Source organism: Melioribacter sp. (genome assembly GCF_049325435.1).
Taxonomy (GTDB): Bacteria; Bacteroidota; Ignavibacteria; order Ignavibacteriales; family Melioribacteraceae; genus Melioribacter; species Melioribacter roseus.
The window spans coordinates 173,015-230,685 of record NZ_JBMOLD010000013.1; the positions used below are offsets into that span (position 1 = coordinate 173,015).

At 41.2% G+C, this 57,671-nt stretch carries 44 protein-coding genes and 1 riboswitch (2 of these 45 running past the window's edge); of the genes, 6 read left to right on the plus strand and 38 right to left on the minus strand.

The features are described 5' to 3' along the window. Nucleotides 1-2,721, plus strand: partial view of a DNA polymerase I gene (gene polA / locus ACOYVE_RS09770; RefSeq protein WP_422881716.1) — the 3' portion only. It extends 63 nt beyond the left edge of the window; only the last 2,721 of its 2,784 coding nucleotides appear in the window; its start codon lies off the left edge, out of view; it ends in the stop codon at nt 2,719-2,721. Here polA and ACOYVE_RS09775 read toward each other — a convergent pair. From ACOYVE_RS09775 to ACOYVE_RS09835, 13 genes are all read right to left on the minus strand, one after another. Then, complete coding sequence (locus ACOYVE_RS09775) at nt 2,718-3,425, minus strand: hypothetical protein (RefSeq protein WP_014857235.1); 708 nt, start codon at nt 3,423-3,425, stop codon at nt 2,718-2,720. The genes polA and ACOYVE_RS09775 overlap by 4 nt on opposite strands. Before the next feature lies 1 nt (nt 3,426). Next, the gene (locus ACOYVE_RS09780; protein ID WP_422881718.1) at nt 3,427-4,569 is read right to left on the minus strand and encodes a PQQ-binding-like beta-propeller repeat protein; all 1,143 of its coding nucleotides are present in this window, start codon (nt 4,567-4,569) and stop codon (nt 3,427-3,429) included. After that, nucleotides 4,566-7,337: a hypothetical protein gene (locus ACOYVE_RS09785; RefSeq protein WP_422881720.1), complete on the minus strand. Its 2,772-nt coding sequence runs from the start codon at nt 7,335-7,337 to the stop codon at nt 4,566-4,568. Before ACOYVE_RS09785 ends, ACOYVE_RS09780 begins: the two co-directional genes overlap by 4 nt. 23 nt (nt 7,338-7,360) lie before the next feature. Next, the gene (locus tag ACOYVE_RS09790) at nt 7,361-8,398 is read right to left on the minus strand and encodes a bifunctional phosphoglucose/phosphomannose isomerase (protein WP_422881722.1); all 1,038 of its coding nucleotides are present in this window, start codon (nt 8,396-8,398) and stop codon (nt 7,361-7,363) included. Between the two features lie 6 nt (nt 8,399-8,404). Next, nucleotides 8,405-10,150 carry a phosphoenolpyruvate--protein phosphotransferase gene (gene ptsP, locus ACOYVE_RS09795; protein WP_014857239.1) on the minus strand — a complete coding sequence of 582 codons (1,746 nt, stop codon included), beginning with the start codon at nt 10,148-10,150 and terminating at the stop codon, nt 8,405-8,407. Nucleotide 10,151: 1 nt separating this feature from the next. Further along, the gene (locus ACOYVE_RS09800; protein WP_014857240.1) at nt 10,152-10,418 is read right to left on the minus strand and encodes an HPr family phosphocarrier protein; all 267 of its coding nucleotides are present in this window, start codon (nt 10,416-10,418) and stop codon (nt 10,152-10,154) included. Nucleotides 10,419-10,421: 3 nt separating this feature from the next. Further along, nucleotides 10,422-11,408 (minus strand): polyprenyl synthetase family protein, encoded by a 987-nt coding sequence (locus tag ACOYVE_RS09805; RefSeq protein WP_014857241.1) that lies wholly within the window; start codon nt 11,406-11,408, stop codon nt 10,422-10,424. Then, complete coding sequence (gene fni / locus ACOYVE_RS09810) at nt 11,405-12,448, minus strand: type 2 isopentenyl-diphosphate Delta-isomerase (RefSeq protein WP_014857242.1); 1,044 nt, start codon at nt 12,446-12,448, stop codon at nt 11,405-11,407. The genes ACOYVE_RS09805 and fni overlap by 4 nt, the downstream gene beginning before the upstream one ends. A gap of 1 nt (nt 12,449) precedes the next feature. Continuing rightward, complete coding sequence (locus tag ACOYVE_RS09815; RefSeq protein ID WP_014857243.1) at nt 12,450-13,274, minus strand: hypothetical protein; 825 nt, start codon at nt 13,272-13,274, stop codon at nt 12,450-12,452. Beyond that, nucleotides 13,271-14,023, minus strand: a complete 753-nt coding sequence (locus tag ACOYVE_RS09820; RefSeq protein WP_014857244.1) for a class I SAM-dependent methyltransferase — start codon at nt 14,021-14,023, stop codon at nt 13,271-13,273. Before ACOYVE_RS09820 ends, ACOYVE_RS09815 begins: the two co-directional genes overlap by 4 nt. Before the next feature lie 146 nt (nt 14,024-14,169). Next, nucleotides 14,170-15,021, minus strand: a complete 852-nt coding sequence (locus tag ACOYVE_RS09825; RefSeq protein WP_014857245.1) for a hypothetical protein — start codon at nt 15,019-15,021, stop codon at nt 14,170-14,172. Between the two features lie 124 nt (nt 15,022-15,145). Then, on the minus strand, nt 15,146-16,027 hold the full coding sequence (locus ACOYVE_RS09830; RefSeq protein ID WP_014857246.1) for a hypothetical protein: 882 nt from the start codon (nt 16,025-16,027) through the stop codon (nt 15,146-15,148). 96 nt (nt 16,028-16,123) lie between these two features. Further along, on the minus strand, nt 16,124-16,516 hold the full coding sequence (locus ACOYVE_RS09835; RefSeq protein ID WP_422881726.1) for a hypothetical protein: 393 nt from the start codon (nt 16,514-16,516) through the stop codon (nt 16,124-16,126). 265 nt (nt 16,517-16,781) lie between these two features. On the opposite strand from ACOYVE_RS09835, the gene smpB reads away from it, so the two are divergent. From smpB to ACOYVE_RS09855, 4 genes are read left to right on the plus strand one after another with little or no spacing between them, the layout of a single operon-like run. Beyond that, nucleotides 16,782-17,240, plus strand: coding sequence for an SsrA-binding protein SmpB (smpB, locus tag ACOYVE_RS09840; RefSeq protein ID WP_014857247.1), 459 nt, complete (start codon nt 16,782-16,784; stop codon nt 17,238-17,240). Nucleotides 17,241-17,256: 16 nt separating this feature from the next. Then, entirely contained in the window at nt 17,257-18,492 is a 1,236-nt protein-coding gene (gene tyrS / locus ACOYVE_RS09845; RefSeq protein WP_014857248.1) for a tyrosine--tRNA ligase, read from the plus strand. 19 nt (nt 18,493-18,511) lie between these two features. Beyond that, nucleotides 18,512-19,057 carry a pyruvoyl-dependent arginine decarboxylase gene (locus tag ACOYVE_RS09850; protein ID WP_014857249.1) on the plus strand — a complete coding sequence of 182 codons (546 nt, stop codon included), beginning with the start codon at nt 18,512-18,514 and terminating at the stop codon, nt 19,055-19,057. Between the two features lie 3 nt (nt 19,058-19,060). Beyond that, nucleotides 19,061-20,008: a TerC family protein gene (locus tag ACOYVE_RS09855; RefSeq protein ID WP_014857250.1), complete on the plus strand. Its 948-nt coding sequence runs from the start codon at nt 19,061-19,063 to the stop codon at nt 20,006-20,008. Here the strand turns inward: ACOYVE_RS09855 and ACOYVE_RS09860 are convergent. The 25 genes from ACOYVE_RS09860 to ACOYVE_RS09980 all read right to left on the minus strand — a co-directional run bounded on the left by ACOYVE_RS09860 (nt 19,953) and on the right by ACOYVE_RS09980 (nt 56,549). Continuing rightward, a complete protein-coding gene (locus tag ACOYVE_RS09860; protein WP_041356097.1) occupies nt 19,953-21,350 on the minus strand; it encodes a sodium:solute symporter family protein in 1,398 nt (465 codons plus the stop codon). The two genes, ACOYVE_RS09855 and ACOYVE_RS09860, sit on opposite strands and share 56 nt — an antisense overlap. Continuing rightward, entirely contained in the window at nt 21,337-21,990 is a 654-nt protein-coding gene (locus tag ACOYVE_RS09865) for a thiamine diphosphokinase (RefSeq protein WP_014857251.1), read from the minus strand. Before ACOYVE_RS09865 ends, ACOYVE_RS09860 begins: the two co-directional genes overlap by 14 nt. After that, nucleotides 21,987-24,470 carry a TonB-dependent receptor gene (locus tag ACOYVE_RS09870; protein ID WP_014857252.1) on the minus strand — a complete coding sequence of 828 codons (2,484 nt, stop codon included), beginning with the start codon at nt 24,468-24,470 and terminating at the stop codon, nt 21,987-21,989. The genes ACOYVE_RS09865 and ACOYVE_RS09870 overlap by 4 nt, the downstream gene beginning before the upstream one ends. A 60-nt stretch (nt 24,471-24,530) precedes the next feature. Then, a riboswitch (TPP riboswitch) is annotated at nt 24,531-24,627 on the minus strand. 15 nt (nt 24,628-24,642) lie between these two features. Beyond that, nucleotides 24,643-27,387 carry a LysM peptidoglycan-binding domain-containing protein gene (locus tag ACOYVE_RS09875; protein ID WP_041356099.1) on the minus strand — a complete coding sequence of 915 codons (2,745 nt, stop codon included), beginning with the start codon at nt 27,385-27,387 and terminating at the stop codon, nt 24,643-24,645. Between the two features lie 109 nt (nt 27,388-27,496). Next, nucleotides 27,497-29,032, minus strand: coding sequence for an acyl-CoA carboxylase subunit beta (locus ACOYVE_RS09880; RefSeq protein ID WP_014857254.1), 1,536 nt, complete (start codon nt 29,030-29,032; stop codon nt 27,497-27,499). A 1-nt stretch (nt 29,033) separates the two neighbouring features. Beyond that, nucleotides 29,034-29,783 (minus strand): ABC transporter ATP-binding protein, encoded by a 750-nt coding sequence (locus tag ACOYVE_RS09885; protein ID WP_014857255.1) that lies wholly within the window; start codon nt 29,781-29,783, stop codon nt 29,034-29,036. Nucleotide 29,784: 1 nt separating this feature from the next. After that, on the minus strand, nt 29,785-30,522 hold the full coding sequence (locus ACOYVE_RS09890) for a hypothetical protein (RefSeq protein ID WP_014857256.1): 738 nt from the start codon (nt 30,520-30,522) through the stop codon (nt 29,785-29,787). Between the two features lie 63 nt (nt 30,523-30,585). After that, nucleotides 30,586-31,227, minus strand: coding sequence for an MBL fold metallo-hydrolase (locus tag ACOYVE_RS09895; RefSeq protein ID WP_014857257.1), 642 nt, complete (start codon nt 31,225-31,227; stop codon nt 30,586-30,588). Further along, a complete protein-coding gene (gene aroC, locus ACOYVE_RS09900) occupies nt 31,224-32,435 on the minus strand; it encodes a chorismate synthase (RefSeq protein ID WP_014857258.1) in 1,212 nt (403 codons plus the stop codon). The genes ACOYVE_RS09895 and aroC overlap by 4 nt, the downstream gene beginning before the upstream one ends. Nucleotides 32,436-32,519: 84 nt before the next feature. After that, nucleotides 32,520-34,019 carry a Do family serine endopeptidase gene (locus tag ACOYVE_RS09905; RefSeq protein ID WP_014857259.1) on the minus strand — a complete coding sequence of 500 codons (1,500 nt, stop codon included), beginning with the start codon at nt 34,017-34,019 and terminating at the stop codon, nt 32,520-32,522. 14 nt (nt 34,020-34,033) lie between these two features. Beyond that, on the minus strand, nt 34,034-34,771 hold the full coding sequence (recO, locus tag ACOYVE_RS09910) for a DNA repair protein RecO (protein WP_014857260.1): 738 nt from the start codon (nt 34,769-34,771) through the stop codon (nt 34,034-34,036). Continuing rightward, a complete protein-coding gene (gene mtnA, locus ACOYVE_RS09915; protein ID WP_014857261.1) occupies nt 34,764-35,774 on the minus strand; it encodes an S-methyl-5-thioribose-1-phosphate isomerase in 1,011 nt (336 codons plus the stop codon). Before mtnA ends, recO begins: the two co-directional genes overlap by 8 nt. 1 nt (nt 35,775) lies before the next feature. Further along, nucleotides 35,776-36,681 (minus strand): PfkB family carbohydrate kinase, encoded by a 906-nt coding sequence (locus tag ACOYVE_RS09920; RefSeq protein WP_041356101.1) that lies wholly within the window; start codon nt 36,679-36,681, stop codon nt 35,776-35,778. A 36-nt stretch (nt 36,682-36,717) separates the two neighbouring features. Then, a complete protein-coding gene (locus tag ACOYVE_RS09925; RefSeq protein WP_014857263.1) occupies nt 36,718-37,185 on the minus strand; it encodes an NUDIX hydrolase in 468 nt (155 codons plus the stop codon). Nucleotides 37,186-37,194: 9 nt separating this feature from the next. Further along, nucleotides 37,195-40,647: a hypothetical protein gene (locus ACOYVE_RS09930; protein WP_014857264.1), complete on the minus strand. Its 3,453-nt coding sequence runs from the start codon at nt 40,645-40,647 to the stop codon at nt 37,195-37,197. Between the two features lie 33 nt (nt 40,648-40,680). Continuing rightward, nucleotides 40,681-41,910 (minus strand): ABC transporter permease, encoded by a 1,230-nt coding sequence (locus ACOYVE_RS09935; protein WP_014857265.1) that lies wholly within the window; start codon nt 41,908-41,910, stop codon nt 40,681-40,683. Continuing rightward, a complete protein-coding gene (locus tag ACOYVE_RS09940; RefSeq protein ID WP_014857266.1) occupies nt 41,910-43,145 on the minus strand; it encodes an ABC transporter permease in 1,236 nt (411 codons plus the stop codon). Before ACOYVE_RS09940 ends, ACOYVE_RS09935 begins: the two co-directional genes overlap by 1 nt. Before the next feature lie 167 nt (nt 43,146-43,312). Continuing rightward, entirely contained in the window at nt 43,313-44,704 is a 1,392-nt protein-coding gene (locus ACOYVE_RS09945) for a glycoside hydrolase family 28 protein (protein ID WP_422881735.1), read from the minus strand. A gap of 27 nt (nt 44,705-44,731) precedes the next feature. Then, complete coding sequence (locus tag ACOYVE_RS09950) at nt 44,732-45,760, minus strand: LacI family DNA-binding transcriptional regulator (RefSeq protein WP_014857268.1); 1,029 nt, start codon at nt 45,758-45,760, stop codon at nt 44,732-44,734. An 84-nt stretch (nt 45,761-45,844) separates the two neighbouring features. Next, complete coding sequence (locus ACOYVE_RS09955) at nt 45,845-48,916, minus strand: FlgD immunoglobulin-like domain containing protein (RefSeq protein ID WP_422881738.1); 3,072 nt, start codon at nt 48,914-48,916, stop codon at nt 45,845-45,847. 51 nt (nt 48,917-48,967) lie between these two features. Then, nucleotides 48,968-51,955 carry a carboxypeptidase-like regulatory domain-containing protein gene (locus ACOYVE_RS09960; RefSeq protein WP_422881739.1) on the minus strand — a complete coding sequence of 996 codons (2,988 nt, stop codon included), beginning with the start codon at nt 51,953-51,955 and terminating at the stop codon, nt 48,968-48,970. Between the two features lie 236 nt (nt 51,956-52,191). Continuing rightward, nucleotides 52,192-53,412, minus strand: a complete 1,221-nt coding sequence (locus ACOYVE_RS09965; RefSeq protein ID WP_422881741.1) for a glycoside hydrolase family 27 protein — start codon at nt 53,410-53,412, stop codon at nt 52,192-52,194. Between the two features lie 19 nt (nt 53,413-53,431). Beyond that, complete coding sequence (locus tag ACOYVE_RS09970) at nt 53,432-55,246, minus strand: peptidase U32 family protein (protein WP_422881743.1); 1,815 nt, start codon at nt 55,244-55,246, stop codon at nt 53,432-53,434. Nucleotides 55,247-55,296: 50 nt separating this feature from the next. Further along, nucleotides 55,297-55,596 carry a DUF3240 family protein gene (locus tag ACOYVE_RS09975; RefSeq protein ID WP_014857273.1) on the minus strand — a complete coding sequence of 100 codons (300 nt, stop codon included), beginning with the start codon at nt 55,594-55,596 and terminating at the stop codon, nt 55,297-55,299. 8 nt (nt 55,597-55,604) lie between these two features. Next, complete coding sequence (locus tag ACOYVE_RS09980; RefSeq protein WP_014857274.1) at nt 55,605-56,549, minus strand: sodium-dependent bicarbonate transport family permease; 945 nt, start codon at nt 56,547-56,549, stop codon at nt 55,605-55,607. 192 nt (nt 56,550-56,741) lie between these two features. Here ACOYVE_RS09980 and ACOYVE_RS09985 point away from each other — a divergent pair, with 192 nt between their 5' ends. Next, nucleotides 56,742-57,671, plus strand: the 5' portion of a protein-coding gene (locus ACOYVE_RS09985) for an MFS transporter (RefSeq protein ID WP_422881745.1). It continues 270 nt past the right edge of the window; 930 of the gene's 1,200 nt are visible here — the first part of the coding sequence; it begins with the start codon at nt 56,742-56,744; its stop codon lies off the right edge, out of view.

The following is a 57,671-nucleotide window of genomic DNA, read 5'->3' on the forward strand; positions in this document are numbered from 1 at the left end:
TTCATTTCGAGACCTTTGTATACGAGCAAAGGCGAACCCACCTCTGCAGTCTACGGGTTCTTAAGTCAGCTGTTTAAGATACTCGAGGATACCAAGCCCGATTATGTGGCAATCGCATTCGATTCGAAGGAAAAGACTTTCCGTCACGACAGATACGAAAATTACAAGTCGTCTCGCGAAGAGATGCCCGAAGAGATGGTTCCGCAAATAGCAAGGATTAAAGAAATTATTGAAGCATTCAATATTCCGATATATATTTTGCCCGGTTACGAAGCCGACGATTTAATAGGAACCGCCGTAAGAAAAGCAGCCGAAGCCGGATTGACTGCCTATGCAATTACTCCCGACAAAGACTATGTGCAGTTGATTAATGATAGCGTTAAAGTAATCAAACCCGGAAAATCGACGGATGAAATCGTCGTTATAGACGAAAAAAAAGTTGAAGAAGAATACGGAATAAAGCCGTCGCAAATGGTCGATTATCTTGCCCTTGTAGGCGATAGCTCGGATGATATTCCCGGAGTAGCAGGTATCGGTCCCAAAACAGCGGCGCCTTTAATTCGGAAATTCGGCTCCCTGGAAAAAATTTACGAGAATCTCGATAAAATCGATAAACCTTCGGTTGTAAAAAAACTGATCGAAAATAAAGAGAACGCCTTTTTATCCAAAGAGCTCGCCACTATTAAAACCGACGTACCGTTCGATTTCAATCTGGAAGATGCGCGTTTTACAAAACCGGATTTCAACAAACTGATGAAAATTTTCGGCGAACTCGAATTCAGATCTTTTGCGGACAAATTGAAAAAAATCTACACAGACGAAAATAAGGAAATCGAAATTCCGGAAGATAACGGCGTTAAGCTTGCTCCCGAAGAATACGGCTCATTCGATAAAACGAAAATCAATTATAAGCTTATTACAACCGAAAAAGAAGCCGTAAAACTTGCGGATAAACTCTCGAAAACAGAATTGTTTGTATTCGATACCGAAACCGATTCGCTCGATATTTTCAACGCTAATCTGGCCGGGGTTTCCTTTTCCGTAAAACCCGGCGAAGCATGGTTTGTGGCCGTTAATCCAGAACGCGCTAAAGAGGAATTGTTTGCTTCCGAACTAACGGATCGTATTCCCGTCGAAAAATTCGTCGAAATTTTCAAACCTCTCTTCGAAAATGAAAATATAAAAAAGGTCTGCCAGAACGGTAAATACGACATTGCCATTATGAGAACTTACGGCATAGAAGTAAAAAATTTTTATTTCGATACGATGCTTGCAAGCTACGTTATCGATCCGGATCAAAAACACGGAATGGACGAGCTTTCAGCCAAATACCTGCAATACAAACCGATTCCGCTTATCGAATTGATCGGTTCTAAAAAAACGCCCGAAAAAATATTCGAAGCGGATTTAAATAAATTGGCGGAATACTCGTGCGAAGACGCTGACATTACATTCAGGCTTTACAGGATACTCGACGATATTTTGAAAAAAGAAAAACTCGAAAAAGTCGCGTATGAAATCGAATTCCCTCTCGTACCGGTATTGGAAGATATGGAAAGAACGGGAGTAAAGATTGACGTCGAAAGTCTAAACGAATTCAGCAAGGAACTCGAAATTAAATTACAGTCGATTTCAAAAGAAATATTTTCTTACTCGGAGGAAGAATTCAACATCAATTCGACTCAACAGCTTCAAAAAGTTTTATTCGACAAGTTGAAACTACCTCAAACCACAAAAACAAAAACCGGATATTCTACCGACGCTAAGTCGTTAGAGTCGTTACGAGGCTCTCATCCGATAATCGAATTGATATTGGAATACAGACAAATTGCCAAACTGAAATCGACTTACGCCGATTCATTACCGAATTTGATAAATCCGAAAACGGGTAAAATTCACACAACATATAATCAAACGGTGGTTTCGACGGGGAGACTATCGAGCAACGACCCCAACCTCCAAAATATTCCGATCCGTTCAGACCTCGGTAAAGAAATCAGAAAAGCGTTCATACCGTCGTCAGATGGCAACATAATATTGAGCGCGGATTACAGCCAGATAGAGCTGAGAATTATGGCCAGCATTTCGGGCGACGAAAATTTGATCGCCGCATTCGAACAGGGCGAGGACATCCACCGCCGCACTGCGGCAATGGTTTTCAAAGTGGCTCCGGAAGAAGTTACTGCAGATATGCGCCGCAAAGCCAAGGAAGTCAACTTCGGAATCCTTTACGGTTTAGGTCCCTTCGGACTAAAGAATCGATTGGGCATATCTCAGGCGCACGCGAAAGAAATTTTCGAGAATTATTTCAATTCTTTCAAGAAAGTTAAACAATTTATGGACGAATCGATCGAAAAAGCGCGACAAAAAGGTTACGCCGAAACTCTTACTGGCAGAAGAAGATACCTTAAAAACATCAACAGCAAAAACAGAACTATACGGCAATTCGAAGAAAGAGTGGCAATCAATATGCCGATTCAAGGAACTGCCGCCGATATGATCAAATTGGCAATGATTAAAATCTTCAAAGAACTGAACGATAGAAATTCGAAGACAAAGATGATATTACAGGTTCACGACGAGCTTGTTTTCGATATGCCCAAAAAAGAATTAACCGAGTTAAAACCGGTAATAAAAAATTTAATGGAAACCGCAATGCCCTTAAACGTGCCGATCGTAGTGGATATCGGCGCCGGTTCCAACTGGCTCGACGCGCATTAATCTTCGGTCAGCAATTTATAAAAAAGATAACCGAAATTAATTTGAAGCAGCCCGAAAGCCATTCCGCTGTAAATGTCGTACCGGTTTACTTTTTCGTACAGAGCGCTGTCGCCCGTGCTGACGTAATCGTCGTAAAGATTGTCCGCCCGGAGCTTGAAATAAGCGGCAATTCCGCCGAGCAGTACGGACGAAGCTATCAGCAATTTGAATTCTGTCGTTTCGGGAAATTCCTTTTTTAGCCTTTCAGACATTACATGAAAATTAACATTTATCTTATCTTTAACGCCATAGAATTGACGTTCGCCGCCCTTTCGGGAAACGGTAATAACGTCGTCTTCAAAGCAATAAATTCTTACGGGCGTATAACCGGCAAATTTATTGTTAATATTTACCAAGGCATCCTGAGGATTCGAATTAATTAATGCCGCGGCGGGCAATCTGTAATTAAACGCCCTCGCGGAATTTTCATCTACGTAAATGGTATCCGCAATCATAATTCCATTCCATATTATTGGAGATTCGAGTATCGATACGATATGCTTGCCCCCGGATAATTTAATCGATACGCTGCCGACGCCCGCCGGTTGATCGTCCACATAAATTGCCGCGTCGGGTTTTTCCGTAACAATTTTTACTTCATACAATTCCTGCTGCGCCTTCACGGTTACGGCAAAAAACAATATAATTAATATTCTTACAAACATTTCAACCGCCGCGTTTATAATTATATAGATAAATAATTCCCCTGTCGGAGCCGGCAATAATATAATCCCGATAATAAACCGGACTAAGTTTAGCCCGTCCTTCGTAAATTACTGTTTTACGAATCGCTCCGTTTGCTACGTCAATCAGGTACATTTTCTTGTTCAGGTCGGGCTGGAGTAAAATATTTTTGGTCATCAAAGGAGTTGCATTAATAAGACCGTCGATTTGAAGAGACCATTTTAATTCGCCGCTATTTTTGCATACGGCATAAATCATTCCTTTCAAATTGCCCGATATTACTAATGAATCGTTTTGTACGGGAAAGTTAACAATCTTAGCGCCCGTATTAATTTTCCAGAGAAGTTTTTTTTGAGGATAATTATATGCATATAAATTACCTGCTGCGTCGCCGAAATAGATAATATTATTATCTATTGCGGTTCCTGATGTAACGGAGGTATCGGCGCTAAAAGAATCGACAATCTTTTTTTGCTCGGCGGAAAAAATAATTAGTTTACCTTCGTTTGTTCCCCATGCAATAATTTTGCCGTCGGATGAAGGATGCGAATTTTGTTTCTGTTTTGTATCGAAAGACCATTCAACGTAACCGGCGGTATTAAAATTATAAACGGCGCCTTCATTGTCGACGGCGACAATTCTATTGTTTAAGATCAACAATTCGCTCTTTACCGAGCCATTCAAATCGTACTTATTAATTTCCTTCCCGTCGAAGAAATCGAAAGTAACGAGAGTTGAATTCGGTTCGTTTCTTTTATTCACCACAAAATAAATTCTCCTGCCGATAAGCGCCGGAGCGATTGAAATTTCGCCGTCGTATTTTTTGTAGCCATAGGACTTTCCAGTTTCAACGTCGAATGCATATATCCGTCCCGAGAGATCGCCCGTAAAAATTAATCCGTTGCCCGCCGTTACCGAAGTGTTTGAATGGCTCCCTTTTAAATCGAATTGACGAACCAGTTCGAGAGAATCGCGGATCTCGATATCAGAGTAAAAATTTCTTTCGGGAACTCCCCCGAACATCGCGTATCCCGCTTCGGCAACGGGACGAAAATCGACCAATAGATTTACCGAGCACGAATGGAAAACAAAAACAGTCGCTATGATCAATAAAACTTTTTTCAAAAATCCCACCCGAAGAAGAATTGATAAAATAATTTATCCTGGAATCGCGAAAAATTGTTTTCGATTTTCTTGCCGATATCGTAACGGAGCGTAATGACGTTAAACAAATTGAGTCTGAAACCAAATCCGACGCTACCGAGAGTTTCTTTGTATTTAGAATCCCATGCGGCGCCTGAATCGAAGAACAGAGCGCCTCGTAAACCCGCGAAACCAAGACCGAAGAACGGAAATTTTATATAAATTCTGTCGATCAACGGAAAACGCAGCTCTACCGACGAGAGCCATAATTTTTCTCCTCTTATCGACCATCTCGGCCATCCTCTCAAATCCCAGCTTCCGCCTGCAAAAAATCGACGCGCTTCTTTGCCGTGATTTATGAAAATCGCTCCCCTTAAAGCAACCGCGCTGGTATAACCGATTCTGAAATATTTTCTGTAGTCCGCTATAACGGAATAATAATTCAAATTGCTGAATTTAATGTCGCTGATATAACCGAGCATTATTCTGAATCTCGATCCGTCAATCGGGCCGGTCGACGCCCATAATGCATTGTCGTGCACAAACGAAAGAGTATTCGACATCAGCAGCGCTTTTCTTGCCATAAATTCCCCGAAGAGTTCTTTATCGGAATTGGCAAGACTAACGCTGGCTTCGAGTCGTTGAAATACGGAGAACGGGTAATGAATTTCGGCGAAACCGCCGTAAACTCTTTCGTAAAAAAATTCTTCAGACTCGCGAATGTCGTATCGTCTGCCGGCAAAATGGAAAATTCCGTAACCGTAATTTGATCTTTTTTGCAGGTTGATTCTGCTGAGAGCAATATTGAAATTGTCTAAAATTTCACTCTGTAATTCGGCGCTGTTATAAAAATAAAAGATATAACGGTCGTCTCCCAAAAGGTCGCTTATGGCAAAGAGCGCGCCTCCTCTCGAGCCGTATATCGGATCGGTGGATAACTGTCCCACGGCATAATCGAGCGTATATTCCCTGTCGTATTTCAATCGGTCGACGCCTTTCAATGAGGAAATGCCATCGGTTTTCCATGCAGGTTTGATTTTCGTATAATCGGAAGCAATTCGGTCATAAATTCCTGATGCGGATATATTTAGTTCATAAAATTGAAAAGAGAGCTTCTCAAACGAAGATGTAACGAGCGTAGTATCGTCCACAAAATCAAAGCTGTAAACGCTCGTTACAAATTTTGTCAACTGTTCGATTTCGTCTTTCTTTACGCCATAATTATTTAATCGCCAGATGTTATACACTCCGTCGTAATCACAATTAAAATAGAGCGTTTTATAGTCGGGAGAAAAACGAGGGAATCTGATATTTGCGTTTATGTTGGTTATATACGATACTGCATAAGAACTTAAATCGAGTTCGAACAAGTTGAATTTTTGTGCGTACTCGCCGGATGTCCTGTCTGAACAGAAAATGACTTTCTTCCCTTCTTTGTCGAACACTGGATCGGCGTCGGCATAGTAATCGTTCGTAAGGCGCAATAAAGTGTCTTTCTCGAGATCATACATATAAATATCGACATAGGCCTTTGTGTCGGTAGCGGAGAACAAAAGCCTCTTCCCGTCGTTGGAAAATTTCGGCGACCTGATAGATATCAAATTCTCGAATCCCAAGGTTTTTATTTTATTATTACCGATTACCGAATAAAGATGAATCACGTCCCTTTCTTTCGATTTGGTAATAAATGCCAGAAGACCGTCCTCCGAGAGGTCGAGCGTATTGTCGAGAAGATGAAAGCTTTCGTACTCGGGCTCTTTTTCGCCTTCTATTATTACTTCCGGTTGCGTATGGTCAACGTTATCGTAATCGAGTTTAAATACGGAGGAATAACCGTTGTGATTACCGATAAAATAGATTTCCTTTTCGCCGTCCTTATTAAAAATTCTCGGATTAAAATTCAGCCCGGCGTCGGTTAATTTACGGGCGCCGATAAAATGAGGTAAGTAACTCTCGTATAACGGATAATACTTTTTCTTGAGATAATATTCCCATCTTTCGCCGATATCTTTAATTTTTAATCCGAGGGAGTATTCAAGATTGTCGTAGAAGGAATTGAACCGCCACATATTCTCAATAATAAATAAAATTTTATCTTCTCCGAATTCTGCAGCAATAAATTCCAGAAAACTTTGGCCTTCCTTGTAAATAATATATCCTCCCGCGCCGGAGAGGTCTTCGAGCGGAATAAACATGTTATTCAAAAGGAAATCCCTCATAATCATCTCTCCCTGAGCGTCCCATTCGTACGACCAATATTCCGCAAGTCCTTCCACGAACCAGAGCGGAGGCATTCTGCCGGTCTCAATTCGGTGGTCTCTGAGCAGATTGAAAATCTTGTTCGTCATAAAAACATGAACCAATTCATGCTTAATAACATGTCGAAAATCTTTCAAAGAGCCCGGATACGGGATTACTACTCTTCCCTTTAAGAATTCAAAAAATCCCCCGACGCCTTCGGGAATAAAATTCGGAATCGTGTTGGTCTGTTGGAAATGAATGTGCGAGTTGTAAAAAATTAGCGGAATTTTTGACGTTACGTAGTGATTGAATTTGACTTTCAGTTCCTCGAAAGATTCTTCTGCAAAGCGAGCCCCTATTTCCGCAATCCGTTCGAAGTTATCGTAGTAATAGATATTGAAATGCTCTGTTTTAATGAGCTTCCACTTAAATGACTCGTACTGGACTTTATTTCGACCGAAGAAGTAAAACTGGGCGGAAATTAAATGCGGCATTAAGAAAAGCAGCAAAAAATATTTCCGCCCTTTGAATATCAAAGTCGAGCCTTGAGATAATTAATGTTGTCGATAGTAGTGGGGTCGAATCCTCTGATAACGGCGTAATAATAAGTAGCCCAATCGCCCAGGAAAATCAGATCGACCAAGCGTAATTTGGCGTTTTTTTCTTCGCTTTTCAAGTCGATAATTTCGCACCCTGTTTTGCGTATGACTTCCGAAGTAATTTCAAGGCGCTTCTTTACCTGCGGATGATATTCGTCGTCCCAGATGTTAATCAGTTTTATTTTCATTTCCTGAGGATTGTAACCTTCCCAGCCCATTATTTCGTTGTGATCGAGTTCGGGGAAATATGCAAAGAAGGCGTGTTGTTTCGAATTTTCGTTGAACTGTCCTTTAAATCTTGTGCCTACGACAGAAGTATAATCCGAAACGGAATAAATCAGCGGAACGTATCCGAGAAGGCTTTCGGCCAGACTAAGCGCTCTATTTTCAGGTTGAGCGTATTCGGCTCCCTTTTTCTTCAACAATTCGATAGTATCCTGTACGTTTTGATTTTGATCGGGAACGAGTTTAAGATTGTTGAACGCATTCAAAACGGTAAAGAAATTGATCCACAGTGCAAAACGCGGCTGATAACCCGGTAGAAGTTTGCCAACGGGAATATTGTGTTTAGCGGCGACCTCTTCCATTTTTCCGCCCGTGGTTACGCAGACTATCTGACATTTTTTTTCGATCGCCTGATTTAACGCCGAAAGGGTTTCTTCGGTATTTCCCGAATACGAAGACGCAATCACAAGAGTTTCTTCGTTTACGTAAGGAGGCAACTCGTAATTTCTGTTAACCGCATAAGGATAATTCAGTTCTGTGCGGAAAAAATTCTGTATTAATTCTCCGCCGATTGCCGAGCCCCCCAATCCCGTCAATATGATATTTTTGATTTTCGAAGTATCGATTGACGAAAGATCGATTTTAAGATTCCAGGCGTACTCCACCTGTTTATAAGAATCCTGAAGAACCTGAAACTGGTTAGCCTTATCGTACTTGGCTATCAATTCGTTGATATTACTCATCATTTTACCTCAATATAAGTTTTTAATTTGGTCTGATATTTTTTCGTTAAAGAATTTATGAAGCTTATTATTGATTTCGTCCTCGTTCTTGAGATTCAAACATTCATCCGCAAGCCGTTTCAGTTCCGAATAATTCAAAGAGCGAAGTATCTTCTTGTGCAATGGTATTCCGGCGGCGGAAATGCTTAAAGATTCGAGACCGAGCCCCACGAGCAAAGGCAATGCAAACGGGTCGGCCGCCATTTCTCCGCACATTCCAATCGGCACCGACTTTTTTCCCGCTTCGTCAATAATATGTTTAATAGTTCTGATGACCGCGGGATGAAATTCCTGATATTGGCTCGAAACGATTTCGTTGCCACGGTCGACTGCAAGCAGATATTGAATCAAATCGTTCGTACCGATACTTATAAAATCGACCACGTCGGCAAAATCGGAAGTCAAAACAGCCGCCGAAGGCACTTCTATCATTATTCCGACTGGAATTTCATCATCGTATTTAATTCCTTCTTCTGTCAATTCTTTTTTGCATTCATCGATTAATTGATTAGCCGCAACCACCTCCGAAAGAGAATTAATCATCGGCAGCATGAACCAGACATTCTTGTGCAAACTGGCTCTTAGAACGGCGCGGATTTGCGTTTTGAAAAGGTTCGGACTGTCGAGCAGTAAACGGATGCCCCTCCAGCCGAGCATCGGATTCGGTTCGTGCAAATCAACCGGCAGAACTTTGTCGCCCCCGATGTCGAATGCTCTGATTATTACTACTTTCGGATAAATGCTTTCGGCAATTTTATTGTAAACTTCGAATTGTTGGTCTTCGTCGGGAAAGACTTCATATTCTTCGAACAATTGTTCGGTCCTTACCAATCCTATACCGTCGGCGCAGTTGTGAATTATAAAACTCATCTCTTCGGAAATATCGAGATTAGCCATCAATTTGATTTCTTTACCGTCGAGCGTAACTGCCGGAAGGGACTTTAATTTCAGTAATTCTTCGTCGTACTGACTTAATTTTTCAATTTTTTCTTCGTATTCTTTGATTAATATATCTGTTGGATTTACTATAACCTTTCCGTGGAAGCCGTCGATAATCAAAAGGTCGCCGTTCCGGATAATATTTGTCGCTTCGTGAATGCCGACGACGGCGGGAATATTCAACGACCTGGCGACGATAGCGGCATGCGAAGTAAGCCCGCCGAAATCCGTAACGTACCCTTTCACATTCGACCTGGATAAGAGGACAGTGTCCGACGGAGAAAGACTTGTGGTTACTACAATAACGTCATTGGAAATTTTAGATTTCCATTTTTTCTTTTTAAGATTACGGATTATTCTGTTTTTGATGTCTTCGATATCGTGCGAACGTTCTTTCATATACGGTTCGTTCGACGCGCTCATTATTCTGATATATTTCGAAATTTCATCTTCGACGATATATTCCGGCGACATTTTTTCATTTTTTATTCTTTCTTTAATATTGGAAGTCAAAACCGGGTCGTCGAGGATCATCATTTGAGCTTCGAAAATTGCAGCGCGTTTTTCGCCTATTTTGTCGACTGCAAGATTAAAAATTTTACGCATTTCTTTTTTCGACAGCTCGAGCGCAGCATCGAGATTTTCCAGCGCTTCGTCGACGTTTTCTATTTTTTCGGCGCTAACCGACTCGCTCTCTTTCGAGAACAGGTACGCCGGGGCAATCGAAATTCCAGGCGCCGCCGCTATGCCTTTCAATATGATTTGATTTTTTTCCATACTACATCTCGTCGAATCCTCTGTTGAAAAAATCGACAATTTCTTTTGCGGCTTCCTCTTCGTCTTCGCCGTCGAAAACGAGCGTAATTTCAGAACCTTTTTCAGCCGCCAGCGTCATTACTCCGATTATGCTTTTCCCGTTTATTTGCATTCCGTCTTTAATCAGATAGAAGTCGCATTTGTATTTCGAAGCCATTTTAACAATTGTAGCCGCCGGGCGAGTGTGCAAACCGGCGTTGTTCACAATTTTAACTTTTCTTTCTATCATATTTTACTTTGTTCTGTTTATGAGAGAGTTAGCCAGCCACCGTAACATTAGGCTTCCTTCGTTGTCCGGAAGCTTATTCAAGCCATTGAGAGCCGATCTTGTATACTTATCGATTTCCTTCTTTGCATCCTCCGGAACGCCGTACTTTTCATAAATACTTTTATAAGATTCAATTTCGTTGGATTCGATTCCGGAATTTTTAATTACTCTCAAAAGTTTCTTTTTATCCTCTCCTTTCGCTTTTTCTAGAGCTTTAAGAAAAAGATACGTTTTTTTACCTTCAATTAAATCACTGCCGACTTTTTTTCCAAATGTTTTTTCGTCTGCGGTAATATCGAGCAGGTCGTCTTGAATCTGGAATGCCATCCCCAGATTTTTACCGTAATTCATTAAAATTCTCACTACTTCGTAATTCGCTCCGGCAATCAAACCCCCGATTCCGGTGCAAACAGTCAAAAGCGCAGCCGTTTTTTTTGAGATCATGTTGCGGTATTCCCGCAGCGATACATTTCTACGCGTTTCAAATTCTTTGTCGAGACTCTGCCCTTCGCAAACGTCGATAATTCCCTGAGTAAAGATTTCTATAATTTGATTTGTATTCTTTTGGCAATCTTTCAACAACAATTTATAGGCGAAGGCAATCAAATTATCGCCCGCTAAAATGGCGGTATTCGTATCGAATTTTTTGTATAATGAAGGTCTTCCCCGCCTGATTGGAGAGTTATCCATAATATCGTCGTGCACGAGCGTAAAATTATGGAAAATTTCGACCGCCAATGCCGCATTGTACGCATCATTGAATTTTCCGCCTGCGGCTTTGGTCGATAACAAGAGCAAGACCGGGCGCAGTCTCTTGCCTCCCGATTCGAGCGCGTATTTGCACGGCTCGTAAAGCGAAGCCGGTTTTTTGTTATTAAATAATTTTTCGATTCTTTTCTCGATTTTCTCGAGCAGTCGTCCGTATTGTAGTTCGTATTTTTCTTTTTTCAATGAAATTCCGATTTATTGATCAACTTATTTTTTTGCAAATCCGATAAATTTTTGCAGCCGGTTAAATACATAATTTTCTTAATATCTTCGAACAAATTTTTAATATAGTCGACGGCAGCCAGCTCGTCTTTTTCGACAACCAATTTAAGAATCGGTTTGGCAGCCGCCGTAAAATCGGCTCCCAGTGCATACGATTTGGCATAATCGACGCTTTTTCTGAGTCCCCCCGAAGAAATAAGTACAAATTTATAATTTTTTTTCAACTTTTTAATCGTCCGTAGACAATAAGAAGTCGGGTTTCCCCATTCGCTCAAAAAGCTTTGATTGCCGCTCCGCATCAATTCAATTTTAGCCCAATTTGTGCCCCCGGCGCCTGCTACGTCGATGCCTTTGACTCCGGCTTCCAATAATTTGACAGCAGAGTCCGGATCGATACCGGCGCCCACTTCTTTTGCAATTACCGGGGTTTTAATTTTTGCAGTAATTTTTTCGATTTTTTTAAGAAGTCCCTTGAAATTCGGTTCGCCTTCCGGCTGAAGCAATTCCTGCAGCGGATTCAAATGAATTACCATTGCGTCGGCTTCGATTAAGTCGATCAGATAATTTATGTCGTCGATTATATTTTTGGATTTTACAATTTGAGCCGCGCCGATATTTCCGAGTATCGGAATAGCGCCGCCGATTCTTCTGAGTGACTTGTACGACCGGTCGAATTTATTGTCCAGAAGCGACCGGCGTTGACTGCCGACGCCGATCGGAATATTAAGAGCTTTTGCAACTTCCGCCAGCCGTTCGTTTATATTATTCGCTTCCTTGGCGCCTCCGGTCATGGAAGAGATTATAAAAGGATAATCGACTTTTTTCGAAAAAAATTTCGCCTCGAAACCGATTTCATCAATAACCGTTTCCGTGGCGGCGTGATGGACAAATTGATAATTTTCGAATCCGTTTGTGACAGAATCGTAATCCGCATCGTCGGAAAGCGACAACTTAATATGTTCTCCTTTCCTGCCGCTGATTATTTTCGATTCATCGCTCAATTCAGTTCGCCCTCCTGATTTCGAGTTGAACCACAAAATTGCCCGTAAAACGCTCTTTCGAATCCGTAAAATCGAATAACGATATTTGAACGTAGCGCGGATTTATATCCGTAAGATTCGAAAACATAGCGCCTTTTACCTTGAAATCTTCCACGTTATTCCAATCCTTCCGGCTTTCGTCCCACTCTTTTGGCAGGCAATTCTTAATATCCTCTACCAATTTCGTATAAATTTTGTTTGCTTCCCGAATATTGTCGCCTTCGTAGTACTTGGCGATATAACTGCCGTCGTTTTCATCGACGAATGAATCGGAAGAGCCGGACAATTTTACAAATCCGGATCTACCCGATACGGGCGCCTGGAATAGGATAAAATTAGCTTTGGCATGTTCCGTAAGGAATAGAATCTGAGAACAAAAATCTGCGTCGTCATCCGGTTTAACCGAATTGGAAGCGGCAAAAGCATATTGCAATGTATAACCGCATACAGTCGCATTCGAATCGGCGACTATCAAAAGCGCCCATTCGCCCTGTTTAGGTATTTGAGTCGAGAGGACAGCCACGCCGCCCGCATTAGCGCGGGATTGCATAAATACTTTTCCGTCCGGATCAACAAATAATACTGTAAGCGGATGCGATTCCGGAAAGACGAGAAAATTTACAATTTCGTTTTGATAGAATTCGATTTCATAACCGTCGTACCTCCCGAACCCGCTTTTAAATTTATCTCTGGAATTAATTTCTCCTTTAATTTCGTTGAATTCCACCGAATATTGACCGAAGACCGACGTAACGAATAAGAATAAAATTGGAATGATTTTTTTCATTTTTTCCTCGCTGTGGTTAAAAGTGATTCGCATCCGAAGGATATAAATTCTTTGAGCAATGGTATTTCGGGCAATTTGAAAACAGGCAGTCCGAAACGAAGATTGTAAATAGGACGGAATAAATAGAATTCTTTAACGATAAATTCTAAACCGAAATCCGAGACCAATTTTTCGAGTTTTCTTACAGTGCATCCGGTTGAAAAATGAAGTTTAATCTCGTCCACGTAAGCGGGATTTTCTTTCATGATTTTAGAAATAATGCGCAGAATGCCTGCGGGCAATAGATGAAGATAAGGTACAAACTTCAAAAAGCTTTTTGCAATCTGTTGATGACCCGCGAAGGGAGAATATTTGGGAGGAAAACTGATGAATATAAATCCTCCATCGTTTAGCAGATTTTTAAGGTTTCTAAAAGCGGCTTCTTTATCTCGGATGTGCTCAATTACTTCTCTGATAATTATCAAATCATACTTATTTTTCAATTTAGCCGGCAGTTCAGGATCGGTAATATCGCCCACTACAATGTCGAGTTCAGGATTTTTATTCAATGCCGTTTCGGCTCTTTTCGGATCGATTTCTATACCCTTACAACGCACTCCGAGCGCTTTCATAACGGTAAGTAATCCGCCTTCGGCGCATCCGACTTCCAGAAGATTCATCTTTTCGAATTCGGGCAAATTTACGCGCAAATATGGAATTATGTATTTCCTGGTATAATCTATCTGTTCGTAATAATGTTTTTCCGCCATAGTGTTCGATTAATGAAGGTAAAAAATATTTTGGACGGTAAAATACGCAAGATTTTTAAATTATTATAAGAAAAGAATTAGGAATCTACCTACCTCGCATAATTCTATGCATTTAATTCATCGGAACCATTGTGACTTTTTCCGATTCAATTATTCTCAGAGCCGAAGATTTCGAAGAACTGAGCGACGTCTTTTATATAATCATAACCGAAAATCCGGCAGGTTTCCGAGACGTCGGAAAAATCGAGTCCTCCCGCTGCAATAGCTTTATTATTGTAGCGGTTTTCCTTGCCATTGTATTTATTTGCTATTTCGATTGCAAGTTTCCAGACTTTCAGAATATTCTCGTCGTCGATATACTGACTTAAATCGACCGGTTGATTTGTAACAAATCCGGGCGACCCGTTTCCGATCACATTCCCGTCGGGAATTTTATGATAGGAACAATTTTCTTTCACGAATTTGAGTTTATCAGGAGTGGTAACGCTTTCGTTCCAGTCGCTGTGTTGAACCACATGGATGCGATTTTTGATGTCAATCGAAGGATCGAGTTTCATAATGTTTTGAACAAGAGCATAAGTAAAATCCGATTGACCCGCTTCGGCAATCCAAATACTGCCGCCGTTTTTTAACGCCCCGACTGCCAATCCGGTAACTTCCTCAAGAGCGCTATTAAAATCGGAATGAGCGTCCGACCAATGTTTTCCGAACGCCGCTTCGAACAATTCGTTTGCCGGGACGTATAACCCCTCCTGAATTCCGTATGCGCCGGCTACGGCATGATATTTAACACCCATAAAACGGGGATGCGATAAAATCGTAGCCACGCCTGCAACCGAGTGTAAATCGTCCACATCGGTTTTACAATCGAAATGCGCCAGATATAAATCTTTCTCTTTATTGAAGTTCCCTATGATATTTTGGCTTTTTTCCTGAAACTTATACCCTGCGAAAAAGAGAGCCATAATCATAACAACGAAAATATTTTTCACATTCATATGCGATACCCGATTTCTTTTTTCTTTGATAAGAAAGATAAACATCGATCCGATTTACGTCAACATTGGTTTTAAAATCCATCAATCAAATTATAACCATCTGTCACTTATAGTAAAATTATAGTTAATCATCATTGCACGGAACGCCGGGAACTAGTCTGACCTGAACTACTCTGCCGTTATCCTCAATTTTATCGAGAATAAAAGCATATGTATTGCCCGGTTGCAAACCAATACTTTCCCACTCGTATAACTGTTTTGAAATTCCTTCATTCAGCGCCTCATTTACATCGAAGTCGAAAACATCATTCCACAATATTGCCGGATAAGAACGGTAGACACGAAAATATCCGTAACTTTTTCCTCCGTCATAAATTGAATAAAGCGAATCGCCGGATAAGAACAATATGTTATTGCCGTATTGATCGTTGACATTCCTGAAATAATCAATAATTTGTCCTGCATTTTCCAGACTGTCATAATAATAAGCGGTATTACTCTCGAGTATTACATCGGTGAAAATCCAATTTTTAACAATTCCCTCGCCTTCCCATGCGGAAATTAAAGTTGCGTATTCCGGTTCCGAATTAATGCTCCTGTTTATCTCTCCAAGCGTCGTCAGTATATTTTTAAATTCGAACGGAATGTCTGCCCCGTCGGACGCGCTTATATCTTTGGTTATACCGCCGGCGCTTACGTATTTAACATGATATGAAAATCCGTCCGCTATCGGATGCTCGGGTTTATATTCGTTTTGAAGCCTTAACACGACGTACTCGTCAAACGCCAGATTCAATCTGTCAAGTTGTTCGTCGGTCAATTTTTTCGCAATACAATATTTTTTGTTCGAGCGGTAATAAGAAAAGACGGCATTGCCGTTAGAGTCGATAACGGTTTTCAGACGAACGCCGACAAATCCGCCCGTCACATCATATTCAATCAAGCGGAACGAAACCACGCGAATCGAATCGACGCCCGTCTCGCCGCAGGCAAATGTGAGGAACATTAATAAAATTAATAGATATTTTCTTATAGAAGTCATGTAGAAAAATAAAATTCAATTACGCTAATACATGTATTAATATTTTCACATATACATTAATTATTTTACAGACTCTTTTACTTTTTTTATTAGCATTTCACTTTTTGTTATTATCTCGTATACTGTATTGCCTACCTTTAATATATTTTTTTCAGATTTATGAAGCTTTTCTAGTTGGTTATATAAAATAGTGGCATCCTGATCACTTTCGCAGATTACAATGTTTATTTGTAATTTTCCTGCATCAGTATCTATAATATCATTAGTTATCGACAGAGCATTTATACCAAATTTATTGTTAAACGAAGCGATTTTTTCTTTAGGAACTACTACTGTTTTAATTATTTTCCATTCTTTAGGGATAACATCCTTAATTAAAGATTGCCCTGTTAAAGTAGAACTAAAGATCGTAATAAAAAAGCTTATTATTAACATATCTTTTATTTTTTTCATAGCCCCTCCTTATGGTAATATACTTTTTTATTTTATTGATTATTAAGATATTGAGTCTATATTTCCCTCTAGATATCCCTCTAAAGCCCACTATCAAAATAAATATTTTAGAATAAAATGAAAATATTCCGTTTCATTTTTAATAATTCGGGAAGCGGCTGTTAAGAATTTATGCAATGAAGGTTGCCGTTTTCCACTTGATATTGGTTAACTTCTTGCATTTATTTGAGTTTCAAAATAAATTTAGTTCGTTTTTTTGAAAATTATGGCAGAGCAGAGCGAAGAGAAAAATATAACGGTCAACCGGAAGGCGCAGCACGACTATTTTATTAAGGAGCGCCTCGAAGCCGGAATTGTTCTCGTCGGAACGGAAGTAAAAGCTTTGCGCCAGAACAGAGCCAGTTTGGTCGACAGTTACGCCATTGTAAAAGACGGCGAAGTCTGGCTGATGAACGCTAATATTTCTCATTACGACCAAGGCAGCTATAACAATCACGATCCGCTGAGAAAGAGAAAACTGCTCCTTAAAAAGAGCGAAATAAGAAAATTAAAAAAAGCCGTTTCCGAAAAAGGCAATACGCTTGTTCCGTTGCGGCTCTACTTCAAAAACGGCAAAGTTAAAGTAGAATTGGCGATTGCCGCCGGGAAACGTAAATACGATAAACGAGAAGATATAGCAAAAAGAGAAGCTAAACGCGAACTGGAGCGTAAACTGAAACAATAAGGAGAATAATTCAAAATTGGAAAAAAAGATTGCCTTCCCTCCCGTTAACGAACAAATGGACTTAATCAAAAGAGGAACTTCGGAAATTATACCGGAGGAAGAGCTCGTCGAAAAACTAGAAAAATCGTATAAAGAAGGAAAACCGCTAAATATAAAATTGGGCTGCGACCCTACGCGTCCCGACCTCCACCTGGGTCACTCCGTTGTTTTAAGAAAACTCGCACAGTTTCAACAATTGGGTCATACTGCGATTCTGATAATCGGCGATTTTACAGGTATGATTGGAGACCCGTCGGGTAGAAATTCTTCCCGTCCGCCGCTTACTTTCGAAGAAGCGCGTAAAAACGGCAAGACGTATTTCGAGCAGGCTTCCAAAATTCTCGATCCTCAAAAAACGAAAATCGTCTACAATTCCGAGTGGCTCGGAAAGATGACATTTGAAGATGTAATCAAGCTTGCGTCGAAATATACCGTGGCTCGCATGCTCGAACGGGACGATTTTACCAAAAGGATGAAAAACGGAATTCCGATAAGCATGCACGAAATTCTCTATCCTCTGGCTCAGGCGATGGATTCGGTGGCAATCGAAAGCGACGTGGAACTGGGCGGAACCGACCAGAAATTCAATTTGCTCGTGGGACGCGATATTCAACGCGAATACGGGCTTGCTCCGCAAGTAATTCTCACTATGCCGATTCTCGTAGGAACCGACGGCGCGGAAAAGATGAGCAAATCCCTCGATAACTATATCGGCATCAATGAACCGCCGAATGAGATTTACGGCAAAACTCTCTCGATTCCCGACGAATTGATTTATACATACTACGAACTTGCCACGGATGTATCGAACCAGGAACTTAAGATAATCAAACAACAACTTGACAACAAAGAAGTTAACCCGAGAGACCTAAAAAGAGCTTTAGCAAGAAAACTCGTGTCGATGTATCATTCAGAAGAAGCGGCTTTGGAAGCCGAACGGGAATTCGACCAGATTTTCGTTAAAAAAGGTTTACCGGACGAAATACCGGATTTAAAACTCGATAAGAGCGATTCCGAAAAAGGAATCGATATACTCGATTTAATATTAAAAGCAGGCTTTGCTCCCTCTCGCAGCGAAGCAAGGCGACTTGTAATTCAAGGCGGGGTTTCAATTGACGGCGAAAAAATTTCAGACCCGAAATTGGTAGTTAATCCCAAAGAAGGCTCCATCTTAAAGGTGGGAAAGCGCAATTTTGCAAAAATTTCGATTTAATTTATGGAGGAAATCTAAATTGTACGTACCAACAAAAATCTTTTTTACTAAAGGGGTCGGACGCCACAAGGAATATCTGGCCTCGTTCGAGCTCGCATTACGCGACGCAGGAATCGAAATCTGCAATCTGGTTTCAGTTAGCAGCATCTTCCCCGTCGGCGCTAAAATTATTAACAAGACGCAGGGACTTAAAATGTTGCAGCCCGGTATGATAACCCACTGTGTGATGGCTAGAAACGCGACAAACGAACCAAACAGATTAATAGCCTCTTCAATAGGAGTAGCAATTCCCGCCGACAAAAATATGTACGGCTATTTGTCGGAGCATCATCCGTACGGAGAGACCGAGAAAGTTGCCGGCGAATACGCCGAAGACCTTGCAGCTACAATGCTTGCTACCACTCTCGGTATCGATTTCGACGCGGACAAGAACTGGAACGAAAGAGAACAGGTATTCAAAATGTCGGGAAAAATCGTACGTACTTTCAACGTTACGCAGTCAGCCAGGGGAAACAAAAACGGTCTCTGGACAACCGTAATTTCAGTAGCAATCTTATTGCCATAGTTTATGATACATTCTCATTTAGCGTTCTGGATTTTCTTCTGGGTCGTAGTTTCGATAATGTTCTACATCGACCTGTATGCAGTTGAGCACAGAACTGATAAAATCGGCATAAAAACAAGCCTTAAATGGAGCGGCATCTGGATAGCTGCCGCTTTTCTTTTCAATCTGCTCATTTTTCTCTTCCTGGAAGACGGACATCAAAAAGCTCTCGAATTTTTAGCCGGCTATCTGATTGAAAAGTCCCTCTCGGTCGACAATTTATTCGTCTTTCTGATGATATTCAACGTAATGAATATCAAAGAAGAACATCAGCCTCATGTTCTCAAATGGGGAATAATAAGCGCCATCGTTTTGAGAATAATATTTATACTTGCCGGCGTTGCTCTCATAGAGCTGTTTCACCCGATTATTTATGTTTTCGGAATAATGCTTTTTTATGCGGCTTATAAAATGGCATTCGGCGGCGAAGAGCAAATTAACTACGAGAAAAACCCGTTCATTAAATTTTTTACGAAGAGATTCCGACTGATAACAAAATACGAAGGCAAAAATTTCTTCGTCAGAAAATCCGGTAAATTATACATAACGCCGGTCTTTCTTACGCTCGTTTTAATCGAATCGTCCGATATTGTTTTTGCCATCGATTCGATACCCGCCATAATTGCAATTACGCACGACCCGTTCATAATCATTACCTCAAATATCTTTGCCATACTCGGTTTAAGAGCTCTCTACTTTGCTCTCGCGGGAATAGTCGATTTGTTCTCTTACCTTAAATACGGAGTAGCGATTATACTTGCATATGTAGGCGTTAAAATGTTATTGGCGGATATTTATAAAATTCCTACACTCTATTCGCTGGCATTTATTGTTACCGTACTCGCCGTATCGGTAATTATTTCTCTGATGAAGAGTAAAAGCGCCGGCGAGAAAGCCCCAAAAGGTGAATAACCAAAGATACCGTCAAACCGACGACCATCGGTTCTATAAATTGCAAACCGTCATCGACATAAGGACGCGCCATAAGCCATATTATTACAGATGCGGAACCTCCGATTAATTCAGCCGCTGCAAAATTAGAATCGATTCTGAACTTATCGTAATACGCTCCGATTATCAACAGTATTATGCCCGGTATGAATATGCTTCCTATCATATACCAGATAGAAATTACGGATTGTACAAAATAAGCCAGCAGAACAGATATTATTCCGGCGAAGACAATGCCTGCTTTCGTATAAAAATTCACCGTTTGTTTCTTTGCAAAACCGAATTTTAACATAATATCGTTTCCGAATGTAGTTCCGCTTAGGAACAGGAAACTGTTGGACGTGGAGATAATAGTCGCAAAAAGCGCCGCAAAAAAGAGTCCTTTCAATCCGCTGCCGAGAATTCTATCGGCATAAATCGGGAAAGCCAAAACCGGGTCCGTTAGGTCTTTCAAATATGCTTTTGAGTAAAGTCCTGTGGTTGTGGTCAGGAAGTCGAACAAGAACCAGAAAATAACCGATATTAAAATTCCGTATTTGGCTGTTTTCCCGTCTTTTGCCGCATAGCATCTCTGATGGAATCCGGGATCGGCAAAAGTCCATAACGCAATCAGAAACCAGACCATAACATATAAAGGCGATTGACCGCCGGTTATGCTGAGATGCTCCGGAGGTAAATTCCCAACTAAAAATTCAAAATCCCCTACCGATTCAAACGATACTAATACGATGATTATAAAACCTGCGAACATTACAAAAAACTGAAAAACGTCCGTAATCAAATCCGCGCGATACCCCCCTTTTATCAAATAGACCGACGAAAAAATAAAGGCAATTATCAAGCCTAATATAAGAGGAATATTAAATATTACGTGCAATAATGCGCCCGTCATCAGAATATATGGAGCCGGCGAGACCAGAATGAAAATAAATATCGACGAAATTAACGCCGGAATTTTGCCGTATATTAATTCTATTTTATCGGGAATTGTATAAAGCGAAGAACTTCTTACTTTTTCCGCAAAAAAGAAAGCAAAAACAATTGCAAAAATATAGTACGGCAAACCCTGGGTAATCCAGCTCAAAATACCGCTGGTATACGTAAACTCTCCCACGCCGAGTATGCCGCCGTACCAGGTGGATACGTTAGTGAGCACGAACAAAAGAAGTCCTACTTTCCTGCCCGACAGAAGAAAATTTTCAGTAGTGTCTTCGGTACGGCGCGCGGCATAAAAACCGATAAACAATAGCACGAGGAAAAAACCGGTTATGATCAATATATCGGCGACGCTAAAGCTGACCATTTTTCCTCATTGCTTCAAAATCCCTGATTAGAAAAATCCGCCCTCCTTTTATAGTCAGATTTATCGAATCTTTCAGAGCTACGTTGCTCGTGCTCTCCTTTTCGCCGAATGGAAGACTTGTTTCTTTTAGAGGATATTTAAGACCTTGCGAAGTAATTTTTGTTTTGCGATCGAAGCCGTATATCGAGACGGTTTCGCCCGGCGATGTTTTTATTTCCACATCTCCTTCATAAGCGCACAGCACCGATTGACGATGCAGTAATTTAATCCGGATTTTATCGTAAAATTTCAGCATAATGCCGAGATTGCAAAACGAGTGGTCCAAACGGCTGCCCGTTGCGCCGATTAATATTAGTTCGTCAAATTTCTTTTTAATGGAGTATTTCAGAGCCTTTTCGACGTCGGTGTCGTTTTGCCGGTTCAGTTTTATGATTTCAGATTTATCGGAAAAATAATTCAGATTATCATCGGTAATCGAATCGAGATCGCCTATAATCACGTCGGGAACGAAATTTAATTTACGGGCGGAGTTTGCCCCTCCGTCGGCGCAGATAATTTTATTGTATCCGGCGCGGATAAGATAACCAATTATTCTTTTCGACGGAGGGTCTCCGTTAGCCCATAAAATTGCTTTTTTCATAAACCGAATTTAATTCCCGCAATAAAATTACGCTCGGCAGCCGGAAAGAATTCTTTACCGATTCCGTATGCCGCATAAAGATTGTCGAAAATATTGTTTATTTGCAGATACAATTTAAGATTTTTCAAATACGAATCTAATTGTAAATCGTACGAGACATAAAAATTAGCCACAAAATACGATTCGACTTTGTTGTCGGTATAATCGGTAATGTAGGGATAAATCGATCTGTACTCGGATAATTTTTCATCGTAATTGTCGGTATAAAACTCGCCGACGTATTTGCCCGAGAGTTGCGCAAACAATCCGTCCCTTTTGTATTTTATAAGCGCGTTGAACATAACATCCGGAAAACCGCTGATTCTGTTGCCCGACAAATCGAACCGATAAGTTTTCGCTTCGTCGTCGCTGTAGAAATATGCGTAACCTTTGCTTATATAATTCTTACTTAGCGCTCCGTTGAAAACCAATTCGATTTCTTCGGAGGGTTTGAAAATAAGCGAAGATTCTATTCCGTAATGTATGGTTCTGTCCATATTTCCGGTTATCGGTTGACCGAATCTGTCGAGCTGTCCCCTTTTGACAATTTCGTCATTGAATAACATATAAAATCCATTCAGAGCCAGACTCATTTTTTCTGTGTTGTAAGCCGCTCCAAATTCGAAATCGTTCATGGTTTCTGGTTTTACCAGAGGTTTTGAAAAATCGTACGAACCGTCGGGCAATTGTTCAAACTGAGGAGTTTCGCCCCAGCTCGATTCGGCGGCGTCGTAATAATTTTTCAATCGGGGTTCTCTAGTTACGCGCGCAAATGTAAAATAGAAATTCAGTTCGGGCGTGTAACGGTAATTCAATCCGAAACGGGGATTGAAAAACAAGTCGTCAATTTCGAATTCGTTGTCGAGATAACGCTCGTTTGCAATTTCATATCTATGATACGCCAACTGCGCTTCCGCCAGCAGACTCAATTGTGAATTAATATCGTATTTTTCATGAGCAAAGAAAGTGAAAATATCTTTTGCTCCTTCGTAATAATAATAACGGTAATCTTTGGTTATACCTTCAGGGAGAAATTCGCCGTAATTAAGACTTCCCCAGTGGACCGATCTGTGCAGTCGCAATTCGCCGCCGATAATTAATTCTCCGTTTGTATGATTAAGACTTAAACGCGGAATCCATCCCCATTGCTTGTTTTCTACCATTGCGCGTATCAATACATTAGAAGGATTCACAACGGGATTGAAACCGTTGTCGCGCGTAAGTCTGAAATATGTCGTGTCGCCCCACGAGCCGTCGTAGTCGAAGAATCCGTCGCCCAGCACCAGGAACAGCGCTGAATTGAACACAGCCTTTTCATTCAAGCGATACTCGTTGAGCAATTCGAAATGCGGCTGAGAAAAGTTTTCGATTTCCTCCGGTCTTCTTTCGGCAGTGTAAGTATATCCGTTTTCGTCCGCTTCCCAATAAGAATAATTTGCTTTGCGGAGCTCTCTATCTTTGATAGCAAATTTTGGCAAACCCGTATACGCCAATCCGTCGGCAAGCGGACCGCCGTAAATATTAATTTGAGTAGTCAGATTTTCATCAAGCCGCACCGCCGACAAATAATAAGATTTAAGGTCTACCCAACTGTTGTTACGGTAACCGCTGCTCAATGTTTGAGATAGTTTTGCATAGACGGAATATTTGTTATCGATCAATCCGCTGGAAACAACAGCAGAGTATTTTCTAGTATTATAGCTGCCGATAGAAGAAGACAACTCCAAAAGCGGTTTATCGGTAATCGATGTGGTGATAATATTGATGGAACCTCCCACTGCGGCATAACCCGCTACGCCCGAACCGGCGCCTCTCTGTATTTGTATCAGTTCCGTATTTTCCAATAAATCCGGAAAATCAATCCAGTAGACGTTATGATCTTCAGGGTCGTTTTGAGGAATGCCGTTGATCGACACGGAAATTCTGCGTTGATCGAACCCTCTAATGCTCAGGTAATTATAACCCAGTCCGTTACCGCCTTCGGAATAGAAAGTAGCAGAAGGAGTGTAACTGATAATTTCCGGTATATCCTGAATCGTATAGTCTTCTTTGATTTCGGTTTTATTCAACTTGGTAAAAGTCAACGGCGAAAAACCGCTTTCTCCTATTGTGCCTTTAACGAGTACGGTCTGACTTATAATAATGTCGCTTTTGAGTTTAATGACTCTATTTTCGAGTTCAAGAAAATCTTTGACAGGAATTTCGAATTTTCGATACCCGATATAGCTAACGACCATTATGTCGTCGTTTCCGAAATTTCCTTTCAAAACGAAAATGCCCATTGAATCGGCCGAAGCGCCGAAAGATGTATTTTTTATGTAGACGTTTGCTGCAGGTAACGGTTCGCCCGTGTCGGCATTAACGATTTTGCCTTTGAGCTCTGTAACCTGAGAGTAAATTAAAGATGTGAATAGAAAAAAAAGAATAATTAAGTTTTTCATATGAACCTCCGTTTAAAATAAAAAAGCCGTTTTTATAACGGGAAAACGGCGATCAACTTAATTATTCTTCGACCGTTTCCCTACGCTGGCATTACCCAGATCAGGTTCAAGGGTATAATCTCAGCCCCCTCTTACGGGAGCACCCCTAACGACTTTTTTTATGTTAAAAGAACTAGTTAATTATTTTGAGTTTTTGTCCGACTTTTATTTTGTCGGATTGAAGATTATTCCAATTAATAATATCGGCGACAAGCACTTTATAAATTCTTGCAATGGTCCAGAGCGACTCGCCCTGTTTAACTCTGTGAATCGTTACTTTAGATTCATTATTTTGCTTTGCAATATATTTATTGTCGGAATTATTTTCCACTCCGTTTTTAACTGTAAGTTTTTGACCTACAAATATTTTATTAGAATTGAGTCGATTCCAATTCTTAAGGTCGTCGACAGTGACATTAAATTTATCCGCTATCTCGATTAAACTGTCGCCTCTTTTCACAACATAGTATTCGCTATTGCTGCTTTTATTATCATTCGGCAGGTTCTCATTTTTCTGATAAATTTTAAGATTCTGTCCTACACGAATAAGATTATTTCTCAAATTATTCCATTCTTTGATATTCGACACTCTCACGCCGAATTTATCCGCTATTTCGCTTATAGTATCGCCTTTTTTGACAGTATATTCTACAAGGTTGGAATTTCTTTTGGCTGTATTGTCTCCGTATGAATAGACATTGTCGGTTCCTTTTAGAGTAAGAACCTGACCGTATCTGATACGATCGGATTTAAGGTTATTCCATCTTTTGAGTTGGGCTACAGAAACGCCGAATTTTTTGGCAATTTCACTCAAAGTATCGCCGCGTCGCACTCTGTATTTATCGGCTCTTTTATTGTCAAGATTTTGCGAAGAGGCTGTTTGCTGAGCATAACCCGGATATACAATCAACTTTCTGCCCTGATAAATTCTGTCGCTTCTGAGGTTATTCCAGTCTTTCAGCTGGGAAACTCGCACGCCATACCGTGCGGCAATAGTTGATAAAGTTTCTCCACGACGAACCCTATGTTCGATAACCGTGCTGCCGATATTCGCCAATAACAATTGATTTTTTTCCGCGCCGGATAACGAATCAATCTTTGAATAATACTCTGTTTGTTCTTCAGGGACATAAATTTTTAATTGTTGCCCTACTCTAACCCTGCGCGTATAAGGAATATTGTTCCAGTTTCTCAAATCGGAAACGCGCACGTCGAACAATTCGGCTATATCCACGAGGTTATCGTTGCTCTTCACGGTATAGTTAACCGCAACTTTACCTTCGGGAACAATATATTCCAAAGAATCCGCGCTGTATAAAGAATCGTAAATTTGAGTGAATTTATCGTCCAGGTCGGGATTTGTGAGCTCTAGTTTATAAGTCGGATTTTCGTCCGCCGAAGCCACCAACTCATCAACCGCAGGTAAAATATCCGTATTAATTGGAATATCATCGACATTTATGCTTGAGACCGGAATCTTAAGTTCCGTTCCCACGCTTAATTTACTCCTCGGCGAAATGTTATTGTATGATGCAAGCTGCGAAATGCTCACATTATATTTCGAAGCTATTTGCCATAGAGATTCTCCGGATTTAACCGTATGAACAGTGTACTGAACTTTTGCATCGTCAGGAATATTTTTGAGATTCGTAACGAAGGCTTCGTAAGATTGCGCGGGAACTTTGAGCGGATATCCTCCATCATATTTAGGAGGAGTAATATTTTGAATTAATTCGGGATTTAATTCTCTTAAAAATTCAACGCTAACTCCTGCGCACTTGGCTAGCACATTCAAATCGACAGCCTCTTCAATCCGATAAATTTTATAATCAATCGGTTTCTCGTATTGAATATTATTGAATCCGAATTTTTCGGGTTGACTTGCAATCAATGTAGCGGCAATATATTGAGGTACGTAATTACGAGTTTCTCGCGGCAAATACCTTCTCATTTCCCAGAAATTATTCGAGCCGGAAAGTCTCATTGCTCTTCTTACTCTGCCTTCGCCGCTGTTATAAGATGCTATAGCGGAATACCAGTCGCCCAGTGAATAGTAAAGATCGCGTAAATGTCTTGCCGCTGCTCTGGTGGCTTTCTCCGGATCTCGTCTTTCGTCTATATGGTAATTGATTTTCAAATCGTACAAACGCGCCGTTCCTTTCATAAACTGCCACAATCCGACAGCTCTAGCCCACGACCTGGCGGTTGGGTTCAATCCGCTCTCTATCATACTCAAGAATATTAATTGCTGAGGCACCTGCTCTTCCGCAAAAATCTTAGCCATCATCGGAAAATATTTTCCCGAACGGGAGAGCCACAGTTCCATATATTTCCTGCCTTTGCCCGTGAAATACTCGATATATTGCTCTACATTCCTATTGATTTCCAATGGAAATTCGCCGACTACGACAGTAACGGTATGATCATCATCGTTAACTTCCACTGAATCTTCCAGAGCAGGCAAACCTGGTATGCTCTTATTCATCCATTCGTCAAGAGCGCTTATAGATGCGTCTTCAGGTAATTCGTCCAGACTTTCCACATAACTTCTATAGTCTTCCACGATGGCATTTTCCAATTCGACATAAGCGCCGTTTTCTTCTATATTGGGATAATAACTCAATTTATTAATGATGGATAAAGCCGATTCGTAATAATTAATAGCTTCGGATTTGAAGCCCAATTTTTGCTTGTAAAGAGCAGTCAGATAATCCTGTCTGGCGTTTTCTAACATCTCGCTGGTTATCGACCTGACAGTCAGAACTTTTGTTGTATCGGGCGGCGCCTTTTCGCTTTTTTGAGATAAAAAGTCTAGTGTTCCGCATGCATTAATTATGAAAAGACTGAGTACCGATAAGATTAAAATTTTATATTTCACACTAAACTCCATCTCATTTTTTCTTATTGCAATTTAGTCCCTTAAGTGAATTTTGTCAAGGAAATTATTATAAAATGTCAATTACTCCTTGTAATTAAACAAGTTAGTATTAAAGAGGAATATTCGAATGCTTTTTCTTCGGATTATTATCGACTTTAGTTTTAAGAATATTGAGCGAATCGATCAATCTTTTTTTAGTTTCTCTCGGAAAGATTACTTCGTCAATATAACCTCTTTCGGCGGCTATATACGGATTTGCAAACTTTTCGGTATACTCTTCGACAAGTTTTTTCAACTTTTCTTCAGGTTTATCGGCATTTTTAATTTCTTTTTTGAATATTATTTCGACTGCGCCTTTGGGACCCATAACCGCTATTTCAGCAGAAGGCCAGGCAAAATTGAAATCGCCTCTGATGTGTTTTGAATTCATTACGTCGTAAGCCCCGCCGTATGCTTTGCGCGTTATGACCGTAATTTTAGGAACCGTAGCTTCGCTGAAGGCAAAAAGTAATTTGGCTCCGTGCCTGATAATTCCGTTCCATTCCTGTTCTGTTCCCGGCAAAAATCCCGGCACGTCGACCAGCACTATTAAAGGAATCGAAAAGGCGTCGCAAAATCGCACAAACCGAGCTCCCTTTACCGAAGCGTTTATGTCCAAAACTCCCGCAAGCGCTTTCGGCTGATTCGCAATAATCCCTACGGACATTCCTCCGATTCTGCCGAAACCGACCACTATATTCTCCGCATACTGACTGTGCACTTCATAAAAATCTTCAGTCAATAACTCAATTATTTCTTTCATATCATACGGTTTATTGGGATTATCGGGAATAATCGTATCGAGTTCCGGAATTATCAAATCATCCGACGTGAAAATTTTTTCCGGAGGAGAGTCCATCCAATTCAAAGGCAAATACGACAACAATTGTCTTATTCCTTCCAGGACTTCGGCTTCGGTGTTAAATACAAAATGAGCCACTCCGCTTTTGGATGCATGAGTATCGGCGCCGCCCAGTTCTTCGAACGAAACATCTTCATGCGTAACGGTTTTTACCACATTAGGGCCCGTAACGAACATATAGCTCGTATTGCGCACCATAAACGTAAAATCAGTTATTGCGGGCGAATAGACCGCTCCGCCTGCGCACGGTCCGAGAATAGCAGAAATCTGAGGAACCACGCCGGAAGCCAAAGTATTCCTCAAAAATATTTCCGCATAACCGCCCAAACTTACAACTCCTTCCTGAATTCTTGCGCCGCCGGAATCATTCAGCCCGATTATCGGAATGCCGGTTTTCAATGCCATGTCCATTATCTTGCATATTTTTTCGGCATGAGCTTCGGATAACGAGCCTCCGAATACTGTAAAATCCTGACTGAAAACCGCTACGGGTCTGCCGTCAATTTTGGCAAAGCCGGTAATAACGCCGTCTCCGTAGAATTTTTGTTTGTCCAATCCGAAATCTTGGCTCCTGTGTGTAACGAGCGAATCGATTTCCTGAAATGTGCCGCTGTCAACCAACAGATCGATTCTCTCCCGCGCAGTCAGCTTTCCCTTTTTATGCTGTTGTTCGATTTTCTCTTTGCCGCCCCCGTCCAAAGCCGCAGAACGTAATTTTTCCAGCTTTTTGAATTTATCTTCCATACTACACCAACATATTGGCGAGCAGATTTTCTGCATCGAGTTTTTTGAATTCGTTAATTACGTTCTTTCTCAATTCGGCAAATTCCTCGGACTTAAATGTATCCAGATTTTCTTCCTTGGTAATTGCGACATCAATTTTCCTGATAATTTCGCCGGGACTTTTTTTCATCAGGAACAAGACGTCCGACAAAAAAATTGCTTCGTTTATATTCGAAGTAGTAATCAGCATTCCCAGATTTAATTCTTTATTCAGTTTTCTGAGCAGAAAATAGAGCTCCGCCTTTGAACGGTAATCCATCTTAATGAAAGGTTCGTCTATTAAGAGGAATCCGGATTTTCTAATTAAAGCCCTTGCAATACTTATCCGGAATCGGAACCCCAGACTATTATTGTAGGGCACATGAGTTTCATATCCTACCAGTCCGGTAAGTTTTATTGCATTTTGCAATTCCTCCTTGTCGTATTTGTTCAAACCGAAGAGGATGTTTTCTTGAACATTCAACCAGGGATACGACGAAGGCGCTGACGGAATGTAAATTAAAGGAGCCGGCAATTCATACCGGATTTCGCCTTCGGTAGGTTCTTCCAATCCGCATAAAATTTTCAACAGACTCGATTTACCCGCGCCGACAGGCGCAAGTATCGATGTGATTTTATCGGCTTTGAATTCACAATTAAGTCCTTTGAACAATACTTTTCTGAAACCCTGCTCGTCAATATAAGTTTTGCCGAGGTTGATTAGTTCAATCATCTTATTCTTCCCAATTAAAATATTTTTCTTCGATGATAAGGAGAATCTTATCGCCCGCCCAAATCAAAAATGTGGTAATTACTGCGACAACGAACAAGAAAACGAAATCATTGTAATATAGCGCTTTGTAGTATATGCCGCCAAGTCCGTTCCCCTTCTCCGCAAATTCATAAAAAAGCACAATCATCCAAATCAGATAATGCTTTGCGATTAATACGCGATATAAATACTTTTGTAAAATTTTATGGACGACTGTTTTTGCGACTTCTTGTTTAGACATCCCGAGATTAAACGCTACGTCTATATATTCCTTTTTAATATCATTCATTTTTTCTGCGGCGGACAATTTGAGCATAGCCGACACAAAAACAAAACCAAACAACAACTCGCCCCAAAACGAAGCGCCGAACCAGAACAGAAATAATAAAACAGGGAATAAAAAAGGAACATATTTAATCGGTCTAACTGCAGAGAAATCAAATGAGGCAAAAAGATTTAATCCGGTTTTTAAAACTGCAAGAATTAACAAGTAGGCTAACAACATCGAAACGTAGATAACTGTGGTTGTGGAAGCCAGGCTTTGGAACATATCGTAAACGTTCCACGATTCGACGAACGATTCGATTATCTGCGAAGGCTGAGGCAATACTCTATTAACGGGTAAAATAAATTCGAAAAGCATCAAATAAATAAACAGAAGAGTTAAGACAAATTTAATCCCGCTGTAATTTTTATTCATTTGTATCCTGTCGGTTTTATGTACTTAATTTATCGATAGGAAATCGATTATGCAACTATATAATCATATTAAGAAAGGATTAATTTCCTTTTCCCTGCCAATTGTGGAAGATTCGCCGTGTCCGGGATAAATAATTACGTCTTCCGGAAGCGTAAGCAACCCGGATTTAATCGATTCTATAAGTTGATTGTAGTTTCCGCCCCAAAGATCCGTTCTTCCGATACTTTCCTGAAAAAGAACGTCGCCGGTAAAACAAATTTTTTCATCAGGCAAATAGATAGAAAATTCGCCGGGGGTATGTCCGGGTGTAAAAATAAATTTCAGTTTCGAATTACCGACTTGAAGATCGAGCTTTTCGTCGATATAAAAATCGGGTTTGGGAGATTCTTCGAATTCCATTCCGTAACCGGCTGCAACTTCTTTCATTAAATCGAGAAGAAAAAGATCCTTTTCGGGCGCATAGAATTGAGGATTAAATTTTTCGTACACAAATCTGTTGCCGAGAATATGATCGATATGACAATGGGTATTAAAAAGATAACGGAGTTTAATGCCGTTCAATTCGATAAAATCGGATAATGTTTCTTTCTCGAGTTGGGTGGAACAGCCCGGATCGATAATCGCCGCATCGAACGTAAGATCGTCCCAGATTAAATATGTATTCTCCGCAAAGAGATTGAATACAAATTTTTTAATCGAAATCATTTATTAAAATTTTCTTTGAGACGTTTTTCTAACTGACCGGTATAATTCAAAAAATTCGCTCTGGTTTCTTCGATTGAATCGCCGCCGAATTTATCGAGGAACAGTTTTGCAACGCTCCAGGCTGCCATCGATTCCGCAATAACCGCGCATGCCGGCGCGGCTACAAAGTCGCTTCGTTCTCGTCGGGCTTTAATATTCTTCATTTTCGACAAGTCAATAGAACCGATTGGCGACATGAGCGTGGCTATCGGTTTCATTGCTACTCTAATAATTATCGGGAGTCCCGTCGATATTCCGCCTTCTATTCCCCCGGCATTGTTAGTCTTGCGGCTGATTTTGCCTTTTCTCAGAACAATTTCGTCGTGTACCGCAGAGCCGTATTCATCCGCCATCTTGAATCCCCTGCCAATCTCGACTCCCTTAACGGCTTGTATCGACATTATAGAATGAGCCAGGTCGGCTTCGAGACGAGTATCGTAATGCACAAAGCTTCCGATGCCTATGGGCATACCCGTTATTACGACATAAAATGTACCTCCAAGCGTATCGCCCTTTTTCTTGGCGAGTTTTATCCGTCGAATTATTTTATCTTCATGCTCTTTGTCTAAAACCCTCACCGGACTTTTATCCGAAATCTTGTTTAATTTTTCAGCCGAATAATTCGAATTTATTTTATTGGCAAAAAACTTATCTATAAAATTCTCTTTCGGATAAATGCCTCCTATGCTTTCTACGAAACTGCCGACGTGAATGCCGAACTCGCTCAAAAATTTTCTGGCTACCGAGCAGGCTGCCACGCGAGCCGCAGTTTCCCTCGCGCTCGAACGTTCGATGGAATTGCGTATATCGTCGAAATTATATTTCGTTACGCCGACCAAATCGGCGTGTCCCGGACGAGGAATCGATATCTTTTCAATCGGAACATCGACCGGCTCCGGATTCATTTTGTCTGTCCAGTTTTCCCAGTCTTTATTCCAGATAATCATCGAGATCGGCGAACCGAGAGTTTTACCGTGCCGGATACCCGAGAGTATTTCCGCTTTATCCGTTTCAATTTTCATTCTGAGACCCCGGCCGTAGCCTGCCTGACGTCTCTTCAATTGTTCGTTTATATATTCGGATGAAATTTCAATATTCGAAGGGAATCCGCTTACAACTGTTACAAGAGCTTTTCCGTGGGATTCGCCTGCGGTAACAAAATCAATCATTTTACCAGCCCTGTTTTTTTGATGCGTAAATATAAAAAAAGCGTCCTAATAATGGACGCTTTTTTCGGTTAAAATCATTTTTATTTATTCTTCTTCGGGAATTTCCAGACCGACGAGGCGGGAATTACCCTGACTGTCTACCAATTTGAGAAGAACGGCTTTCCCTTTGTTGTCATTGAATATTTCTTCGAGTTCGCTTACCGTTTTAACCGGCTTTTTATCGGCTTCCGTTATTACAACGCCTTTTATTATGCGCTGGTTATAAGCCTTGCTGAAGTTTTTTACTTCGGTGACGAGAACGCCGTTACCCACTTTATATTCTTTCAGTTCCTCTTCGGTCATGTTTCTGACCGTCATTCCAACGTTATCGAATTTTATTTCCTTCTTGTCGATTTTCCCTTTCGATTTTCCTTTATCCGAAGTCTTAACATTATCGGAGGCATCCTCGTCGCGGGCTTTCAGTTTAACATACCTTTCGATTTTTTTACCGTCGCGGTAGAGAGTCAATTTTACTTCGTCGCCTGCGCGTTTCGAAGCTACATACGACTGCAATTCGCTCGGTACGTTTACTTCTTTTTCGTCTATCTTAAGAATAACGTCGCCTTGTTTAATATCGGCTTTTTCTGCGGCGCCGCCTTTAACAATATCCTGTATAAGCACGCCTTTCGGTTCGTCGAGTCCTATCGCCTTTGCTGTTTGGGCGTCGAGTTCGGAGATCTGCACTCCAATATAACCGCGGCTGACTTTGCCGTTAGCGATTAAATCTCTCGCAACGGCTTTTGCCAGGTTAATCGGTATGGCGAATCCGTAACCGATATATCTTTGTGTAATTCCGTCGGTTGCAATTGCAGAGTTAACTCCGATGACCGCGCCGTTTAAATCGACCAGAGCGCCTCCGCTGTTGCCGGGGTTAATGGCGGCGTCGGTTTGAATGAAATTTTCGATTGCGTATTGGTCGCGGATTATATTAATATTTCTGCTCTTGGCGCTGATTATTCCGGCTGTTACTGTCGAAGCGAGCGAAAGCGGGTTTCCGATTGCCATAACCCATTGACCGACTTTAATATTATCCGAATCGCCCAGATAAGCAGCCGGCAGGTCTTTTGCATTTATTTTAATCACAGCCAGATCCGTCAACGGGTCGGTGCCGACGATTTCTGCTTCGAATTCTCGCTTGTCGTGCAAAGTAACCGTCACATGTTTGGCGTCCTCAACGACGTGATTGTTCGTAAGAATATATCCGTCTTCGGAAATTACAATTCCGCTTCCGCCTCCCTGCTGTTCTCGGGGAATGTCGTCTTTGAACGGGAAAAAGAAATGGAATTCTTCCGGCAATTTGTTTTTGACAGTTGTTACTACGGTAATCTGAACAATTGAAGGCGTAACTTTTTCGGCGGCTTCTATGAACGCGTTATTGAAAGCTGCGGCTTGCGGGTCTAAATTCACTACGGGGGCTTTATCGGCGCCAATCTGTACGTCGGCATAACTGGGTCGAACCCAACCGAATCCCGAAACCAATACGGCTCCGAATACTATACCGATTAATATAAGTGAGACAGTACCCAGCAGATTTTTTCTATTCATTTTAATTCCTCCTGTTATAGTACTTTAAGCGACCTGAGTCCTTTGAATTCGTCTATATTGTATTTCAAAAATTTTTCGAGCAGCATTATCAGTGTGTCGAGTTCTCTGTCGCCGTATCGAACATTATTATTTTTTGAGCTTAGACACTGGAGTAAATTGAAAAGTTCCTTTGTAAAACGGAAATGGCTCATTCTGTCTTTGCCGCATTCCCCGCATAAAATGCCCGAATCGTAATTGTAATTTATCTGCATTGTGTCGTTTAGCTCTTTGTTACATACGGAACAATGAGTAATGGGAAATTGGTAACCGATTTCTTTAATGAAAAACAGAAAATATTTAGCGAAGTAAAATTTCGGATTTTTCTCGGCATTGTTCATTATTTCGAAAATCCTGACCGTGCCGTCGAAAAGCCTCGGATGCGGATCGAGTTCTACAGTTAACTGAAGCAACAATTCGATAACCGCAGTGGCATATTTAATGCGCTCGAAATCTTCTTTTATAGTCGGAAAATGTTTTATTAAATCGGCGCTGCCGATTAATTGAATATCCCTTGTTTCTTTCTTATAGATTATTACCTGGATAACGTTAATCGCGTCGACTATCATGCCGATTTTCGATTTCGGGGAGCGGGCTCCTTTAACGATAACCGACATTTTGCCGAAGTCGCGGGTAAAAAGATGTGCTATTTTACTGGTGTCTCCGTAATCGAGTTTATTGAGAACGACGGCGTCGGTTTTAATAATTTCAGACATTCTCTAATCTGTAAGGATTTCCAAATACGCCCTTTTCCGTAATAATTCCGGTAATCAGTTCCGCCGGGGTTACGTCGAATGCGGGACAGTATGCATCGTAAGCGTCTGATGTAAAACGGCAGTCGCCTATTTTAACCAATTCCTCTTTACCGCGCAATTCGATTTTAATTTCTTTTCCGCTTGGACAATGTCTGTCGATTGTGGATGTCGGAGCCGCAATATAAAACGGTATATTATGATGCCTGGCAAGAACAGCAAGATTATACGTGCCTATTTTATTAGCCGTATCGCCGTTGACGGCAATACGATCGGCGCCCGTAATGATCAGGTCTACTTTCTTTTCTTTCATTAAAACCGCCGCTGTTGAATCCGTATTAATCGAAAAAGGAATGCCCAGTTTATCGAGTTCCCACGCGGTAAGTCTGGAACCCTGAAGCAGCGGGCGGGTTTCGTCCACATGGACGCATTCCACGAAGCCATTAAAATATGCGCGACGTATAACGTTCAAAGCCGTGCCGCTTCCGCCGGTTGCCAACGCGCCGGTATTGCAATGCGTAAGAACTCTCATTTTTCGATCGAAAACCGACAAGCCGTTGAGCGCAATTTTTTCGCACATCTCGATATCGTCTTCATGAAGCCTCTTGGCAGCTTCTATTAATTTCAAATATACCCGCGGGTCGTTTTTATATTTTTCAAATTCTTCCTTAATCGAGTCCAGACCGAAGAACAAATTAACAGCTGTCGGACGCGTAGATTTCAGGCGGTTGTATGCTTTAAGAAATTCTTCTTCTACGTTTTCATTTTTATTTTTTACTGAAAGAGCCAGAGCGTAAGCCGCTGTAACGCCGATAGCCGGAGCGCCTCTTACTTCGAGCCTTTCGATTGCTATTGCAATCCTTTCGTAATCATCCGTAACAATATATTCCTCTTTCAACGGAAGTTTTGTCTGGTCGATCAAAATAATTTTATCGTCTTTGAATTTAACCGCTTCGATTTTAAACATATCAAAAACTCGAGAGTTCTTTGAATTCGAAAAAACGATTTTGGATTTCGAGATAGCTCAGATCTTCCAATCCTTTAGTGCTGAATTTTTCCACGCAGAATGACGCCATTACGCTTCCGTAGATTACAGCTCGTTTAAGATTATCGAAACTCAGGTCGCGATTTTTGTGAAGATATCCGGTAAAGCCCCCGGCAAATGCGTCGCCGGCGCCCGTCGGGTCGTTAATATCTTCCATCGGATAAGCCGGCGCGGAAAATATCGAATCGTCTCCAAACAGCAGCGCCCCGTGCTCGCCTTTTTTTATTATTAAATATTTCGGACCCATCTCAGATATAATTTTAGCAGCTTTAATCAAATTCGGTTGTTGAGTTAAAAGCCGCGCTTCCGAGTCGTTTATAATCAAAACATCCACTCTTTTTAATACCTTCAACAAATCTTCTTTCGCTCCTTCAATCCAAAAATTCATCGTGTCGCATACTACAAATTTCGGATTGGTTAGTTGATCGAGCACTTTGAGCTGCAACGCCGGCGATATGTTGCCCAAAATTACAAAACTGCTCTTCTTTTTTTGTTCGGGAATAACGGGGTCAAAATGTTCGAATACGTTCAAATGGGTAAAAAGCGAATCCCTCGCATTTAAATCGTAATGATATTTGCAGCCGTAGCGGAAGGTTTTTGCGCCTTCCACTATCTGAAGTCCTTCCAGATCGATGTTATGATTTTCGAGCATACGTATGTGACGTTGTTCGAAATCGCCTCCAACGACGCCAACAATACTAACCGGAGCTGTAAAGTAGCTTGCAGCCAAAGAAATATAAGTGGTAGATCCGCCAAGAGCGTTTTTAACGCTGTCAAATGGCGTTTCGATATCATCCAAACCGATTGAACCGACAACGAGCAAACTCACAGTTATCACCTTTTTTTGTTTATATAAATATAGGAATCATTTTCGAAATTTTATTTCGAGCAGGTCAAAAAAATGATTTTTATTCATAAAATAATCTTCAATAATCTTTGCCGATTTGCGTTGTCCTTCCCAGGCAAGCATTCGGCGCGCCTCTACGGGACTGGTCCATTTGAAGTCGCAATGTTCTTCGGACAATTTAATTACCGCGTCGGCGTCTAGCATAGCCGCAAAGACGGGTATTAAAACGATACTGTCGTCTCGATCCGAATAAAAAGAATTAACGTTCGGCACAGTCCAAAGTCGTAACGGGCGTTGGCCGGTTTCTTCATTAATTTCTCTCAAAGCAGTTTCGTATGCCTTTTCTCCATCTTTAATTTTTCCCGTAACCATCTGCCATATGGAAGGATAGAGTTCGCCTTGCGATCTTTTTAAGAGTAAAAATTCGATACCTTCGTCATTTTCTCTAAAGAGATGAACTTCCACCATATTTGCCGTTATTTTCATAGTTCAATTTCAAAAATACGCTCTGGCTTCGGCGCGCATCGAATGTATTACTCTTCGTTTGCCGTAGATCCGAGCTTCGTAATTAATAGTCGTTTGTATGTAATCGGTAATCCTGTAATCGAAATATGTTCTGCAAAAATAATTTTTTCCGACGATATTTCCCTTAAGTATTTCGAAAGGAATATTGTTTTCGTTAGCGCCGGAATTAATTTCAATCCTCTCCAATTCGATTCTCAATCTGCCCAGATTCAAAAAGGAATAATTAAATTGAATCGTTTGGGAATTATCGTCGATTATTGTCGGAACTTCGGGATAGTAATCCGTGCTTCTGCCGGTTGTAATCTTGAAACCCACTTCGATTTTTCGGGCAGGCTTATACGAAAAGTTAGTAGACAATTCGTCTCTTAAAATATTGCGGGATCGTTTTGTGATGGGAGGCGCCGCGTAGTTATCAACCCGATTTACATACTCCGTTTGATTGCTCAATTCTTTCAACATTCTGAATCTCAATCGTACGGAGCGTTCTTTGAGATATCCCTTTTCAATGCCGTTGCTGTATTGATTCAAACTTTTGCGTTCCAGAAAACGGAACCTGATCGAAAAGTCCGAGCGATTCTTAAATAAATCCACGTCCTGTTGAAAAAGTTGAGTTCCGTTGATTGTAGTCGAGTCGTTAAGAAACTCGGACAATTTGAAGAAATAGATATTCGCCGTGTTTTTATCCCGGCTGTTTTCATCGACGCGCCAGTTTGTTTCGGTCGATACCGGTTTAAGATATTTACCGAGGACGCCGTCTTTGAATTTAGAAAAATCGATCCGGAATCGCACGTTCGATTTCAAATCGATTACCGGGAATTGCTCTTCGGTAGGAACTGTTATTAAAATGAATTCGCCGTCGTAAGAAGTTAACTCGAATTCGTTTTCATCGGCAATGCCGTTATTGTTCAAATCCCCCAGGTAAATATAATTTCCGTAGCCCGTATTAACTTTAACAAAAACTTTTTCGTATTTGGCGGATTGTTCAGTAGAAACCTGATAATATACATCCCCGCTGACCGCTCTGTCGAAAAAATTAAATCTGTTTTTGGAAAGCAGCAGAAACGTCTCGCTGTCTGTAAATCCTTCGGATAAAAATTCGTCGGTATATTTCTTTTTACGAAGACTTAAAGTCAATGATGAAATGAGGAGTGTTGCTCCGTTAAATTCTAGGCTCAATTGTTTAATATCCGCTTCGGATTGTTTGATTAATCGATTATTCCGTGCGGCAAACTCTTCCCTGACCGAATACCCGCCTTTAATATTAAATCCGCCGGAAATAAATTCGATATATGGCGCAGCCTCCCTGTATTCATAACTGCTGTTAATAAGACTGTCGGATACCTGTTCTTCTTTTTTTTCGTAAAGGAGATCGAAGCCCGGTCTAAAATTATAAATTTTATAAAATGCATTCCCGTTCTGGCGATTCCACGCAGAATTGAGAGAGCCGTTTCGAGACGAAACGTAATCCAGAGTGTAATCGATATTGTAATTTTGTTCGTCCGTTATTGAAGCTCTGCTGAAAAATCGATTCGATTCGAAATTCGCTCCCTGCTTCAAGAAACCATAACTCGAATTCAGCGCTATTCTCCCGCCGGGTTTATACGTTATTTCCGCTTCTCTGAGAAGTTGATTCCCTTTCTGGTCAGATTCGAGGTTATAATACCTGTTGAACTCCACCTCGTTAATTCTGTCGAGCGTTGTATAGCGACTGTCGATAAATCTTTCTTTAAAATTCAGCCCGATATTTCCCAGATTTATGTCGAACAATTTCATATCCCGCGGTTTTATTTCCAGTTTCAAAAGCCGTGCAAAGCCGTAATTGTCGTTATCGTCGAGCGAAGAAAATCTGTTTTTATCGTAACCGCTGCCTGAGAATTCCATTTTGAAGTTTACGTCCTTACCGAGATCGGCCGCGGCGGACAAAACCGTTATCTGTTTTAATTCGGGCAGCGGCAAAAAAATCAACGGCGTATAATTGCCTTTACCAGGTCCTACAAATCGGTAATTGCCGAGCCCCTTTTTGATATAATCTCCTTTCGCTTCGCCTACATAGCTGAAGCTCACATTGTATTCCGACGACCCGCTGCCCGGGGCGTACAAATAATATTCATAATGTTGACCGTTAATTACCGTATCCCTTTTTGAATAGAGACCTTTCACGTTGCCCGCCGAATCCGGTTCCGCCAATCGGACGCCGCTCTTGAAAGCATCTGTTCCGGAATCGCCGGCGTTCTTTAATATATTAAGGTCGTCGTCGGTAAGCGATAGTTCAACGGGGCTGTCCTGATTGTCCGCCTCTCTGTAATATGAAATCCCTAGGGACAGTCTGTCATCAAACGCTTTTGAACGTATGTTGACTCCCATAAAGTTTCGAGAATAATTCAGGTCGGTATATTCGTAATCGACATGAATTCTGCTGGCCGAAGTAATAATTCTTTTCGGCGTGAAAGTAATAGTTGCATTCGAATAATCGATTATATAATCGTAGTTTTCGCCTCGGGTCATTTCGATGCCGTCGAGAAAGACCTTTTCGCTGCCCGCAATAATTATAATATTTCTTTCATTATTCTGGCCTGTCAGTCGGTACGGACCCTGATTCCCGTCCGATCCGAAAAAATCGAGCGAGTTGAATTTACCGCGCGCGCCGGCAATTACCAGGCTTCCTATAACATTCCCGTCATTTGAACGGATTTCGGTTTTCAAACCCTGTAATTTTTTGGTTACTCTCGAAAATTGCGATGAATTATCGAAAAAATCGATGTCACCGAAAGTTCCCGTAAAATTACGGTGCCTGAGTTCAATGAATACTTTGTCGATTTCATCGAGCGTTTGAGTGTTCCCCTCGGGTTGAATAGGAGTGTTCTCATCCGTCAATGCCGCTATTAATTCAAGGTCGTCGGACAACTTTCCACTCAGTTGCAGTCTAAGTCCGCTGTTTAATGTAAAATCCCTATTGGTGCCGATAGTAAAGCCTCGAATAATCGACCCGCTTTTGTTAATATCCCTTCCGAAAATCGATTCCGCAGAAAGGGCTCTGGACAAAGGCTCAACGACAATTAACGTATCTTTAGCGTTTTTGTCATATCTGAATACGGGAACTTGCCTCCGGTATTCTTTTTTCAAAGAAACCGCAGTTGACGAATAACGAATTATTAGCGTATCCCCGATGTTATATCGCGTAATGTCGTTTAGACTGAACGAGCCTTTTCGGTAAGAAATTGTATATTCGTTTTTTCCGAGCGGACTATTGTTAATTAAAATTATTTCCGAAAACGGAATAATATTAAGAGACGAGATTTCGTAATTGTTTTCAAGACTGACGCGGAAAGTATCCGATATGGCTGCCGTTTGCGCAAAGAGGTTCCAGCCGCTCAGAAGCAAGGGCAAAAGTAAGACAAGTTTTTTCGGTAATTTTAATTTCATAACAAGGTAAAGACAAACGATATCACCTCGTGATTATTCGTAGCGAAGCGCTTCTATCGGGTCGAGATTGGCTGCCTTCATCGCAGGATAGACCCCGAATACTACGCCGACAATCGTAGTAATAATAAGACCGATTACTATCCAGTCTATCGGGAGAATAAGCGAAACGCTCAAATAGAGCGCTACTATATTTCCGCCAATTAAACCAAGTACAATTCCGATCAGACCTCCGAACCAGCTCAAGGCTACCGCTTCGATAACAAATTGCGTCAGAATATTCTTTTTCTGAGCTCCTACGGCTTTACGGATTCCGATTTCTTTGGTTCTTTCGGTAACGCTGACCAACATAATATTCATAATGCCAACTCCGGCTGCAATCAACGCTATAAACGCTATAACCGCGGCGCCCAATCTGAAATATTTCGTCAGTTCGTTGAACTGTTCAGTCAACTGATCGTTTGTGACAATTTCAAAATCGTTGTCTTCGCCGGGAGCGATGCCGCGTATTAACCTCAAGGCGCCGATAACTTCATCCATGGTCTCTTGAATCAAATCTTTACTCGGAGCCATAATCAAAAACGACGCCGACCTTTCCCGTCCGAAATATTTCTGAAAAACAGGCAGCGGAATACATACGAAATTATCCTGCGATTGTCCGAGCACAGTGCCGCGTTTTGCAAATGTACCGATAACTTCGAATTCGTATTTATCGACTCGTATTGTTTGCCCTACCGGATTGATATTCTTGAATAATTTATCCACGACATCATGCCCAAGCACCGCCACCGGACGGCTCAATTCGACATCGGCATTGGTATACATTCTGCCGTCTTCCATTTCAAGATCGAGCGCCACAAAATAATCGACATTAGTGCCGGCGACATAAACGGTAGGATTAGTCTTTTCGTTACGAAAACGAACGACTCTTCCGGTCGCATTTAGTACAATTCCCACCGCGGCGGGTAATTCCGTCATTTCTCTCAGTTTTTCCCCTTCATAAGGAGTTAAATCTTTTCTGTTTCTGTATTGTCTTCTGGCATGAGGACCGCCCGCCTGAAAAGCGGGATATTTTTGCACGAAAAAGTTATTTGCGCCGATTTCATTGAATGCATCCACAATATTCTGCTGAATTGCGCTGATTGCCGTCATTACAATTATAATCGAAAACAGTCCTATTGCAATTCCAAGCAGCGTCAAAAACGACCGGAGTTTACTCCCGATTATGGATTGATATGCCAGTTTAATACTTTCGAGTATCAGCATTATTCATACCTCAACGCATCTACCGGATTCAAACGCGAAGCCTTCCACGCCGGCACAAACCCCGAAATTATACCGACGAGAGCCGAAATCATAAGCGAAATGAAAACAATATGAATCGGAAGAGAAGTCGGCAAGAACTGGTTAATCACCAAACTGAGAGGATATGAAATTATAATACCTATAATCCCTCCGATCATACAAATTACTGCCGCCTCGGTTAAAAACTGGAACAGAATCGACCATGTTTTCGCTCCTATAGCTTTTCGAATACCTATCTCTTTAGTCCTTTCGGTTACGGAAACAAACATGATATTCATTATGCCGATTGCTCCTACGAAAAGAGAAAGAGCTGTAATGACAATACCGGCAATCGCCACTACGCCGACCGTCTGGTCGTACATCTGTTTAAAAGCTTCCTGTTGATTGATTGCAAAATCTTCCGGTTTACCGGGAGGGACTTTACGAATAACTCGCATGGCGGCAATAATTTCTTCTTTTGCCTCTTCCAGCCTGTCAATGTTCCCGATTTTAATATCGATTCGCATTCTGTTGCGCGCCTCTCCAACGGCGGTTTCGAACGCTTTAAATGGGATAATCACCTGCCCGTCGAGGCTGAACGCGCCCAAAAAGCCGCTTCCCTGTTTTTCTATAATGCCGATCACTTTAAAAGGAATGTTATTAATACGGATTTCTCTTCCGATGGGACTTATGTCGGGGAATAATTCGTTCTGAATATCTTTGCCTATAATACAAACGCGCCGCCCCGCTTTTGCTTCCCATTCGTTCATGAATCTGCCTTCTTCGAGAATTATTTGACTGGTGCGCGCATATTCCTGCGTCGTGCCGATTATCATTGCCGATTCGACGGTTCGATTTTTCCTTTTTACAGACGCTCCGAAAGTTCTCTTAGTGGGAGCCATCGCCTCGTAGTTTTTGAGCGCCGTTCTGAGTTTTTCGTATTGTTCGTATGTAATGTCTTTGCGGTTTCTGTAGAGTCGCCAGTCGTTCATGGCAAACCAGGGAAATTTATCGACGTACAAAACGTCGCTTCCGAACGACGAAATCGAACTCATAAACGCTTCCCTCAAACCAACGATTGCAGTCGACATAGTTGTTACAGCGACTATTCCGATAATAATGCCAAGCGTGGTCAATACGGAACGCAATTTATTTGCCCGGATTGCCCTCAGTGAAATTAACAGAATTTCTTTAAACTCTATAAAGAATCTTTTCATATTCCGGTTGATTTATCAGACCTTAATATAAAAGTTTAATTTTAATAAAAAAAATAATTTGTAAGAATTACATTTTTATCGGTTTAACAGATTGGAGAGAGGAAAAGTTTAAAATCCGTATTTTTGAATCGCGTCAGGACTTTATATAATGCCCTCTGTAAAAAAAATCAATTAACTGCCTTTCCGTTAATTTTCACATTTTTAAGTACGAGATTACGGGTATTCGAAATCGAATTTTCCTTTTTCACTCCGTTAAAATCGCAATTGATAATCTCAACATTTTCAATCGGCGATTCTTCGAGTCCCAGAAATTCCAACGCATAATCGCTCTTCCGGCTTGTAACATTCTCAACGCGTATATTCCTGAATTTCGGCGGGAAATCACGAGGTCCGATTTCTTTCGGATCGTAAAACATATTCATTCTTACAATTGCGTTGCTTACTTCGCCCACTTCGATATTTCTTACGTAAACATGCTCAACCACGCCGCCTCGAATTGTATTGGACTTAATTCTCAGCATCCGGTCGAGATTCGGACTGTCCATTTTACAATCTTCCGCAAACACAAAACGGCAACCTCCGGAAATTTCACTTCCTATAACCACACCGCCGTGCCCGTCTTTCATCATGCAATTACGAATAATAAAATTTTCGCTCGGCGCGTTAATTCTCCGCCCGTCGTTGTTTCTTCCGGATTTAATCGCAATACAGTCGTCTCCGTTATCGAAATAGCATCCTTCGATAAGGACGTTTTTGCACGATTCAGGGTCGCATCCGTCGTTATTCGGACCATGACCGATTGTTTTCACATTGCGAATAATTATATTTTCGGATAGCACGGGATGCAAAAACCACATGGGCGAATTTTTGAAAGTGACTCCTTCGATCAAAATATTCTTTGATTTATAGAATTGTACAAAATTCGGTCGCAGATAATGTCCTTCCCCGAAGACGCGTTTATCAACGGGTACGTCCTGATTATTCATTTCGAAGAGTCGCGGTCTGCTGTTCGGATTATTTTGTGTTTCGTCGTCTTTCGGATTTTTTCTTCCTTTCCACTTCCACCAATTCTCGTCGGAAGCCATACCGTCAAATACGCCTTCTCCTGTAATAGCTACATTATCAACCTCAAATCCGTATATTAAAGGAGAATAGTTATAGCATTCGACGCCTTCCCAACGCGTAAAAACAACGGGTAAATAATCCTTCGGATTTGTACTGAATAAAACGACTGCATTTTTTTCCAGATGAAGGTTAATATTGCTCTTGAAATGAATTGGACCGTTGCATTTATAAACGCCTTCAGGAATTATAATTTTACCGCCGCCCGATTTGCCGCATTCTTCGATGGCTTTGTCGAGAGCGGGTTTAATATTTTCGGCAAGCGACGCTTTGTCGGCATAATCAGTAATATTGAAAACTCTTTCGGGAATTTTCGGTTCATGAATATTTTCCAGTATTTCAACGGCTTTTTTCCATGGATCTCTTAAAGTCTGCGAATTGATAAAAAGCGGTAAAATAAAGACAAAAATTCCAATGTAAAATTTGAGCGCTTTCATAAAAACATCTAATTATTGTTAATAAAATTATTTTTCGTTACAGCTTATACAAGTGCCTCTCAGAATTAATTCCGATTCGACGATTATCTTTTTCGAAGACTCATCCGTTTTTTTGTCGATTAAATCGAAAATAAGATTCATGGCATTTTCAGCTATCAAGTTGGTAGGTTGGTCGACGCAACTGAGCGGCGGCGATAAAAATTTTTGAATCCGCGCATTTCCAAAACAAATAACGTCGACGTCGTCCGGAATCCTGTAACCGACTTCATTTGCAGCCATATAAACGCCCAGCGCTACGGGATAAGTAACAGTGAAAATCAATTTAGGAAGGTTGTTTTTGAGATATAATTCCATAAACGATTTATATCCGTATTCTTCGCCGAAGCCGCCTTCGATGACCCACTCGGGATTAATCTCAACGCCGTATTTGTTCATCGCTTCCTGATAACCCATAAAACGCTCCCTGCCGATATTAATATCGGTATAACCTGCAAAATGACCGATCTTACGGTAACCCAGTTTAATTGCATGTTCAATTGCTTTGAAAGCGCCTCCTCGGTCGTTTACCACAACCGAATGGATGTTTTCCATTTCGGGAATACGGTCGATGAAAACAATCGGCACGTTTCTGCTTTTTACAAGTTCGAAAATTTCATAGTTCTTCGTTTCCTGAGTTATCGACACGATTATGCCGTCGACCTTCATCGAAAGGAGAGTTTGAATTTGTCGTTTTTCAATTTCCGCGTTTTCCTGAGAAACGGTCAATATTATGTCGTAGTTTTTAGAGAATGCAATTTGATAAACATATTCGATTATCGAGCCGAAGAAAAAGTGAGCAATTTTAGGAACTACCAGACCGATGGTATTCGATTTGCGGGCGGAAAGATTGCGAGCCATTATATTGGGAATATACCCGAGCTGCTCCGCTGTTTGTTTAACAAGATTAGTGGTTTCGGGAGAAATGTCGGGGTGATTTCTGAGAGCTTTAGAAACCGTAACCGTAGAAACATTGAGTCTCTTGGCTATGTCGCTGAGTGTAACGGCTTTGTTTTTCAATTTTCAGACCAATTTTATTCGGAAAAATAATAAAATATAAATAAAAACGGGACTACCTTTTTGAGGCAGTCCCGTGTCATTAAATTACTTCAGAAGAATCATTTTCTTTGTAAGAACGAGGTCGCTCGATTTTAACTGATAGAAATATATTCCGGTAGCGACAGAATTTCCGTAATTATCTTTGCCGTTCCATGTGATTGTATGCGTTCCTGCCGATTGCAATTCGTTATTGACCAATTTAGCCACTTCCTGACCGAGCGAATTGTAAACCGTAATCGTAACATTCGAAGCCTTTGGCAATTGATAACGAATATTCGTGGTCGGGTTAAACGGATTCGGGTAATTTTGTTCGAGTACGAATTCGTTTTTGATTACCGGTTCGTCAGCCACGCCAACCGTTCCGCCTTTCAGCCAGAGTTCTTTCAATTCAGGGAACCAGTTGAGGTCGCCTGCGGGGAAACCTTTGGCTGCTCCGGTGTAGGCCGGCGACGAACTCGAATACGACGCGTCAAATTCATTCACATAATACGTCAACGGACGTCTGTCCATATCCTGAGTTGCAGGATCCCAATAATCATTCGGCGTGTCTTTTGTCTTATTGGCTACCGTTACATAATATTCCATCATTCCCAGCATCAAATCAGGTACGTTCGTCAATCCTGGGTCTTCTATCATCTTAAAGGCATCGGCGGCTTTCGATCCCAATGCCGACTTTATGTAATTCGACAACGGCTCGCCTACGCCGATTTCTGGATATTTATCGAAGAACGACTGTCCAGCCGCCGTTACCGCATAATAGTTATGATCCACCACCCATTTGGTCGTATCGTTCGGAGCGGCAAATATCCAGGCCATACGGTTATTTCCATTGGCATACTGCTCGCCCGTATTTGCCCATTCTGCCGTCCTCGTAGCATCCGTCGAGTCCTCGCCTGCGGCAAACGCATCGACAAACAAGTTATTCGTTATCACTATCTCGTCGCCTACGTTACCCAACGACAATAATCCGTGGAAGCCCATGCCGTTGACAAACGTATTATGGTCAAACAATCCGTAACCGATATTGCCCGTTCCAGCCAACGGATTACTGAAATTATAGTGACGGATCGGTCGGTCGATATAATTTACAAACGTATTGTTTATCAATATCAACGAATCGCACGTCGATTCACGCAAATCGATGCCTTTCCCGGCTCCGAAATTAGATGTCGACAAAGCGCCTAAATTTGCAAATATACAATCCTCCACACGTATCGTCTTAGTCGATGCATTCGTGCGCAATACCTGACCGGCTATATTCGAGAATATACAATTCTTCAATGTTATCGAGGCTCCTTCGCTGTCCGTCCTCAAGAATGTTCCGCCTACCGTATACAATTGATCAAATACGCCGTTTGCCGGATCGTCGGCAGGTTCATAATAACCCGTGATTGCTATACCTTCAAGTATTATATCTCCGCCTCTTGAACGAAGGATATATCCCGGAGGATTTTGTGGATTGTCGCCCGTTCCCGTCGGATACTGATAAATTATTGCTTTCTGGTCGTTCGACGACCTCATGTGGAACGTATAATCTTTCTCTACATAAAATACTTCCGTATTTAGATAAATCTTACCCCCTTCTAATTCGTATACTCTGCCTTCGGGTATTCCGCCGTTTGCAGTCGTATCGGCGCGGATCTGCGCTATCAAATAAGACTCCGGCGTGCCGTCATACGGCTTTAAACGTAATACGTTTTCTGCCAGGTTTTCACCCGCTTGCCATTTAGCTTTTAATTCAGGGAACCAGTTGAGGTCGCCTGCGGGGAAACCTTTGGCTGCTCCGGTGTAGGCCGGCGACGAACTCGAATACGACGCGTCAAATTCATTCACATAATACGTCAACGGACGTCTGTCCATATCCTGAGTTGCAGGATCCCAATAATCATTCGGCGTGTCTTTTGTCTTATTGGCTACCGTTACATAATATTCCATCATTCCCAGCATCAAATCAGGTACGTTCGTCAATCCTGGGTCTTCTATCATCTTAAAGGCATCGGCGGCTTTCGATCCCAATGCCGACTTTATGTAATTCGACAACGGCTCGCCTACGCCGATTTCTGGATATTTATCGAAGAACGACTGTCCAGCCGCCGTTACCGCATAATAGTTATGATCCACCACCCATTTGGTCGTATCGTTCGGAGCGGCAAATATCCAGGCCATACGGTTATTTCCATTGGCATACTGCTCGCCCGTATTTGCCCATTCTGCCGTCCTCGTAGCATCCGTCGAGTCCTCGCCTGCGGCAAACGCATCGACAAACAAGTTATTCGTTATCACTATCTCGTCGCCTACGTTACCCAACGACAATAATCCGTGGAAGCCCATGCCGTTGACAAACGTATTATGGTCAAACAATCCGTAACCGATATTGCCCGTTCCAGCCAACGGATTACTGAAATTATAGTGACGGATCGGTCGGTCGATATAATTTACAAACGTATTGTTTATCAATATCAACGAATCGCACGTCGATTCACGCAAATCGATGCCTTTCCCGGCTCCGAAATTAGATGTCGACAAAGCGCCTAAATTTGCAAATATACAATCCTCCACACGTATCGTCTTAGTCGATGCATTCGTGCGCAATACCTGACCGGCTATATTCGAGAATATACAATTCTTCAATGTTATCGAGGCTCCTTCGCTGTCCGTCCTCAAGAATGTTCCGCCTACCGTATACAATTGATCAAATACGCCGTTTGCCGGATCGTCGGCAGGTTCATAATAACCCGTGATTGCTATACCTTCAAGTATTATATCTCCGCCTCTTGAACGAAGGATATATCCCGGAGGATTTTGTGGATTGTCGCCCGTTCCCGTCGGATACTGATAAATTATTGCTTTCTGGTCGTTCGACGACCTCATGTGGAACGTATAATCTTTCTCTACATAAAATACTTCCGTATTTAGATAAATCTTACCCCCTTCTAATTCGTATACTCTGCCTTCGGGTATTCCGCCGTTTGCAGTCGTATCGGCGCGGATCTGCGCTATCAAATAAGACTCCGGCGTGCCGTCATACGGCTTTAAACGTAATACGTTTTGCGGGTACGCATACCCAGCAAGAAATATCAGCAGCAGAAAAAGACTCAGTTGCTTTTTGGATATCATGTTGCCTCCTATTATTATTGATAATTACTGAGATAAGTCTCAGTTAATTTTTTATAATTCGAGCCAGATTCCGGCTTCCACAGTAATACCGTAGCGTTCAGCGGAACGCGGTATTTTGTAGCCGTCTTCTCTGTTTTCGAGTAAGTTTTCCTCTTTAATATTTGTCAGGTTATTGATATTACACAATACGGTTATGTTATCGGTAATCTTTTGTTTCAACACAAGGTCGAGACGAGTGAAAGCGCCTACGATTCTGTCCGAGCGCCCGCTGGGAGAATATGCTCTGTAATATTCGGACTGATGGAAGAGGGACAAACGTCCCGAAAATCCGCCTATATCATAACCGATAGAAACATTACCGAAAAATTCGGGTTGATTTTCCAACCGTTGTTTATAAGATCTGACTACTACTTCGTATTTCGGCAACGGAATTCCCAGAATCGGATCGGTTACGTAAGTAGTATCCCGTTCGGAGCCGATCAAAGATGTTTCGGACTTAACCATCGAGAAGTTGTAGCTAAGAACAAAGTTCTTAAGCCATCCAGGCAGCCATGTAAAATTAATCTGGTGATCGACTTCGAATCCCCAAACTTTGGAATCATCCGGAGAATTATACGGAACGTACAAATCATAATTTCCTCTGTGGGGCGAGCTCCAGTTAAGTCCGAGCGCGTGTATTAAAGTGTCCCCCACCGTCGATATACCGTTCAACATGTGATACATATCTTCGATCTGTTTATAAAAAGCCGACACGGAGAAAAGTCCGATTCTGTTGCCATAGAAAGAAGTATTGATTTCGAAATTCCACGCTTTGGCGGTTTTGAGCAAGGGATTGCCGAGAATCAATATTCTATCTCCGCCAGTTTCGGCTTCGCGCCATGCAAAGTAGGATAATAACCTCATGTTAAAATCGGGACGGGCTAGAGCGCGGTATGCGGCAAGCCTTACGTTCATAAAGTCGGTAACGGCAATATTCAAATGCAAATGTGGAAGAACTATTGTCTCTTCGTATGTAGAACTTGTATCTCTCGTAGAACCTACCGGAATCGGGAAACCGCCTATTTGGCGCGGCGAATATTTGTTGGAATAATCATGACTTTCGTGCTCGATTCTCGCTCCTAAAATCATCGTAATTGCTCTTCCGATTTTAAGAGTATTCATGGCATAACCGGAAGTTACAGATTCCGTAATATCATAAGTATTTGCTTCGGACGAAGGATCGTTATGATATTCGGGATTTGTACCGGCCTGATTGATACCGTTCTTATTGAGCGCGTACCATTGTCTCAACTTATCCCTGTTAATTAAGGGATTCATATTAAAGTCGTCCAAAATAATTTTGGAATTTGGAGACGGGTCCAAAAAATCATTAAATGAAATTGTTCCGATATTGGGATTTTTTAGATAGCTTTGATAAAAATCTTCGAAATAAGTGCCTGTAAAATCTTTCGGAACAATCGAGCCGTCTTCCAACTTCTCGTATGCACGCCAGTAGCCAAGATAATAAGGCGAATAGATTCTCGAATTCATATTTGTTCTGTTCTTGGAGCGATATTTAGCGCCCGCTTTAAATGTTCCCGTGACAGTTTTCGTTACCGTGTAATCTCTGGTCACATCCAGGAATGCGGTAATTTCTTTTTCGGCGTTATCCTGAGTATAATAATACGCCTCGCTAAGAGTAGCCGCACGGAAATTATTGTAAGCATAATTTGTAAGCGCTTCGGGATTGGATTTTATAATCGGAGCGCTCATCATACCGGACAAGCCTCCGCTGGAAGGTTCTACGAAACGGATTTCATAATCGTAAGGATAATATGCTTTTGAACGCGCAAACGAAAGTCCCCAACTCGTATTAAAGCCGAACAAATTGTTTTCGCCGGTCAATGCGCTGCTGAAGATGTCGATTGTTTGTTCCCTGTCTCTGAAAATATAAGATACCGAAGCTTCCGTAACAGGATAATTACGCGAGTGGACGAGATAATCTCGCGTAGTAGTGCTGAAATTAGTGTTGAGTTTAATATTTCCTTCGTCCGGAGTATTAATATCGAGAATTAGTCCTGCGCCCTTTCTGTACCTGATCTCATCGGTAAATTCCAGATCGAGGTCGCTGATAAAATAATCCGATTGATTTTCGCCCGTAGTCGAATAACTGATGTCGATACTTTCGTTACTACGGATTTTTCTTTCGATATTGCCGTTTACCTGCACGCCCAAGAAATTATCAAAAAAGCGTTCGCCGTACTTGAGACTGAAATCATACTGCCCGAATGAATCCATAATTCCGTTATATCCGCCTTTAGATACAAAGCGGAGGTCTCTTACTTCGGGAGCTTTTTTCGTTACAAGATTAATACTACCGGCTATAGCGTCTGCGTCTTTATCGGGAGTCAAAGCTTTATAAAGTTCAATTCCCGCCAGCGAACTTTGAGAAATGGTGCTCAAATCGAGACCGCGCTCAAGAGCGTCGGTAGCCGGCAGTCTTACTCCGTCGACGGTAACGCTCAAATATTTGCCTGACAAACCGCGGAGTATAACTTTATTAGCTTCGCCACCTGAACGAATCAAAGAGACGCCCGGCAATCTTCCGATCGATTCCGCCGCGTTTGCGTCGGGCAGCTCCTGTATTTTTTCTTCCGAAACAACATTTATAATAGTATTGGAGGATAGCTGTTGGTTTATAGCAGCCACCTGTCCGACAGCCTGAGCAGTAATAGTAACTTCGGTACCTTCAATCACGTCGGCAACGAGCGGTATATCCAGAACGAGAGTTCGATTGTTTTGAATGGTAACTTGAATAATTTTCGGTTTGTAACCCACGTACGATATTTTGACATCGTAAGTGCCTGCGGGGATTCTGGAAATATGATATTCACCATCGATATTAGTGGCGCTTCCGAGTGAAGTGCCCATCAAAAAAACATTTGCGCCAATTAACGGTTCAGCCGTTACCGAATCCGTTACTACCCCCTTTAAATTACCCTGTCCGTATAAATTAACTGCAAAAAACAATATTATTATTAAGCGGTTAAATAATTTCATGGGTACCTCATTTAAAGATTTTTGACTGTTTAAGTTAATGTTTACTTAATTGCTTACTTAAATTCCCCAAAAAAAATTTTAATGTCAAGAAAAAATCGACATTCCTCAAAAATTAAATAATCAGAATTCTATTTTACGAGAAGGGATTTCGTGTTTATATTACACTTTTTAAGAAGACTGTCCCGACCGTTTTATTGTATTAATTATTTCGATCGGGACAGCCATTCTCATCCTAATTATTTTACCAATCTAAGCATTAAAACATCATGAGACGGAACAATAGCTTTTAACGGCTCGTCTGTAGTTCCGACAAATTCGTGTTTCCATAAATCTCTAAGGCGATATGTTTTATTTTGCGTATCGAGTTTTTTGTCGAACAATTCGTCAATCACTTTCTCTTTTTGCCAGTCAAAAACAATTTCTTTGTCCGTTTCATTCCGATTCAAAATGCAGAAAGCCCATTCGTCGTTAACTAGAGGTTTAAACCAGATTTCTACGCTGTCCTCCGAAGAATATTTGAAGCCTTGAATTCCGAGAGGATCCTGGTCTACGGCAATCGCTTCTTTGTTTGTCAATATTTCTAAAGTTTCTTTCGACATGTTTCGAATATCGTTGCCTGCAATTAAAGGCGCCGCCAGCATACACCACATCGAAAAGTGAGCCCGGTCTTCATTAACGCTCATACCGTTGCCAACTTCCAGCATGTCGGGGTCGTTCCAGTGCCCGGGTCCCGCATACTGTCTCAATCCTTCCTGCATATCGAGGATATAAGTAACGCCCCACGACTTCCATGTTCCGTGGTCAACAAAGCAATCAAAACAATTTGTAATATCGCCCGTAGTTCGCCATAGGTGACCTACGTCTTTTCCCCATTCCCACGGTTGATTGTCGCCCCATTCGCATATGCTGAGCACCATAGGTCTTCCAGCGGAGCGTATCGCATCCCTGATAGTCATATAAGCTCCTTCGGCGCAGAGACCTTCGGTATTACACCAATCATATTTCAAATAATCGATACCCCATTTAGCATAAGTGAGCGCGTCCTGATATTCATATCCCCTGCTTCCGGGTCTGCCCCCGCATGTTTTATAACCTGCGCATGAATAGATGCCGATCTTTAATCCTTTAGAATGAATATAATCCGCAAGGGCTTTCATACCCGAAGGGAATCTTTCCGGATCCGGATGGATAAATCCGAGACTGTCCCTTTCGCCGTGCCAGCAGTCGTCCAGATTAACATAAATATAACCGGCGTCTTTCATTCCCGATTCAACTATAGCGTCCGCTATTTCTTTAATAAGTGTTTCGTCAATATCGCACGCAAACTTGTTCCAGCTGTTCCAGCCCATCGGAGGCGTTAACGCCAGTCCCTCGTATTTTTGAGCCGTTAGTTTCCCGCTGATAAAGAATACTATTGTAATTAGCGCTATCGAAAATATTTTTTTGAAATTATTCATGAATTGCTCCTCCAGTTGTTTATCTTATGTATACTTCCATCAAACAATTTTTACAGTCGAATTTCAGTTCGAATTTGCCGTTCCTGTTTTTAAGGTAATAAGCCTTTGAATTGCCGCCGGTTGTTTTTCTGCAAATTCCAATTTCTTCGAGAATGCAGTAACGGGACGTCATCAAAGGTTTATTTTGAAATTCCTCGGTATAATCGAGCCCCCGTTCGATTTTTTCCGCTCCGCATTTTATGTAGAAATTTTCCGCCAGCCGATTAACTACATTCTCTCTGTAATCTATCTCCTTCTTATAATAATTCGTATATCGCGGCTTAAAAAAAGAGGTGCGTTTTTTCTCGTGATATTCGACTCTCAATTTTGTCAGTTCCTTCAGCGTCTCTCTCCGGAATCCGTTGATTTGCGAGATTGCAAGGAATGAAATTTTTCCCTTATCGACACCTACATTTTTTACGTTATATATTGTATTCCCGGTTTTTGAAAATTGTTTTTTCAGCAATTCGATGAATGCGTTTTCTTTTGCTGGAGGCGTGAATTCAACTTCGAATTTTTTAGACACGCTAACGCCGTCTTCGCATTCGGCTTTAATGGAAATTGAGCGCTCGTCGAGAGAAATTAAAAAAGAGATATCTATTTTGCGTTCGGTTTTGAGTTCGAGTTTCTTTTCGAATAATCTGTCGAAGTTTCTGTATATGTCGGTATTCTTAGGGACGACAAAATTGCCGTCGTAAAAAATAGAATCGTTTGCAATTTTGTTTACATAAAAACCGTTCAAATTTCCCTCGTTGTCAAAATAACAGAGTCCGTCCCCTGTGGTAATGTCTTTTTTGTTATTAAGCTTAATAAATCCCTCTCCTGATTTAATAACTTTGCCGATTAATTCCCCTGTCGATTTAGGCGTACTTAACGAAGCCAGTCTATCGGCTTTTCCGTTTATAAAAAAACTTGTAAAACCGCGATTGAAAGATTTTTCGGGAGCCGGCACGAAATCGGCGTAAGATTTTCCTACGGACGCCCTTTCAATTTCGTCTGAATTATCAATTATTTCATCGAGCAGATTCCGATAAAAAGCCGTAACGTTTTTCACATAATTGACGTCTTTTAGTCTGCCCTCTATCTTAAAAGATGAAATTCCCGCGTCGATTAAATCCTTCAAATAATCCGACAAATTCAGGTCTTTCAGAGACAGCGGGTATCTGTTTTTTATAATCGGATTTTCATTTTCATCCAGAAGGTCGAATGCCATGCGACAGAATTGAGCGCACTCGCCCCTGTTGCCGCTCCGGTCGAAAAGAGCCTTGCTTATATAGCATCTTCCGCTGAAACTTACGCAGAGGGCTCCGTGGACAAAGAATTCGAGCTCCGCCTGAGTTGTTTGGCTTATCTCTTTAATTTGCCGCAACGAGAGTTCACGCGCCAGAATAATTCGATCGACTCCGATACTGTCGATAAATCGAATTCTTTCGGGGTGGTAATTATCCGTTTGTGTCGACGCAATTAATTTTACCGGAGGGAGATCCATTTCCAGCAAACCGAAATCCTGGAAAATGATTCCGTCGATTCCGGCATCGTACAAATCGAAAATTAATCTGCGAACCTCTTCGATTTCTTCGTCATAAAAAAGCGTGTTAACAGCGGCATATACGTTAACTCCGAACGGATGAGCGTATTCCGTCAAGCGCTTGATATCTTCGATCGAAGTGCCGGCTGCTTTGCGCGCTCCGAATTTAGGCGCTCCGATATAAACGGCGTCGGCGCCGCAATCGACAGCCGCAATACCGATTTCCGCATTGCCCGCTGGCGACAACAATTCGATCTTCTTAATCATCTACATACAACCATAAGTTTAATCTATTCGCATGGAATTATTGATCATTCTCAGTTAATACTGTTATCATCAAGAACGCTGATATTATGTACATATAAGAAAATTGCATACGATTCTAAATATTTCTTTTTTACCATTTCTATAATTTTTTTTGCTTTTTCATCATCGCAGGCAATTTCGATGCGTATATTTCTTGATTGTTCCCAATCGTTACCCCGCGCTCCTTTTTTCCCTTCGCCGCTTGCTTCGACTATTGTATAGCCGCTTATTTTCAATTCTTTCAAATTACTAATTAAATATTTAGAAAGATTGGCTTCGCATATAATAGTTACTAATTTCTGTTCTTTCATTTTAACACCTACATAATAAATTTAATCATTTGATGATAAAGCGGAATACCAAAGACTATATTGAACGGAAAAGTTATAGCCAGAGAAGCCGTAATATAGTAAGTGGGATTAGCTTCAGGCAGAGTGAGTCGCATCGCTGCAGGAGCCGCAATATATGATGAACTGGCAGCTAAAGTAGCGACTATCAAAGTGCCTCCTGCGCTGAGCCCGCACAATACGGCTACAAATATACCCAATATTGATGATAGTACAGGCATAATAATAGCGAATCCGAATAAAAAGAAACCGACGCTTTTAATAGAATAAAGCTTACTCGCCGCAATAAGACCCATTTCGAAGAGGAAAAAGGCTAAAGCTCCGTAAAACGGCTCAACAAACACAGCCGAAATTTTGCCAAATTGCTTTTCTCCCGAAAAATAACCGATCAACAACCCCGCCACCAATAGGTATACTGACTTACTAAAAAATAATTCGTGCAATAATTTTTTGATATTGGAATTGTCATTTAACTTTGATTTTTTTGCAATATAGACGCCCATTATAATTGCCGGCACTTCCATTAAAACCAAAAGGACATTAACATAACTTTCATAAGAAATGTTGAGCGAGTGTGCATATGTAATAACAACAGCAAAAGTTACAGCGCTTACCGACCCATAATGGGCGGCAATTGCCGCTGAATTTATTTTATCCAACTTACCTATTTTATGAAGTATAAAGTAGGCAATTATCGGAATAATCACCCCCAATAATATCGTACCTATAGAAGGTATGATTACATCTACAAGGTGGGAATTGGATAATTCTACGCCTCCTTTTAAACCGATTGCCAGCAATAGATATATACTTAAACCCTCATAGATAGATTCGGGGAGTCTTATGTCGGATTTTAATATCCCTGCTAATATGCCGAAACCAAAAAAAAGAATAACGGGATTAACTAAATTTTCCATAATTCTCCTTTTATTGCTTGTGTTTTTAAGAAAAATACTAACCTTAGTAACTGAGAGTCGGGAAACAACTTGCCTAAAATATTTTATGTCGGAGCAAGTTTACAATTATTAATAAAGAAAATTACAGGTAAATTATTATTTTTACAAATCGATTTTTGTATTAATTTTTACAATAATATAAGGGAATCTATTATGAAAAACATTTCTCCCTTAACCTTTAAAAAAATAATTACAATTACGTCGATAGTAATTATAATGGGACTGGTTGGAGGTATTTATGCATGGAGTATTTTTATAAGCGGCTTAGAAAGACAATACGGATTTACCACAACACAAAGTCAATTGATATTCGGTCTTACTATCGCGTCTTTTACAATAACTATGATTTTAGCAGGCAGACTTGAAACCAAATTTTCGCCGAGACTGATATTAATTACGGGAGGTTTCCTATTTCTTGCAGGCTATCTTATTGCGGCTTTCTCAGTAGGAAATTTTTTGTTAGTTCTATTTGGCATAGGAATAATCTCCGGTATGGGAATCGGTTCCTGCTATATGAGTTCATTAATTCTGGCTATGCGAATATACCCCGAAAAAAAAGGATTGATTTCAGGGATCGCTGTCGGAGGATTCGGAGCCGGAGCCATTTTAACTTCTTTTATAGTTGACTTCTTGTATAAAATTAACTTTAACCTCAACGAGATTTTTATTTTTATCTCCCTGGCTTACGGGAGTGCGATTATCATATTGAGTCTCTCAGCGGAAAATATTAAAAGTAAAGAATCGAATTCTTCATCGTTAAAAGACATTTTTAAAATTATTAAAGACAGAAGAATAGCTGCGCTTTCTTTGGGAATATTTAGCGGCACTTTTTCTGGCTTACTCATTATTGGCAATCTAAAAAAAATTGGAATTAGTTATGGAATAGATGCCTACATAAGCACTCTTTCAATTAGCGTGCTTTCGATAGGAAACATGAGCGGTAGAATTTTTTGGGGATTTTTATCCGATAAAATTGGAGGAGACCTCTCCATAAAGCTAAGTCTTTTGTTTCAAGCTCTGTTAATCTCGTCTGTTATTGCATTTAATAACTCTCCCATTGCGTATCTTATAGTAGTATTTTTA

What these genes read in the sequence shown, in the direction of transcription:
- ACOYVE_RS09775 (WP_014857235.1), bottom strand. Translation starts at nt 3,425, where the DNA reads ATGTTTGTAAGAATATTAATTATATTGTTTTTTGCCGTAACCGTGAAG.
- ACOYVE_RS09790 (WP_422881722.1), bottom strand. Translation starts at nt 8,398, where the DNA reads ATGATGAGTAATATCAACGAATTGATAGCCAAGTACGATAAGGCTAAC.
- ptsP (WP_014857239.1), bottom strand. Translation starts at nt 10,150, where the DNA reads ATGGAAAAAAATCAAATCATATTGAAAGGCATAGCGGCGGCGCCTGGA.
- ACOYVE_RS09800 (WP_014857240.1), bottom strand. Translation starts at nt 10,418, where the DNA reads ATGATAGAAAGAAAAGTTAAAATTGTGAACAACGCCGGTTTGCACACT.
- ACOYVE_RS09815 (WP_014857243.1), bottom strand. Translation starts at nt 13,274, where the DNA reads ATGAAAAAAATCATTCCAATTTTATTCTTATTCGTTACGTCGGTCTTC.
- ACOYVE_RS09820 (WP_014857244.1), bottom strand. Translation starts at nt 14,023, where the DNA reads ATGGCGGAAAAACATTATTACGAACAGATAGATTATACCAGGAAATAC.
- ACOYVE_RS09825 (WP_014857245.1), bottom strand. Translation starts at nt 15,021, where the DNA reads ATGAATGTGAAAAATATTTTCGTTGTTATGATTATGGCTCTCTTTTTC.
- ACOYVE_RS09830 (WP_014857246.1), bottom strand. Translation starts at nt 16,027, where the DNA reads ATGTTCCTCACATTTGCCTGCGGCGAGACGGGCGTCGATTCGATTCGC.
- ACOYVE_RS09835 (WP_422881726.1), bottom strand. Translation starts at nt 16,516, where the DNA reads ATGAAAAAAATAAAAGATATGTTAATAATAAGCTTTTTTATTACGATC.
- smpB (WP_014857247.1), top strand. Translation starts at nt 16,782, where the DNA reads ATGGCAGAGCAGAGCGAAGAGAAAAATATAACGGTCAACCGGAAGGCG.
- ACOYVE_RS09855 (WP_014857250.1), top strand. Translation starts at nt 19,061, where the DNA reads ATGATACATTCTCATTTAGCGTTCTGGATTTTCTTCTGGGTCGTAGTT.
- ACOYVE_RS09860 (WP_041356097.1), bottom strand. Translation starts at nt 21,350, where the DNA reads ATGGTCAGCTTTAGCGTCGCCGATATATTGATCATAACCGGTTTTTTC.
- ACOYVE_RS09865 (WP_014857251.1), bottom strand. Translation starts at nt 21,990, where the DNA reads ATGAAAAAAGCAATTTTATGGGCTAACGGAGACCCTCCGTCGAAAAGA.
- ACOYVE_RS09870 (WP_014857252.1), bottom strand. Translation starts at nt 24,470, where the DNA reads ATGAAAAACTTAATTATTCTTTTTTTTCTATTCACATCTTTAATTTAC.
- ACOYVE_RS09880 (WP_014857254.1), bottom strand. Translation starts at nt 29,032, where the DNA reads ATGGAAGATAAATTCAAAAAGCTGGAAAAATTACGTTCTGCGGCTTTG.
- ACOYVE_RS09885 (WP_014857255.1), bottom strand. Translation starts at nt 29,783, where the DNA reads ATGATTGAACTAATCAACCTCGGCAAAACTTATATTGACGAGCAGGGT.
- ACOYVE_RS09890 (WP_014857256.1), bottom strand. Translation starts at nt 30,522, where the DNA reads ATGAATAAAAATTACAGCGGGATTAAATTTGTCTTAACTCTTCTGTTT.
- ACOYVE_RS09895 (WP_014857257.1), bottom strand. Translation starts at nt 31,227, where the DNA reads ATGATTTCGATTAAAAAATTTGTATTCAATCTCTTTGCGGAGAATACA.
- aroC (WP_014857258.1), bottom strand. Translation starts at nt 32,435, where the DNA reads ATGATTGATTTTGTTACCGCAGGCGAATCCCACGGAAAAGCTCTTGTA.
- ACOYVE_RS09905 (WP_014857259.1), bottom strand. Translation starts at nt 34,019, where the DNA reads ATGAATAGAAAAAATCTGCTGGGTACTGTCTCACTTATATTAATCGGT.
- recO (WP_014857260.1), bottom strand. Translation starts at nt 34,771, where the DNA reads ATGTCTGAAATTATTAAAACCGACGCCGTCGTTCTCAATAAACTCGAT.
- mtnA (WP_014857261.1), bottom strand. Translation starts at nt 35,774, where the DNA reads ATGTTTAAAATCGAAGCGGTTAAATTCAAAGACGATAAAATTATTTTG.
- ACOYVE_RS09925 (WP_014857263.1), bottom strand. Translation starts at nt 37,185, where the DNA reads ATGAAAATAACGGCAAATATGGTGGAAGTTCATCTCTTTAGAGAAAAT.
- ACOYVE_RS09930 (WP_014857264.1), bottom strand. Translation starts at nt 40,647, where the DNA reads ATGAAATTAAAATTACCGAAAAAACTTGTCTTACTTTTGCCCTTGCTT.
- ACOYVE_RS09935 (WP_014857265.1), bottom strand. Translation starts at nt 41,910, where the DNA reads ATGCTGATACTCGAAAGTATTAAACTGGCATATCAATCCATAATCGGG.
- ACOYVE_RS09940 (WP_014857266.1), bottom strand. Translation starts at nt 43,145, where the DNA reads ATGAAAAGATTCTTTATAGAGTTTAAAGAAATTCTGTTAATTTCACTG.
- ACOYVE_RS09945 (WP_422881735.1), bottom strand. Translation starts at nt 44,704, where the DNA reads ATGAAAGCGCTCAAATTTTACATTGGAATTTTTGTCTTTATTTTACCG.
- ACOYVE_RS09955 (WP_422881738.1), bottom strand. Translation starts at nt 48,916, where the DNA reads ATGATATCCAAAAAGCAACTGAGTCTTTTTCTGCTGCTGATATTTCTT.
- ACOYVE_RS09960 (WP_422881739.1), bottom strand. Translation starts at nt 51,955, where the DNA reads ATGAAATTATTTAACCGCTTAATAATAATATTGTTTTTTGCAGTTAAT.
- ACOYVE_RS09965 (WP_422881741.1), bottom strand. Translation starts at nt 53,412, where the DNA reads ATGAATAATTTCAAAAAAATATTTTCGATAGCGCTAATTACAATAGTA.
- ACOYVE_RS09970 (WP_422881743.1), bottom strand. Translation starts at nt 55,246, where the DNA reads ATGATTAAGAAGATCGAATTGTTGTCGCCAGCGGGCAATGCGGAAATC.
- ACOYVE_RS09975 (WP_014857273.1), bottom strand. Translation starts at nt 55,596, where the DNA reads ATGAAAGAACAGAAATTAGTAACTATTATATGCGAAGCCAATCTTTCT.
- ACOYVE_RS09980 (WP_014857274.1), bottom strand. Translation starts at nt 56,549, where the DNA reads ATGGAAAATTTAGTTAATCCCGTTATTCTTTTTTTTGGTTTCGGCATA.